The 57671-nt window shown below is 40.3% G+C and carries 54 protein-coding genes and 2 tRNA genes (1 of these 56 running past the window's edge); 25 read left to right on the forward strand and 31 right to left on the reverse strand.

Annotated elements, in window-relative coordinates; translation table 11 throughout:
* Positions 1-616, reverse strand: a 616-nt coding sequence (locus B9T33_RS10170) for a BapA/Bap/LapF family prefix-like domain-containing protein (protein ID WP_143224009.1), incomplete at its 3' end; no start/stop codon positions are given.
* Positions 617-656: 40 nt separating this feature from the next.
* Positions 657-1511, reverse strand: a complete 855-nt coding sequence (locus B9T33_RS10175) for an OmpA family protein (RefSeq protein ID WP_086178794.1) — start codon at positions 1509-1511, stop codon at positions 657-659.
* 317 nt (positions 1512-1828) lie between these two features.
* Between B9T33_RS10175 and B9T33_RS10180 the strand changes: the two genes are divergently transcribed.
* From B9T33_RS10180 to B9T33_RS10190, 3 genes are all read left to right on the forward strand, one after another.
* Positions 1829-2416: a 5-formyltetrahydrofolate cyclo-ligase gene (locus B9T33_RS10180; protein ID WP_086178795.1), complete on the forward strand. Its 588-nt coding sequence runs from the start codon at positions 1829-1831 to the stop codon at positions 2414-2416.
* 146 nt (positions 2417-2562) lie between these two features.
* Positions 2563-4989 carry an endopeptidase La gene (gene lon, locus B9T33_RS10185; protein ID WP_086178796.1) on the forward strand — a complete coding sequence of 809 codons (2427 nt, stop codon included), beginning with the start codon at positions 2563-2565 and terminating at the stop codon, positions 4987-4989.
* 206 nt (positions 4990-5195) lie between these two features.
* Entirely contained in the window at positions 5196-5573 is a 378-nt protein-coding gene (locus B9T33_RS10190) for a VOC family protein (RefSeq protein WP_086178797.1), read from the forward strand.
* 633 nt (positions 5574-6206) lie between these two features.
* Here the strand turns inward: B9T33_RS10190 and B9T33_RS10195 are convergent.
* Positions 6207-7175, reverse strand: a complete 969-nt coding sequence (locus tag B9T33_RS10195; RefSeq protein WP_086178798.1) for a M20/M25/M40 family metallo-hydrolase — start codon at positions 7173-7175, stop codon at positions 6207-6209.
* A gap of 154 nt (positions 7176-7329) precedes the next feature.
* Between B9T33_RS10195 and rlmH the strand changes: the two genes are divergently transcribed.
* From rlmH to B9T33_RS10210, 3 genes are all read left to right on the forward strand, one after another.
* Entirely contained in the window at positions 7330-7812 is a 483-nt protein-coding gene (gene rlmH / locus B9T33_RS10200) for a 23S rRNA (pseudouridine(1915)-N(3))-methyltransferase RlmH (protein ID WP_086178799.1), read from the forward strand.
* Between the two features lie 118 nt (positions 7813-7930).
* On the forward strand, positions 7931-8707 hold the full coding sequence (locus B9T33_RS10205) for a DODA-type extradiol aromatic ring-opening family dioxygenase (protein ID WP_086178800.1): 777 nt from the start codon (positions 7931-7933) through the stop codon (positions 8705-8707).
* 153 nt (positions 8708-8860) lie between these two features.
* The gene (locus B9T33_RS10210; protein ID WP_086178801.1) at positions 8861-9637 is read left to right on the forward strand and encodes a DUF4377 domain-containing protein; all 777 of its coding nucleotides are present in this window, start codon (positions 8861-8863) and stop codon (positions 9635-9637) included.
* A gap of 157 nt (positions 9638-9794) precedes the next feature.
* Here the strand turns inward: B9T33_RS10210 and gdhA are convergent, their stop codons facing one another.
* The gene (gene gdhA / locus B9T33_RS10215) at positions 9795-11138 is read right to left on the reverse strand and encodes an NADP-specific glutamate dehydrogenase (protein ID WP_086178802.1); all 1344 of its coding nucleotides are present in this window, start codon (positions 11136-11138) and stop codon (positions 9795-9797) included.
* A 333-nt stretch (positions 11139-11471) separates the two neighbouring features.
* Between gdhA and B9T33_RS10220 the strand changes: the two genes are divergently transcribed.
* Together B9T33_RS10220 and nth are read left to right on the forward strand one after the other, a co-directional pair.
* Positions 11472-12266, forward strand: a complete 795-nt coding sequence (locus B9T33_RS10220) for an RnfABCDGE type electron transport complex subunit B (RefSeq protein WP_086178803.1) — start codon at positions 11472-11474, stop codon at positions 12264-12266.
* Between the two features lie 17 nt (positions 12267-12283).
* The gene (gene nth, locus B9T33_RS10225; RefSeq protein ID WP_086178911.1) at positions 12284-12958 is read left to right on the forward strand and encodes an endonuclease III; all 675 of its coding nucleotides are present in this window, start codon (positions 12284-12286) and stop codon (positions 12956-12958) included.
* Positions 12959-13009: 51 nt separating this feature from the next.
* On the opposite strand, the gene B9T33_RS10230 is transcribed toward nth, so the two are convergent.
* From B9T33_RS10230 to B9T33_RS10245, 4 genes are all read right to left on the reverse strand, one after another.
* Positions 13010-13225 carry a hypothetical protein gene (locus B9T33_RS10230; protein WP_086178804.1) on the reverse strand — a complete coding sequence of 72 codons (216 nt, stop codon included), beginning with the start codon at positions 13223-13225 and terminating at the stop codon, positions 13010-13012.
* Positions 13226-13310: 85 nt separating this feature from the next.
* The gene (gene adk / locus B9T33_RS10235; RefSeq protein WP_086178805.1) at positions 13311-13970 is read right to left on the reverse strand and encodes an adenylate kinase; all 660 of its coding nucleotides are present in this window, start codon (positions 13968-13970) and stop codon (positions 13311-13313) included.
* Positions 13971-14045: 75 nt separating this feature from the next.
* Positions 14046-15362: a hypothetical protein gene (locus B9T33_RS10240; protein WP_086178806.1), complete on the reverse strand. Its 1317-nt coding sequence runs from the start codon at positions 15360-15362 to the stop codon at positions 14046-14048.
* 64 nt (positions 15363-15426) lie between these two features.
* Entirely contained in the window at positions 15427-15945 is a 519-nt protein-coding gene (locus B9T33_RS10245; protein WP_086178807.1) for a hypothetical protein, read from the reverse strand.
* A gap of 233 nt (positions 15946-16178) precedes the next feature.
* On the opposite strand from B9T33_RS10245, the gene mrdA reads away from it, so the two are divergent.
* A complete protein-coding gene (mrdA, locus tag B9T33_RS10250; protein ID WP_086178808.1) occupies positions 16179-18239 on the forward strand; it encodes a penicillin-binding protein 2 in 2061 nt (686 codons plus the stop codon).
* A 3-nt stretch (positions 18240-18242) separates the two neighbouring features.
* Positions 18243-18797: a 16S rRNA (guanine(966)-N(2))-methyltransferase RsmD gene (rsmD, locus tag B9T33_RS10255; RefSeq protein ID WP_086178809.1), complete on the forward strand. Its 555-nt coding sequence runs from the start codon at positions 18243-18245 to the stop codon at positions 18795-18797.
* A gap of 56 nt (positions 18798-18853) precedes the next feature.
* On the opposite strand, the gene B9T33_RS16540 is transcribed toward rsmD, so the two are convergent.
* Positions 18854-19309: a hypothetical protein gene (locus B9T33_RS16540; RefSeq protein ID WP_086178810.1), complete on the reverse strand. Its 456-nt coding sequence runs from the start codon at positions 19307-19309 to the stop codon at positions 18854-18856.
* Between the two features lie 205 nt (positions 19310-19514).
* On the opposite strand from B9T33_RS16540, the gene B9T33_RS10265 reads away from it, so the two are divergent.
* Both B9T33_RS10265 and B9T33_RS10270 read left to right on the forward strand, forming a co-directional pair.
* The gene (locus B9T33_RS10265; RefSeq protein WP_086178811.1) at positions 19515-20252 is read left to right on the forward strand and encodes a sulfite exporter TauE/SafE family protein; all 738 of its coding nucleotides are present in this window, start codon (positions 19515-19517) and stop codon (positions 20250-20252) included.
* A gap of 159 nt (positions 20253-20411) precedes the next feature.
* Positions 20412-20741: a hypothetical protein gene (locus tag B9T33_RS10270; protein WP_086178812.1), complete on the forward strand. Its 330-nt coding sequence runs from the start codon at positions 20412-20414 to the stop codon at positions 20739-20741.
* A gap of 193 nt (positions 20742-20934) precedes the next feature.
* Here the strand turns inward: B9T33_RS10270 and B9T33_RS10275 are convergent, their stop codons facing one another.
* Positions 20935-21522: a 1-acyl-sn-glycerol-3-phosphate acyltransferase gene (locus B9T33_RS10275; protein WP_171263618.1), complete on the reverse strand. Its 588-nt coding sequence runs from the start codon at positions 21520-21522 to the stop codon at positions 20935-20937.
* A 302-nt stretch (positions 21523-21824) separates the two neighbouring features.
* Between B9T33_RS10275 and B9T33_RS10280 the strand changes: the two genes are divergently transcribed.
* A complete protein-coding gene (locus B9T33_RS10280) occupies positions 21825-22304 on the forward strand; it encodes a copper resistance protein NlpE (RefSeq protein ID WP_086178813.1) in 480 nt (159 codons plus the stop codon).
* A 75-nt stretch (positions 22305-22379) separates the two neighbouring features.
* On the opposite strand, the gene groL is transcribed toward B9T33_RS10280, so the two are convergent.
* The 4 genes from groL to B9T33_RS10300 all read right to left on the reverse strand — a co-directional run bounded on the left by groL (position 22380) and on the right by B9T33_RS10300 (position 26255).
* Positions 22380-24014 carry a chaperonin GroEL gene (groL, locus tag B9T33_RS10285; protein ID WP_086178814.1) on the reverse strand — a complete coding sequence of 545 codons (1635 nt, stop codon included), beginning with the start codon at positions 24012-24014 and terminating at the stop codon, positions 22380-22382.
* Between the two features lie 60 nt (positions 24015-24074).
* Positions 24075-24365 carry a co-chaperone GroES gene (locus tag B9T33_RS10290; RefSeq protein WP_086178815.1) on the reverse strand — a complete coding sequence of 97 codons (291 nt, stop codon included), beginning with the start codon at positions 24363-24365 and terminating at the stop codon, positions 24075-24077.
* Between the two features lie 185 nt (positions 24366-24550).
* A complete protein-coding gene (locus B9T33_RS10295) occupies positions 24551-25336 on the reverse strand; it encodes a metallophosphoesterase family protein (protein WP_086178816.1) in 786 nt (261 codons plus the stop codon).
* Entirely contained in the window at positions 25317-26255 is a 939-nt protein-coding gene (locus tag B9T33_RS10300; RefSeq protein WP_086178817.1) for a diacylglycerol/lipid kinase family protein, read from the reverse strand. The genes B9T33_RS10295 and B9T33_RS10300 overlap by 20 nt, the downstream gene beginning before the upstream one ends.
* A 413-nt stretch (positions 26256-26668) precedes the next feature.
* Here B9T33_RS10300 and B9T33_RS10305 point away from each other — a divergent pair, with 413 nt between their 5' ends.
* Positions 26669-28498 carry a phosphoenolpyruvate carboxykinase (GTP) gene (locus tag B9T33_RS10305; RefSeq protein ID WP_086178818.1) on the forward strand — a complete coding sequence of 610 codons (1830 nt, stop codon included), beginning with the start codon at positions 26669-26671 and terminating at the stop codon, positions 28496-28498.
* A 110-nt stretch (positions 28499-28608) separates the two neighbouring features.
* Positions 28609-28989, forward strand: a complete 381-nt coding sequence (locus tag B9T33_RS10310; RefSeq protein WP_086178819.1) for a hypothetical protein — start codon at positions 28609-28611, stop codon at positions 28987-28989.
* Between the two features lie 64 nt (positions 28990-29053).
* Here B9T33_RS10310 and glpD read toward each other — a convergent pair whose 3' ends face one another.
* The gene (glpD, locus tag B9T33_RS10315; protein ID WP_086178820.1) at positions 29054-30574 is read right to left on the reverse strand and encodes a glycerol-3-phosphate dehydrogenase; all 1521 of its coding nucleotides are present in this window, start codon (positions 30572-30574) and stop codon (positions 29054-29056) included.
* A 300-nt stretch (positions 30575-30874) separates the two neighbouring features.
* On the opposite strand from glpD, the gene B9T33_RS10320 reads away from it, so the two are divergent.
* The 3 genes from B9T33_RS10320 (at position 30875) to B9T33_RS10330 (ending at position 34381) form a co-directional block, all read left to right on the forward strand.
* Positions 30875-32182: an MFS transporter gene (locus B9T33_RS10320; protein ID WP_086178821.1), complete on the forward strand. Its 1308-nt coding sequence runs from the start codon at positions 30875-30877 to the stop codon at positions 32180-32182.
* Between the two features lie 287 nt (positions 32183-32469).
* Positions 32470-33789, forward strand: a complete 1320-nt coding sequence (locus B9T33_RS10325; protein ID WP_086178913.1) for an MFS transporter — start codon at positions 32470-32472, stop codon at positions 33787-33789.
* A gap of 163 nt (positions 33790-33952) precedes the next feature.
* Entirely contained in the window at positions 33953-34381 is a 429-nt protein-coding gene (locus tag B9T33_RS10330) for a hypothetical protein (RefSeq protein WP_086178822.1), read from the forward strand.
* 57 nt (positions 34382-34438) lie between these two features.
* Here the strand turns inward: B9T33_RS10330 and B9T33_RS10335 are convergent, their stop codons facing one another.
* Together B9T33_RS10335 and folD are read right to left on the reverse strand one after the other, a co-directional pair.
* Positions 34439-35107 carry a class I SAM-dependent methyltransferase gene (locus B9T33_RS10335; protein ID WP_086178823.1) on the reverse strand — a complete coding sequence of 223 codons (669 nt, stop codon included), beginning with the start codon at positions 35105-35107 and terminating at the stop codon, positions 34439-34441.
* Between the two features lie 314 nt (positions 35108-35421).
* Positions 35422-36270, reverse strand: coding sequence for a bifunctional methylenetetrahydrofolate dehydrogenase/methenyltetrahydrofolate cyclohydrolase FolD (gene folD / locus B9T33_RS10340; RefSeq protein WP_086178824.1), 849 nt, complete (start codon positions 36268-36270; stop codon positions 35422-35424).
* Positions 36271-36422: 152 nt separating this feature from the next.
* Between folD and B9T33_RS10345 the strand changes: the two genes are divergently transcribed.
* Together B9T33_RS10345 and B9T33_RS10350 are read left to right on the forward strand one after the other, a co-directional pair.
* A tRNA-Cys gene (locus tag B9T33_RS10345) sits at positions 36423-36496 on the forward strand.
* 10 nt (positions 36497-36506) lie between these two features.
* A tRNA-Leu gene (locus B9T33_RS10350) sits at positions 36507-36592 on the forward strand.
* A 162-nt stretch (positions 36593-36754) separates the two neighbouring features.
* On the opposite strand, the gene B9T33_RS10355 is transcribed toward B9T33_RS10350, so the two are convergent.
* Positions 36755-37747, reverse strand: a complete 993-nt coding sequence (locus B9T33_RS10355; RefSeq protein WP_086178825.1) for an NAD(P)H-quinone oxidoreductase — start codon at positions 37745-37747, stop codon at positions 36755-36757.
* 131 nt (positions 37748-37878) lie between these two features.
* Between B9T33_RS10355 and B9T33_RS10360 the strand changes: the two genes are divergently transcribed.
* Positions 37879-38220 (forward strand): thioredoxin family protein, encoded by a 342-nt coding sequence (locus B9T33_RS10360; protein ID WP_086178826.1) that lies wholly within the window; start codon positions 37879-37881, stop codon positions 38218-38220.
* Positions 38221-38232: 12 nt separating this feature from the next.
* Here the strand turns inward: B9T33_RS10360 and B9T33_RS10365 are convergent, their stop codons facing one another.
* From B9T33_RS10365 to B9T33_RS10375, 3 genes are read right to left on the reverse strand one after another with little or no spacing between them, the layout of a single operon-like run.
* Positions 38233-38493, reverse strand: coding sequence for a DUF2798 domain-containing protein (locus tag B9T33_RS10365; RefSeq protein ID WP_086178827.1), 261 nt, complete (start codon positions 38491-38493; stop codon positions 38233-38235).
* Complete coding sequence (locus B9T33_RS10370; protein WP_086178828.1) at positions 38483-38821, reverse strand: DUF3861 domain-containing protein; 339 nt, start codon at positions 38819-38821, stop codon at positions 38483-38485. The genes B9T33_RS10365 and B9T33_RS10370 overlap by 11 nt, the downstream gene beginning before the upstream one ends.
* A gap of 9 nt (positions 38822-38830) precedes the next feature.
* A complete protein-coding gene (locus B9T33_RS10375) occupies positions 38831-39340 on the reverse strand; it encodes a PadR family transcriptional regulator (protein ID WP_086178829.1) in 510 nt (169 codons plus the stop codon).
* A 193-nt stretch (positions 39341-39533) separates the two neighbouring features.
* Here B9T33_RS10375 and B9T33_RS10380 point away from each other — a divergent pair, with 193 nt between their 5' ends.
* Positions 39534-40337 carry a hypothetical protein gene (locus B9T33_RS10380; protein ID WP_086178830.1) on the forward strand — a complete coding sequence of 268 codons (804 nt, stop codon included), beginning with the start codon at positions 39534-39536 and terminating at the stop codon, positions 40335-40337.
* A 3-nt stretch (positions 40338-40340) separates the two neighbouring features.
* On the opposite strand, the gene B9T33_RS10385 is transcribed toward B9T33_RS10380, so the two are convergent.
* From B9T33_RS10385 to cysD, 3 genes are all read right to left on the reverse strand, one after another.
* On the reverse strand, positions 40341-40616 hold the full coding sequence (locus B9T33_RS10385; RefSeq protein WP_086178831.1) for a hypothetical protein: 276 nt from the start codon (positions 40614-40616) through the stop codon (positions 40341-40343).
* Positions 40617-40764: 148 nt separating this feature from the next.
* Complete coding sequence (gene cysN / locus B9T33_RS10390) at positions 40765-42378, reverse strand: sulfate adenylyltransferase subunit CysN (RefSeq protein WP_086178832.1); 1614 nt, start codon at positions 42376-42378, stop codon at positions 40765-40767.
* A 163-nt stretch (positions 42379-42541) separates the two neighbouring features.
* Entirely contained in the window at positions 42542-43456 is a 915-nt protein-coding gene (gene cysD / locus B9T33_RS10395) for a sulfate adenylyltransferase subunit CysD (RefSeq protein WP_086178833.1), read from the reverse strand.
* A gap of 321 nt (positions 43457-43777) precedes the next feature.
* On the opposite strand from cysD, the gene B9T33_RS10400 reads away from it, so the two are divergent.
* From B9T33_RS10400 to B9T33_RS10410, 3 genes are all read left to right on the forward strand, one after another.
* Positions 43778-44320, forward strand: a complete 543-nt coding sequence (locus B9T33_RS10400) for a hypothetical protein (protein ID WP_086178834.1) — start codon at positions 43778-43780, stop codon at positions 44318-44320.
* Between the two features lie 410 nt (positions 44321-44730).
* The gene (locus B9T33_RS10405) at positions 44731-45369 is read left to right on the forward strand and encodes a YqiJ family protein (protein ID WP_086178835.1); all 639 of its coding nucleotides are present in this window, start codon (positions 44731-44733) and stop codon (positions 45367-45369) included.
* Between the two features lie 188 nt (positions 45370-45557).
* Positions 45558-47267 (forward strand): flotillin family protein, encoded by a 1710-nt coding sequence (locus B9T33_RS10410; protein ID WP_086178836.1) that lies wholly within the window; start codon positions 45558-45560, stop codon positions 47265-47267.
* Positions 47268-47423: 156 nt separating this feature from the next.
* Here B9T33_RS10410 and sucD read toward each other — a convergent pair whose 3' ends face one another.
* From sucD to B9T33_RS10450, 7 genes are all read right to left on the reverse strand, one after another.
* Positions 47424-48314 (reverse strand): succinate--CoA ligase subunit alpha, encoded by an 891-nt coding sequence (sucD, locus tag B9T33_RS10415; RefSeq protein WP_086178837.1) that lies wholly within the window; start codon positions 48312-48314, stop codon positions 47424-47426.
* Between the two features lie 11 nt (positions 48315-48325).
* Positions 48326-49492: an ADP-forming succinate--CoA ligase subunit beta gene (sucC, locus tag B9T33_RS10420; protein ID WP_086178838.1), complete on the reverse strand. Its 1167-nt coding sequence runs from the start codon at positions 49490-49492 to the stop codon at positions 48326-48328.
* Positions 49493-49671: 179 nt separating this feature from the next.
* Entirely contained in the window at positions 49672-51102 is a 1431-nt protein-coding gene (lpdA, locus tag B9T33_RS10430) for a dihydrolipoyl dehydrogenase (RefSeq protein WP_086178840.1), read from the reverse strand.
* A 60-nt stretch (positions 51103-51162) separates the two neighbouring features.
* Positions 51163-52380 carry a 2-oxoglutarate dehydrogenase complex dihydrolipoyllysine-residue succinyltransferase gene (gene odhB / locus B9T33_RS10435; protein WP_086178841.1) on the reverse strand — a complete coding sequence of 406 codons (1218 nt, stop codon included), beginning with the start codon at positions 52378-52380 and terminating at the stop codon, positions 51163-51165.
* A 16-nt stretch (positions 52381-52396) separates the two neighbouring features.
* Positions 52397-55219, reverse strand: a complete 2823-nt coding sequence (locus B9T33_RS10440; protein ID WP_086178914.1) for a 2-oxoglutarate dehydrogenase E1 component — start codon at positions 55217-55219, stop codon at positions 52397-52399.
* A 796-nt stretch (positions 55220-56015) separates the two neighbouring features.
* Positions 56016-56723: a succinate dehydrogenase iron-sulfur subunit gene (locus B9T33_RS10445; protein WP_086178842.1), complete on the reverse strand. Its 708-nt coding sequence runs from the start codon at positions 56721-56723 to the stop codon at positions 56016-56018.
* Between the two features lie 14 nt (positions 56724-56737).
* On the reverse strand, positions 56738-57671 hold the end of the coding sequence (locus B9T33_RS10450; RefSeq protein ID WP_086178843.1) for an FAD-binding protein. 965 nt of this gene lie beyond the right edge of the window; only the last 934 of its 1899 coding nucleotides appear in the window; its start codon lies off the right edge, out of view; the stop codon is at positions 56738-56740.

The raw sequence follows: 57671 nt of genomic DNA on the forward strand, positions 1-57671 counted from the left end.
TTCCTACGCCTGGAAGTTCAGCCGTTTCACCTGGCTGATAAGTTTTATCCCCAACAGTGAAGTCTTTTAACACTAATGGATCATTTTCAGGGTCAGTATCGTTTGTAAGGATGTTCTTCTCAACTGGCGTACCGTGCTCCGTGGTCACTGTATCATTTTCAGCAACTGGTGGCTTATTCGGTGCAGCTGGAACATCTTCATTTGACTCGTCATCATCATCCGTCGCTGCAATAATTCCCCCAGCAACTAAACCACCACCGACGATCCAAGGTAAAAGGCCAATTAATTTACTGCCTTCGACTGCTGGTAATAACGCCTCCAGTCCCGGAATATCTTTAAAACCGGATACCCCATCAAACCAATATAGAGCACAGTTATCTTCTTCAAACACTAAGTCCGAAGCAACTTCGTCGTATTGAACAAAGAAGTTTTCAATAACAACAACTTCACCATTTTTGAGTTTTAGTACCAAGTTATTGCCATCACGGATAAACTCAGCCACATCATCGCGATGCATTTTGGTGTGAACAATAGACGCTTCGGTTAATGTGATATTCGCAGAATTAACCGTTGATTTACTTAATGAGTCTTTTTCAATAACAATAAAATTAGACATACTTTACCTACAATGACTGTATTAATTTTTTAAATGTTAATTACTTAGCAATACCTGTGATTTCAACAGTTACACGACGATCTGGTTGTAAGCAAGCTTTTAATGCTTCGCGCTCTTTTACAGCAAAGCAACCATCTGTCACAGGCTGTTGTTCACCTGCACTTGCAGTGCTTACGACATTCGCAGCCACACCATTTTGAACCAACAGGTTGCGTACAGTATCTGCACGGCTTTGACCAAGTTTTTGGTTATATTGATCATTACCTAAACGGTCAGTATGTCCGACCAATTTAATTTCTCGTACAGTGGCATAACCAGAAGTAATTTTAGAAGCTAAATCAACGACCTCTTGGCGGCCTTTTGGCAATAAGTCATTTAATGAAGAACCATTAAATTTAAACAAGGTATCGGCTGATAAATTGACCTGCATTGTGGTTTCTTGTGTAGCTAAAACAGGAGGTTTATCTTCTGTCTTACAAATTAAAGCTTGCCCAGCATTAGAAATAAAAGGTTTACCTTCTGCATCCACAGAAAGTGTAAAGTCGCGTGAAGTCAACTTTTCAGGGTTTAAGTCCACATCACAGCTTTGACATGTATCTGTGGTACAGTTTTTCACTTTAAAATTATAATTCTCTGGTTTTAATTGATAATTCGCTGAATTATTAATATAAAAAGTGCCTGCTTGAATACTGTCTATATAAAACTCAATCGGACAGTTTTGTTGATCTGCTGTATCTTCGGCACAAAGCGCAGCATCACGTTTGACCTGAATCTTTTGGCTATTTTCAGCTTGTTCTTTTTGAAAACGTAAATTTGTCGGTTGTGAATATTGATTTGAGACACAAGCAACCATCCCCAACGACACAGCACTCACTAATAACGGCATTTTAAACATACAAAAAAACTCCGATTAACGTTCTATTAAATAATTATTCACCCCAATATCATAAACAAAAAAACACAAAAAAGTAACCCAAATAACCATAAAAAGCGAAATCAATCACACTTTTGTTCACAATAAATATTCAGCTTATTTGACGATTTTTCACCAAAAATTAAAAACCAATTGACAACACTCAGAAGTAGTAGAATGAGACTTATTAAAATAGCTGAACGATAATAATTCCGTGTAAATATTAAGTTTTATCAATTTCAGACTTTTGGACAGCAACGCGATAAAATATACTTAACCTTATTTTTTCTACTTAAGCCATGCAGTTGAATACTCAAACCTTACGTGCTCAATTACGCCGTCAACGTCGACAGGTCCCCAAGCATCCGCAATTACAATCCGAGTATCAAATTTTACAGCGCTTAATCAGGTTTAGTCCGTTCCAACACGCGAAACATATTGGCATTTACCTGCATGCATTTGGTGAAATTCATACCAGTAAAATCATTCATTACTGCTTGAACCATAACAAACATGTATATTTACCGATGATTTGTAGTATGAATCAACAATTGGTGTGGGTCGAAATTACACGCAACCAATATTGCAACCAACGATTTTCTCATCACCCACTGGGCATGAAAGAACCGATGGCCAGTCGTGGTCAACATGTCGCCCATTTAGATCTACTTATTTTACCTTTACTTGCTTGTGATCACTTCGGCACGCGGATTGGGATGGGTGGCGGTTTTTATGATAAGACCCTTGCGACTGCACCCACTCAGCCCTATCGCCTAGGTCTTGCACATGACTTTCAATTGATTAATGAAACATTAAAGCGGGAAACTTGGGACCAGCCTTTAGATGCCCTGTTAACCCCTTCTCAACTGTTACGCTTTAAACGCTAATTTGTTATTTTTGAAGCAAACCAACACTTTAAAATCAAATATTTAGTCATTTTTTATAGATTTTAATTCGCCTTACCCTTGTAATTTAAAAAATACACATCACTATAAAAACATGGCAACACCGTTGTCACTCATTAGGAGTGCCCATGTCTGAGATTATTATGAATGAAGAAAGCTTGGAAACAACAATTCCAAGCGTATTACCGCTTTTAGCGCTACGAGATGTGGTTGTATATCCTCACATGCAAATTGCGCTGTTTGTGGGTCGCGAGAAATCGATCAATGCAGTCAATGTCGCACGTGACAGTGACAATCTAGTATTTGTAGTTGCACAAAAAGATTCGCTAACAGAAGAAATTGATCACGACAATTTATATCAATACGGTACTGTCGCGAAGATTGTGCAAGTTGTGAATCATGAGAATGATGAAAACTGTATAAAAGTATTAATTGAAGGCTTACACCGTGCCAAACTTGAGAAAATCATCGATACAGATGAATACCTCACCGCTGAGCACTCGTTAAGCCCAATGACTGTCACAATTGATGCTGACACTCAACAAACACGTGTTGAAGAATTACGTGCCCTTTTCGCTCAATATGCAGAAGCGAAACTTCGAAATGCACGCGAACTTATTGCTGCAGCAAATAAAATTGATGACTTACTTCAATTATTATTTTTCGTTGCGACACGAGTGCCATTAAACATCGATATCAAGCAAAAATTCCTTGAACACGATGAGTTTGAAGCGCATTTAACTGAACTGATGACTTATTTACTACAACAGTCAGAAGAACAGCAAATTGAACAAACATTACATGATTCTGTAAAACGCCAAATGGAAAAGAATCAGCGTGAATACTTCTTAAATGAAAAAATGAAGGTCATTCAGCGCGAACTTTCCGACATGAATGGTGGTGCAGAAGACGACGTTGCAGAGATTGAAAAACGCCTAGCTGAAGCCGATTTACCTGAACATGTACGTAAAAAGGCTGAAAATGAATTCCGTAAGCTTAAAGCAATGCAGCCTGCTTCAAGTGAAGCTGCCGTGGTGCGTAATTACTTAGAAGTAATTCTAGATACGCCTTGGAATAAAGCGAGCAAAGTGAGCATTAACCTTGCTAAAGCTCAAGATATTCTGGACGCAGACCACTATGGTTTAGACGACGTGAAAGACCGCATTGTGGAATACCTTGCAGTACAGTCACGTGTGAAAAAACTCAAAGGCCCAATTTTATGTTTGGTTGGTCCTCCGGGTGTGGGTAAAACCTCTCTAGGTGAGTCTGTAGCGAAAGCGACAGGTCGTGAGTTTGTCCGTATGGCACTTGGTGGTGTACGTGATGAGGCGGAAATTCGTGGTCACCGTCGTACCTACATTGGTGCGATGCCAGGTAAAATTGTGCAATCACTGTCTAAAGTTGGCGTGAAGAACCCACTGTTCTTACTCGACGAAATTGACAAAATGGCACAAGACTACCGCGGCGACCCTGCTTCGGCTTTACTTGAAGTATTGGATCCATCACAAAACAGTAAGTTCAATGATCATTACTTAGATCTTGATCTCGATCTATCTGAAGTGATGTTTATCTGTACTGCAAATAGCATGAACATTCCTGAGGCATTACTTGACCGTATGGAAGTTATTCGTCTACCGGGTTATACTGAAGATGAAAAGATCAATATCGCTGAGCGCTACCTTGTTCCTAAAGCAATTAAGAACAATGGTCTACGTGCCAAAGAATTGACTGTTCATGAAGAAGCAATTCGCGACATCGTACAGCGTTATACACGTGAAGCTGGTGTACGTAGCCTTGAACGTGAAGTGTCGAAAATTGCACGTAAAGTTGTGAAAGAAGCAGTCAGCAAAAAATCGAAAAATCTTCAAATTGAAGTCAATTCGAAAAATCTTCCTGACTACTTAGGTCCGCACAAATTCGACTTCGGTATGGCTGAAGAAGAAGCACAAGTGGGTCGCGTGAATGGTCTTGCTTGGACTTCTGTTGGTGGTGAATTACTGACTATTGAAGTTGCAGCTGTCAAAGGTAAAGGTAAATTCATTACAACAGGTTCACTTGGTGATGTAATGAAAGAGTCTATTACCGCTGCAATGACTGTCGTACGTACACGTGCAGATGAACTTGGGATTGAAGCGGCTCGTTTTGAAGAAACGGATGTCCATGTTCACTTACCTGAAGGTGCGACACCGAAAGATGGTCCATCAGCAGGTCTGGCTCTGACTACAGCCCTCGTTTCAGCATTCACAGGTATCGCGATTCGTCCAGATATCGCAATGACAGGTGAAACCAGCTTGGGTGGTCGTGCAATGCGCATTGGTGGCCTAAAAGAGAAACTGCTTGCTGCACACCGTGGCGGTATCAAGTTAGTCTTCATTCCACAAGAAAACGTACGTGATTTGGCTGAAATTCCAGAAAACGTTAAAGAAGGTTTAGAAATTAAACCGGTTAAATCAATCGATGAAATTCTACCTTTAGCTCTTGTTGATATGCCTAAACCATTGGTCAAAGCGCCGATTGTCAAAGCATCTGAAGGCGGAAAAGCCGCACGTCATTAAGTATTTCAACAATAAAAAAGTCCTGCTTGCAGGGCTTTTTTTTACCTTCTAAATCAATTAATTAATATTCAAAGTTTTTTGATCCACAACAGCATTTAAAAATTAACACTCAATCTTACAATAAATAAAGATTGCATCTACACGGCTCACGCATAATTAAAATTGACTGTTTTTCAAATAATTCAAATTCGAAAAGGAAGAGTACGATGCTAAATCCTGTTTGCTGGTTTGAAATGTATGTCGATGATATGGACAGCGCCAAGAAGTTTTATGAAACTGTATTAAATATTCAACTGAGCCAACTCAGCAATCCAGCTGATACAAGTATGATCATGTGGTCATTTCCCTCAGACATGAACCAATATGGTACTTCTGGTGCATTGGTCAAAGTGGATGGTATCTCTGCTGGTGGCAATAGCACATTGATTTACTTTAGTAGTGAAGATTGCGCGATCGAACAAAGTCGTATAGAAGCAGCGGGCGGCACCATTCATCAAGCTAAAATGTCAATTGGAGAGTTTGGTCAAATTGTTTTAGCTGTAGATACTGAAGGTAATTTATTTGGCGTTCACTCAATGAAATAAGGTTTTACTGCGAGTCTTAGCGACACAATTTCCAGATATGCCCTTTTTCTAAATTATGCCTGTCGTGTTGATTATGACAGGCATATTGACATGAGATGTCGATAAACATTTCAGCATCATTTTATAAATTTTTACAAAATAATAGAATGCTGATTGCCCAATTTAAATAGCTTTGCTTCTTCCATTGCTAAATTTACCGTTTAACTTGTGAACAAATATTTGTAAAAATACAATTTAAGTGTAGATTAAATCTATATATGCGCTTTAGAGAACATTGTTTTCAAATCAAGTTTAGATTTGACCAATAGGCCATATCACTAAACTATGCTTAATCTAATTGGACAGATGAAAGATCCATCTTCTCATTCTGAGTCGTGTATCTATTCAGCATGAAAATCCAAACACTTTAACAGTGAAAATTACCGCAATCATTAGCTTGAAAAAATGGATTGCTCCCCCATCTAATATTGTAGATGTATACACGCTGTATGTTTCTAATCTATTCGGCACTTAGTATTAATTTGTCTAAGTCCAAATGGTCATCTACATCTCCAGGTAGATGACCTTTTATCGCAGTCCAAAGGCTTTCAGGGCTGCGTTTTTTATGTCTTTACACTTTCTAACAAAATCTGCTTACTTTTTAAGGTCTAGCACCATTTTCACCACACCATCAATAACCTGAGCCATTTTATCCAAATTCAATTTATCCAAAGTATCTTGTTCAGTGTGATAATGCTTATTACGATAAAATGCTGTATCTGTAATCATCATCGCAGGCATTTCAAACTCCCAATAATTCATATGATCTGAAAAATCGACACCTTGAATAAACGAAGGTGAAATTAAACGCTCACACTGTAGCTGATTTAATTCTCCCATCGCATTGCAATACGATGCTGTCAAATCTCTAGACTGAAGATTGCCCACTGCTGCAATAAAATTGCTATGGGATGGATAAATCCATTTCAAACCCACTGGATAATCTTGCTTTGCTTTACTATCAAAATAACCAATCATTTCTAAAATATATACGCCACTAATTTTATCTTTGCTTTTAGCGACTGATTTGGCATGTACATAACTCCCCATATATTCAGTTCTAAAATAAGGGGGTTCTTCTAAGGTATAAAAAACGAATTCGACATTTTGTTTTAAACGTGACTTTTCTGCCGCCAAAATACGTGCAGCTTCCAATACACCCGCAACACCTGAAGCATTGTCATCGGCACCATGCTGCTCTTCAAAAACATCATAATGCGCACCAAGAATCACTTTGTTACTATGCCCTGCATTGAGCGGACATACCACGTTACGATAAGGCAGACTGTTCACCGTATAGGTTTGAAAACTACAATTCACACCAAACAAGCGCATTTGCTCACGTATCCAAGCTGACACGCGGTTGAGCTCTTGAATATTTTTATAATTGCGGTATTCACTTTCACTGCCAATAATTTGCTCCAAGTAGACTTTCAAATTAGCAGGCTCAGCTGTTTTTAAACTATTTGCCTGTGCAGAAAATGGCAACAAATAAGCGGTCAAAAATGCCATAAAGCTGAATAAGTGTAAGCAAAGCCGACGAGTACTTTGTAAATGTGTCATTGTTATTATTCCAATTTTTCAATCTAGATTTGCAACGTATATGTTGGGTATTTAAGCAGCAACTAAATCACGATTTCAATTGCAAATTGTGTCTGATATTACAAAGTAGTACTGAACCGTTATAATAATGACTTTGCATCATTTCAGGCGTTGTATGAAAATCCGTATTCTGACCATTGGTCAAAAAATGCCAGCATGGGTACTCACGGGCTTTGAAGATTATTTCAAGCGGATTCAACCCTTTGTGCAAACCCAAATTATTGAATTACCCATGGCGAAACGCGGTAAAAATGATTCGGAAGCCGACATTTTAAAATATCGTCAAATTGAAGGTGACAGTATTTTAAATGCCATGAAAGGCAATGAAGTTTTGATTGCTCTTGAAGTCGGTGGCAGAGAATTCAGTACCGAAAAGTTAGCTGAAACCATGAAAGGTTGGATGCTTGAAGGTAATGATGTGGTCTTGGCGATTGGAGGTCCTGATGGGCATTCAGAAGCCGTACGTAAAGCAGCTGCATGGCATTGGTCTTTATCTAAATTGACCTTGCCCCACCCGATGGTTCGTGTCATGTTAATTGAACAACTCTACCGTGCGATGAGTATTAATCACAATCATCCTTATCATCGTGCTGGATAAAATTAGTCTGAACATGCGTCGCATTTATAGAACAAACCGTTGAGTTTCTATGAATTGTTCAACGTTTTTTAATACAGCAAAATAGTACTATTCTTTCCACTTAGTTCCGGCGGTTGCTATGAATTTACAAACACTTCCAAGTTTATTTATTTCCCATGGCTCACCTATGCTTGCACTCAATCCTGAGCAAGTGGGTCCTGCGCTGGAACGTTTAAGTCTCAATCTGCCTAAGCCACAAGCCATTATTGTCATGTCTGCACATTGGGAAAGTAATGTACTCGAAGTTAGTACCAGCAATCGTCCCGACACGTGGCACGACTTTCGTGGCTTCCCAGCAGAACTTTATGAAATACGCTATCCAGCACCAGGGAATCCTAAGCTTGCTGAGGAAATACTACAGTTACTTGCCGATGCGGGTCTAGCTGCGCATGCCAACAGTACGCGACCACGAGACCATGGTGTATGGATGCCGTTATTACATATGTACCCAGAAGCAGATATTCCTGTGGTGGAAATATCGCTGCCTATGACAATGAGTGCTCAAGAAATTTACAAAATTGGGCAAACCCTCGCACCTTTACGTGATCAACAAATATTGCTCATTGGCTCAGGCAGTATCACTCACAATTTACGTGAACTGGCTTGGGATGGTCGTCATGCATCTGTCCCAGAGTGGGCCTCTAGCTTCCGCAATTACGTCGTGAGCAAACTCACCCATCAAGATTATGATGCCGTTTTAGATTGGCAAAGCATTCCACACGTACAACGTAATCACCCAACCATTGAGCACTTTGCCCCATTATTTTTCGCAATGGGTGGAGGGTCACGTTTTTCAGTCGTACATAGTAGTTTTAGTATGGGCTCACTTGGTATGGACCTTTATCGATTTGACTAATCCAAACCACTTATAGATAAAATATATTTATAAGTTAACAAATAAATATTTATGGATACATTTTGATACTTAATCGTATGGAATGTATTCATATTATTTTAAAATGAATAGGTTAAGATCAACACGTCATTCAAACAAAGAATTATTTGCCTAATGAAACTTAAATATTTAGCGATTGCGCTCTTCCCTTTAGCCCTTGCAGCTTGTCAATCAAGTGATATTCAAAAAGCTGGAGATTTAGCTGTGAGTGTTTTACAACAACAAAATGCCGATAAAACCCTTGCTTCTTATCAATGGAGCACAAACACAGAAAATGCGCCAAAACCTCTCGTTTTAAACTTTAATGACAACGGCACCTTAAGTATTGCCACCAGTTGTAATGGTATGTCAACTTCATGGAAAGTTGAAAACAACCTCATCAGCACGGGCAATATCATGGCAACTCAAATGGCGTGCGAAACAAATGCCATGAAACAAGAAGGTGTTGCTTCTGCCCTCTTTAGCAATCGTAAAGCACCATTTGTCCTAAACACTACGGATACGCAAAATCCAACACTCACCATCATTTCGTCTACTGGTGAAAAACTCGTCTTTACAGGAAAAATGACACCTGAAACGCTTTATAGTTCACAGGGCGAAACGATTTTCTTAGAAATCAGTCCAGAAACGAAGAAATGTACTGGCGTTGCGCCGCAAACATGCTTACAAGTGCGTGAAGTAAAATATGCAGACAATGGCGTGAAAACCCAAGTTGATAAAGACTGGACCTTATTTTACGATCAAATCGAAGGTTTTACCCATAGCGCATCGGAACGCCAAATTATTCGCGTTAAACGCTTTGAGCGTAAAAACCCAGCCGCAGATCAATCTAATTACGCCTATATCTACGATATGGCTGTTGAGCGTGAAGCAGTCAAAGGCACGCTCTAATATGCATTTAAATAATGAATATAGAACTGTAGATATCTATTTTTAATATGTGTTGATGAACATTCGTCACTTATATTTCAGGTTGTTATAGCTAGATATTCAAACATAAAAAAACCGAGGCGAATGCCTCGGTTTTTTAGTTCAACCTAAGTAGAACTTAGTAAACGCCTTGTGAAAGCATTGCGTCAGCTACTTTTACGAAGCCTGCAATGTTCGCACCATTTACATAGTTCACAGTACCGTCAGCTTCAGTACCGTATTTTACGCAGTTGCGGTGAATTTCTTTCATAATCGCATGCAGACGTTCGTCAACTTCTTCAAAAGTCCAACCTAAACGAATTGCGTTTTGAGACATTTCAAGACCAGAAGTCGCAACACCACCTGCGTTAGACGCTTTACCTGGTGCATAAAGAATTTTCGCTTCAACGAATTTCTCAACAGCAGCCAAAGTAGAAGGCATGTTTGCACCTTCAGCAACACAGATTGCACCGTTTGCAAGAAGTGTTACAGCATCTTCTTCATCTAATTCATTTTGTGTAGCACATGGAAGTGCGATATCACATTTGATTGACCAAGGACGCTTGCCTTCAAGGTATTCAAAACCGTGTTTAGACGCGAATTCTGAAATACGACCACGTTTAACGTTTTTAAGTTCCATCACTTCAGCAAGAAGTTCAGTTGTGAAACCATCTTTTACGTATACAGAACCGTTAGAGTCAGAAAGTGAAACCACTTTCGCACCTAAATACATTGCTTTTTCAGCAGCATATTGAGCTACGTTACCTGAACCAGAAATGGCTACAACTTTATCTTTAAAGCTATCACCACGAGTTTTCAACATTTCTTCAGCAAAATAAACTGTACCGAAACCTGTTGCTTCTGGACGAGCCAATGAACCACCGAAAGTCAAACCTTTACCAGTGAATACGCAAGCTGTGTCATTGCTGAGTTTTTTCATCATACCAGCCATGTAGCCAACTTCACGGCCACCTACACCGATATCGCCCGCAGGAATATCTGTGTTAGAACCAAGATGACGATACAACTCGATCATTAAAGCTTGGCAGAAACGCATGATTTCGCCTTCAGACTTACCTTTAGGGTCAAAGTCTGAACCACCTTTACCACCGCCCATAGGCAATGTAGTCAAAGCATTTTTGAAAGTTTGTTCAAAACCTAAGAATTTAAGAATTGAAAGGTTCACTGAAGGGTGGAAACGCATACCACCTTTGAATGGACCAATTGCTGAGTTGTATTGAACACGGAAAGCACGGTTAACTTGTGTTTGACCTTTGTCATCTACCCAAGAAACACGGAATTGAATTGCACGTTCAGGCTCTACAAGACGCTCAAGCAGACCGTAGTCGGCATATTCAGGATTCTTTTCAATGAATGGCCAAAGGCTAGTCATTACTTCTTCAACAGCTTGAAGAAATTCAGGTTGATGTTCGTCACGTGTTTTAACGTAATCTAGGAAGTCGTTAAGGCTGTTATATTTCAACGCTTAATCCTCAGCAGATGGATGGATCAAAACTGTTCACAATTTTGATCAAAGATATATTTTGGCGCAAAATATTAAATATCTTTTGCAACCAATGGGCAATAGTTTTTTTCAAAAATCTTTAATTTCCATAAAGAACATAGATTTAAATTGATCAAGCAGTCTTCTTTATTATATATCAAATAACTTTTAGTAATATATAAATGAGCATTTTTGCTCGTTTATGATGCATAAGACGACCTATTTTTGCGCACAGGTAATCTGGGTGAAAACGTGCTAAAATTCATGGCTCTGCTTTATTTCCCAGCCTTTCTTGTTGCAATTTGACTACACATGACTTCTGAAATTTCACTCATCCAACAAATTGATGCCTTATTGCCACAAACTCAGTGCGGCTTATGCGGTCACCGTGATGGATGTCTGCCCTATGCCAAAGCTATCAGTGAAGGTGAAGAAGCCAACAAATGTGTTCCTGGTGGTCAACCAGTAGCCGATGCCCTTGCTGCTTTGTTACAGCGCGAATATCTAGTTGCTGAGGAAAGTGTGTGGCCAGTCCAAGTGGATGGTCGACCACAACGCGTTAAAGCGGTCATTCGTGAAGATGAATGTATCGGTTGCACCAAATGCATTAGTGCATGCCCTGTCGATGCGATTATTGGATCTGGCAAACTCATGCATAGTATTTTAGCGGATTTGTGTACGGGCTGTGAGCTGTGTATCCCTCCTTGCCCAGTCGACTGTATTGACCTTGTTGAAGACGTTCAATCTGTACCTGTGGAAAGCGCACGCATAGTGGAACAAAATGACTTGCGTCGTCGATATTATGCCCATATACAACGTGAAGAAAAACGTCGAATTAACCGTAAAGGCCCAGTCGTACGTGCCGAAATTGACACCGATCTTTTTGCACGTTTTTCGTTACAAACCAATGCAGTACCAAATATAGAAATCACCGAAAAACCAAGTACACCAACAACAAATTTAGACGCAAAAACTACGATTGAACTTGCAAAAATTCGTACACAAATTAAGAAATTAGAAAAACAATTGAGTGTGCGTGAAGATGCCAAAAAACGTGATTTATTAAACACGCTCACTGCTCAATTAGCACAGTTACAGGGAGCTTAATCGTGACTGTAAAAAATATGACCAAAAAGCAAATTCAAACCTTTTTTGAACGCTTAAGAGAACAACGTCCCAACCCTAAAACTGAACTAAATTACAGCAGTCCATTTGAGCTATTGGTTGCCGTGACACTTTCTGCTCAGGCTACAGATGTTAGTGTCAATAAAGCCACAGATAAGCTCTTTCCAGTGGCAAATACCCCAGAAACCATTTATGCCTTAGGTGTCGATGGTTTAAAGAAATATATTAAAACCATTGGTTTATATAATTCTAAAGCCGAGAACGTCATCAAAGCCTGTAAAATGCTCATAGAGAAGCACAACAGCGTCGTTCCGAACAATCGTACAGATTTAGAGGCATTACCTGGTGTCGGGCGTAAAACTGCCAATGTGGTGCTCAATACAGCCTTTGGTCAACCCACGATGGCTGTGGATACCCATATATTCCGTTTAGGTAATCGTACAGGATTAGCTGTCGGCAAAAATGTCTTGGAAGTTGAACATCGACTCGTCAAAGTCATCCCCAAAGAGTTTATTGTTGATTCACATCATTGGTTGATTCTGCATGGGCGCTATACCTGTATTGCCCGCAAACCGAAATGTGGTGAATGTATTGTTTCAGATGTCTGCAACTGGCCAGACCGTTTTGAATTTGGCGCTGCACGCCCAATTAAAGTGACCAATATAGACGCTTAGTCACGTCTATATCGTTTTTTGGAAGCTGAAATAGTTGTTGAAATTTATTATTTAATCTGCTGAATCTTGCTTATCTTGTATTTTTTGACGCTGCTTTTGCTCTAATTCTTGCTTTAATTTCGGATGTAACTGATATTCTTTTTTCGTTGTTCGACCTTGCTGAGCTTCTTCAACTTGTACCTTACGCAGCATTTTAAAGCTCACAAATAACAAGCCTAATAACACCGCAATTGCGACGATCACCATTAAAACCAACACAACTTTCATGATCAGATCGTCCTACATATACACATTAAAAAAGGAGTCCCACTATGCAGTAGGACTCCTTAATTGTCAAAAATTCAAAAATGAATTATTTAGACTGGTCTAGAATTGCAAACAAGTCAGTTTGAACTTGGTCAATTGGACGTAAACCATTTAATTTATCGTAAGTTGGTGCATTTTCACCAGAAGCTGCACGACCTTGGTAGAAACCAACAAGTTGCTCAGTTTCAGTGTGGTAAGAACCTAAACGCTTACGAATTGTCGCTTCTTGGTCATCTGGACGTTGAACAAGGTCTTCACCAGTTTCGTCATCTTTACCTTCCACTTTTGGTGGGTTGTAAACGGTGTGATAAACACGACCAGATGCAGGGTGTTGACGACGACCAGAAAGACGTTGCACGATTTCTTCGTCAGGTACATCAATTTCGATAACGTGATCGATGTTGATGCCTTCATTTTCAAGTGCTTCAGCTTGAGGAATCGTACGTGGGAAACCGTCAAAAATGCAGCCGTTTACGCAATCAGGTTGAGCAATACGTTCTTTTACAAGACCAATAATGAGCTCATCAGATACAAGACCCCCATTATCCATGACACTTTTAGCTTGTAGACCTAATTCAGTACCTTCACGAATTGCAGCACGGAGCATATCACCGGTTGAAATTTGTGGGATATCGTAGCGCTTACAGATCAACTGAGCTTGTGTACCTTTACCTGCTCCAGGTGGTCCGAGTAAAATAATGCGCATAAAAAAACATCCTCATTTAAACAATTTGTATGACGCCACGACCACAATCCTTGGACTGTGTCCCCCGGCATCTCATTATAAGAAAGCCACAAACAAATGTATTGTACCTGCGATAAAACCAGTTACCCCACCCAAGACAATCAAAATCCATTCGTCTTCCTGAAATGCAGGACGTAATAGATTTTGGAATTCTTTCGGCGTGAGCTCACGAATCCGGTCTCTAAACATTTGAAAGATTTTCTGTGCACGGCTCGCATTAAACGCAGGGTCGCATACAGGCACCATCGTAATTTCAATTGAGCGATCGATCAAGTCTGTCTTGAGTTTTGCATACTCTTTTGGACCTAAAGATAACTGTAATGACGTACGAACCAGTGGAGATTCCATAATTTCATTAATATGACGTTTCACGATGCGGCGAGTCTTATCTTTTTTCCCGCCATACATCATTTCAGTCATAATTGATTTTAACGTAATTAGGTCTTCTGTGACTACACTTGCGAATACATCTGACACTTCTTCTTGGCGTTTCATGAATGCGCCTTGGACATTATAAGTCCCAATGCGTGGAATCACAGGTTTAACCCAAGGAAATTTACGATCCTTTGTTAATTCAAACAATTGCAGGTATTTTACAGGATGCGCTTCAATTGGATTAAAGACCATCCAGATCGCAATCCAGTTGGTCAAAAAGCCCCAGATTGCTGCCCAAAATGGGACGGTCCAATGCCATGGCACAACAAACCAAACGATCATTTGGAAAATACCAAAGAACATCCCGATTAAGGCACTTATATGCCAAATAAAATTAATTTCTTTTTGACCGACTTTCAGGAACATACGAACCATTAAACGTCGATCTGCTTCCATTTGGCTCACCACCATTTCACGCATATCGACAAGTGACTCGACGTTCATGGTCAGTTCGGTCACAAGTTCTCTTAATGTACCTGGTAGTTGTTTCTGTGCTTGAGCATAAATACGACGTTTAATGGAATATGGTAGATTTTCCCAAAGTACAGCATTGCGATCTAACATGACCTCGTCAATGAGATGCTCAAGTTCAAATCCAACTTGTTCACCAATGATCCGCGCCATATCTTCTGGGTCCATCGCATCTAAAAACTCTCGAAGCGAACCCAACTTAGACAATGTGTTATCGGTAATAATACCCGAAATGCGCCCAGCTTTTCTTGGCACAATCCCCTGCCAACCCACAGGTATTGGTCCCAAATGGAATCCCCAAAAGGTAATTGGGTAAAACACCATTTTCAGAGCCATCCAAACGTGTGCCCAGGTAACGAATGCGGTAACAGGGATAATACTTAGCACCGCCCAAAAATCGGGTCGTCGCAAAAAGGCTTGCCACAATTCGTTCACGTACTCAAGCATGCATAACTTCCATATTTAATTTTATTCAGTGAGTGCGGTTATAAAATAAAGTTGAATATTTTCACTACAAACCGAAACTTAGAGTATATGAAATTTGTAGTCTCGGTTCAGTTTCAGCAATCACATTACCTGATTTATCTTCTAATTTTTCACCTGCACCCATGCCAACACTAAACGTACTAATACGCTCAGAACTCAACATCACATAAGCAAGATCGATACCACCACCTAAGCGTACTTCATCTTCACCATCGACTTTTTTAGAATCGATATGACCTGCATAAGCCCCGATATAATAACCATTTTTATCCTTACCCGTGAAATGAACTGGGTAACGAAAGCCGACCTGGCCAGCCGGTGATTTATCATCGTTTAGAAAAACACCAGCCTTGGCATAGGCTATACCGTAGGGATTGGCCCATTCACCATTCACGTGAATGATTTTTTGGGTAAATCCTGCGCCGACATTCCAAGGTTGATAACCCTCACCCGTTAATTTTGCCTCAGGTAAAAATGAATTGTCATTGGCATGTGTGATGCTTCCAAGCATCATTAACGCAAGCAATGGATAAAATTTATTCATTGTTTTCACTAACTTCCTTAATATTATTTTTGGATTATTCCTTTTTTATGACTACTGACTTTATCAGAATAATATGAACTGTTATACACAAGCCCCCATATTTTTAATGTCTATAAAGTCAAAGTTTGAACGACTTTCATGCTTGTACTGTTTTTCTTTATCAAAAAAATGCCAGTTGCGCTAGAATATGTCCCTTCGGTTATTTCAGTTCTTTGTCCTTAAGTCGATCGCGTATGAAGCAGCACTTTCCTTTAAAAAATGTCCAGCAAGAAAAGCGGATTTATCGTAATCGTGTAGTGATTTCGATCGGGATCGTTTCTGTCTTTATGCTGTTGCTCATTGCACGTTATGCATATTTGCAAATCAATAGCTACCAAACCTTTTCCACTGCCGCAGATCAAAACCGAATCCGCTTGCAACCACTTGCACCATCACGCGGTTACATCTATGACCGTAATGGTGTTTTGCTCGCAGATAACTACCCTGTGTTCTCTGCCACCATGAGCCGTGCAGATGTGGAAGATATAGACGATACGGTTCACCGATTAACCCCTTTACTTGAACTGACTGACGAAGATATTCAACGTTTTAAATCACGCATTAAAACGTCGAAAAAGACTGAACGTGTTTCGATTAAATTAAATTTGAATGAAAACGACATTGCACGTTTTAGTGAAGTGAAATATCAGTTCCCAGGCGTAAATATTGAAACGCAAATGACACGCTATTACCCACATGGAGAACTGTTTGCTCATGTGATTGGTTATGTCGGACGTATTAATGACAAAGAACTGAAATCGATCGATAAAGACTTGTATGCGGGTTCTAACCTGATAGGTAAAATTGGGGTTGAAAAATCCTACGAAGAATTATTGCATGGCATGCCCGGTAATGAATCTGTTGAAGCCGACGCCTTTGGTAATGTCCTGCGTCATTTAGGTCGAAAAGATCCTGTTCGTGGTAACGACCTTTATTTATCTTTAGATTATGGTTTACAAACCGTTGCTTCAGAGCAATTGGCAGGTCGTCGTGGTGCAATCGTTGCTATGGATCCACGTACAGGTGAAATTTTGGCTTTGGTTTCTAGCCCGAGCTTTAACCCAAATCTATTCGTAACTGGGATTAGTAGCAAAGACTATTCAGGTTTGCGAGATAGCCTCGATCAACCCCTTTATAACCGTGCTGTACAAGGGGCTTATCCTCCCGGCTCAACCATTAAACCAATGTTTGGTTTAGGTGGAATACACTATGGTTTGGTGGATTGGAGTACAGCAATTTCAGATCCAGGCTACTTTACTTTACCGGGTGATAGTCACCGTTTCCGTGACCATAAAAAAACTGGACATGGCGCTGTAAACTTACATAAAGCGCAAGTCGTATCTTGTGATACCTATTTTTATGTACTGTCTTATCGTATGGGTATCGAGAAGATGAATTCATGGATGCGTCAGTTTGGCTTCGGAGAAAAAACCGGTGTCGATTTACCGAGTGAAAGTACTGGGCTTTATCCAAACCCCGAATGGAAACTCCGTACACGTAAATCTAACTGGCTCAAAGGTGAAACCATTTCTGTCAGCATTGGACAAGGTGCATTTACTGCCACGCCATTACAACTGGCCATGGCAACTGCAATTACCGCCAACCAAGGCTCCCATGTGACACCTCACGTATTACGCGAGAGTAAAGGCGTGAAAGTACATACAGTACATAATGCCCCGAATGGGCGAATTCAATTTAACGGAAAACCTGAAGATTGGATTAAGATGCGTGATGCCATGATTGACGTGGTACAAACAGGTACAGGTCGTGGTATTCGTACACCGATGTATCAAATTGCAGGTAAAACAGGTACAGCACAGGTGAAAAGTATTGCGCAAGGTAAACGCTATAACGAATCCCTACTGACTGAGCGACAACTGGATCATGGCCTTTTTGTCGGTTTTGCACCTGCTGAAAAACCTGAAATTGCGATTGCTGTGGTTTGGGAAAATGGTCGACATGGTGGTTCTGCTGCGCAAATTGCTAAACCAATTTTTGATTATTGGTTACTTACGCGTAAAAAGAATCCAATCCGTCCTGAGGGTCACCAAATTAGTGGTGGTTTAATGACGGCAGGTATTAAACCAGGTGAATTACCAAGTGGTTCAAATATTTTGGCTGCTGATCCAAATGCAAATCCAAATCAGCCAAATGCGAATGCAGCCCAACCTCATACATCAACCAATACAACACAAAATCCTGCTACGCATGCCACTCGTGCAGCAAGTTCTGCAACCACTTCCGATGGAGAATAATCTGTGAAAAACCAATTAAGAATCATCGGTGGTGAATGGAAGCGTCGTCAACTGCCTTTTGCCAGTATTGAAGGCTTACGCCCTACACCAGACCGGGTACGTGAAACCTTGTTTAACTGGCTCATGTGGGATGTACAAAATGCCAAAGTCCTTGACCTATGTACGGGTTCAGGAGCATTGGCATTTGAGGCTTTATCTCGTGGAGCTGCACAAGCTGTATTGATTGAACCTGATCGCACCCAAGCAAAATTTCTAACAGACAATCTTGAACTTTTACGTATCAGCAAACAGCAAGTTCAATTAAAAAATATGACTGCGCAACAAGCTTTACCAAGTTTAAAAGATGAGTTTGATTTGGTCTTTTTAGATCCGCCCTATAGCCTCGACTTGTGGCAAGAATTAGCTGCCTTAGCAGATCCTTTGATAGCTGAAAATGGCTTTATTTATGTCGAGGCAGATCGAGACTTAGCACAGCTAAAGCTTCCAACAACATGGAAACAAATTAAACAAACCAAAGCAGGTACTGTGCGTGCTGGGCTATATCAAAAAACGATTTAGTCATTTGATTGCATAAACCACGTACAAAAAAGGACGCGATTGCGTCCTTTTATTTTTTAAACCTGAGGTCGAAGGGGTCGTTGACTATTAAAGCCTGCCCCACCTTTAGTTTTATCAATCGGTGTTATTTTCGGGCGCTGAGACTGAGGTTTATTGGTACTCGGTTTTGCCTGATTTGGCTTAGTCGGTTGTGGTCGACTCACATTTGGTTTGTGCTGATCATTCGGTTTTGAATTATGCTCAGGACGCTTATTCATATCAGGTCGTTGTGTCGTTGGACGCTGCTGATGTGAATGGTCTCGATCATAGGGACGATCATAGCGATTTGCATTGTTATAGCGGTGCCCATTATCAATCCGTTGCCCGTAAGCATATCGTTGACCGTAATCATAACGCTGTGCGTATGTACCGCCATATTGGCCAGAATAGTAAGGACCATCATCATAAGGTGCTACCATACAACCGGTTAATGCAACGGCAGCAACAGACAACCAAGCAACTTGTTTAAGCATGTGTAGCACTCCTATTAGGTCTGAATAGATTGTCTATTGACGAGATGTATTCAATCGGCAGCTAATGTATGAATGCTGTGTTTATTTATTCATGCTTTATCCATTATTTGATCTTTCATCTATTTTTATTGCTTTATTGCTAAACACCCCACCTACGCTGAAAAATTCACTACAATAGCCCCTCGCTTCTCACTGTATTCATTTCATGACTTGGCTGATCTTTATTCTTGGGGCAATCTTTGCAGGTTTCGTGCAGGGATTAACAGGTTTTGCTTTCGCCCTCATCGCCATGTCATTTTGGGTATGGATTTTACCGCCACAAATTGCCGCACCTTTAGTCGTGTGTGCATCTGTTTACAGCCATTTCATTTCCTTATCATCTGAACGTAAATCCATCCACTTTGATAAACGTATTATTTTGCCTTATTTGGTTGCGGGTATTTTAGGCGTTCCACTGGGTACTTATTTACTCGACAGCATCAATCAAGACAGTTTTAAATTGGTTTTGGGCGGTTTTTTGGTCTTCTGGTGCCCGATCCTATTTTTTAACCCGAAATTCAATATCATTCAAAAATCTGGAAAATGGGCCGATTCCGTAATTGGTTATATTGCAGGGATCTTAGGGGGCTTAGGCGGTTTTTGTGGTGCTTTGCCATCAGCATGGCTCATGCTAAAAAATAAACCCAAAAGTGAACAACGCTACATTTTGCGTCATTTTAATTTAGCCATTCAGCTCGTCACTTTGGTGAGTTATTTAATACAAGGACTCATTCATAAAGAACACCTGCCTTATCTTGGCGTATTGTTGGTTATTATGGCTTTTCCTGTAATATTTGGTGCTCGTTTATTTTATAAAATTTCAGAACGCCAATTTAAAAATATTGTCTTGGGCTTATTATTTGCATCAGGATGCTTCTTGGTCACGATGAGCCTTATCACCTAAACTACCAATGTACTTCTGTTTAGAAAATAAACCTTTTTTCTTACAAAAAATGATATTGGTCTCATTTTAATATTTTTTAGCCAAATGGCAAAAAATAGATTAATTTTTTCTGTAAAAGTTTATAGAATACTGCACCCCATCATGACTTAAAACAAAACCATGAATAAGTTCATCCTGCTTGCAGGTGTAACTCTGCTAAGCGGCTGTATGTTTGGCACATCAAGTGAAATAAAAAAAGCCGAAAAACTACTGACACATTTTCAGTGTAATAATATTGAAAGCGCACATATGGCGCATAGTTCAATCACCAGTTTTCATGAACAAAAGCTGGCTTCAAGTAAGCAAAAAGTCGTTTCATATATTGATAGCTATAAAGACGGTGAAAAGCTATTTACCATTCCTTTATCTGAAGTAGTAGACCAGCAATATATAATTTACAAAGCTGCATGCCAAAACCTTGGTGGAATTCAACCTGATTTTAAAGACTAAAATATTGGGCTTCTTACAGAACCTGCTTCTCATCCAAAAGAGCAGCTAATTTTTTATTAATAATTTAATGGTTTAATCCTAAATTTTTTTAACTTTTATAAGAGATCCACTATTCGTTTTTTATTTCATTTTTATAAAAAAAATCAATAAAAAAGGACAGTAATCACTGTCCTTTTTATTCGCTAAATAAGATTTAATTCACGTCAAAATAGCGAGTATCTACACTAAACTTTTCTGGGAATTTAGCATTAATTTGAGCATAGAAACCCATAATTTCCGCCATATCTTTTTCATAATCCCCTGTCGGATAGACAATCTTACCTACACCAGTTTTCTTATTGGCATAATCCATATATGCCAAGGCTATCGGCACACCTGCTTGAATAGCAACATGATAAAAGCCCGTTTTCCATTTTTCTTGTTTGGCACGTGTTCCTTCGGGTGTAACCAACATCACCAATTTAGGATGAAATTTAAATAGGTCAGCCATGAGATCAACCATGCTTGGACGTGGTTCACCAGCCTGTTTTGGACGACGATTAATCCCGATTCCCCCCATAGCACGAACAAATGGACCAAAGGGTAATTTCATATAACTGTCTTTAATGGTAATACGTACATTTACCCCTAAAGCTTTCAGTGCAAGTCGTGCGTACAAAGCATCCCAATTGCTGGTATGTGGTGCGGCAATCATTACACATTGATCAATATCAAAATCCCAATGATTATCGATTTGCCAACCCATCAAATTCAGACTTTTTTCTGCCGTTTTTTCAAACACAACTTATACCGCACATTTTTTTAGACGTGCAGAGTTTAACAATACAAAAAAATTATAACAGCGAAGATCGATCACATATTGATCAATTAATATATGATTGTACTTTAGCGTTCAGTTTTAGAAGTTAAACTTAATTTTAAATAACACTATTCTCATTATTCATACATTAATATTTTTAACTCATCATCTTCACTCCAAACTTTAAAAACAACGAAGCAAACAAGAATTTACAGGAATAGACTTTTTTTGTTTTTTATTTAACGCCAAGCTAAAACTACAACTTAGCCAGTCAGGTGAATATTGTGAAAAAACTTATTTTTGCGTTATGTATTGTCAGCACAACATTGGTGGCTTGCTCTAAAACCAGTGACTCTGAACATGCCACACCACCTGATAATAATGTCATTGCCAATACAGATAGCGCATCCCAAAGCACAACATTAAGCAGAGATACCACCGAAAACGCACTTGATTGGGCGGGTGAATATAAAGGAATCTTGCCCTGCCATGATTGCAAAGGTATTGAGACCGAATTGGAATTAAAGCTTGATAAGAGCTTTGAACTTACTCAAAAATTCTTGGGTAAACCTGCAAATAGTGAAAATAAAGTGAAAGGTGTATTTAAATTTTTACCCGATCAGCCGGGCATGATTCAACTAGATGCTGAAGGTGATCATCGTATTTATTTTATTGGCGAAAATTATATTGAAATGCGTGGTGATAAAGGTGAAAAACTCGAAATGCCTGAGCTAAATTACCGTTTAACTAAAGATTTGAATTAAACATTCTAAATCTTTAAGCAATAAAAAATCCCCGCAAATGCGGGGATTTTTTTAGATCAAATGATCGGTGATGTATTACATCATTCCGCCCATACCACCCATGCCACCCATATCTGGCATAGCTGGTTTGTCTTCTGGGATTTCAGTGATCATACATTCAGTTGTTAGCATTAAACCTGCAACTGAAGCAGCGTGTTCAAGTGCAGAACGCGTTACTTTAGCTGGGTCAAGAATACCCATTTCTAGCATATCGCCATACTCTGAAGTCGCAGCGTTGTAACCGAAGTTACCTTCACCGTTTTTCACCGCATTGATTACAACTGATGGTTCATCACCAGAGTTCGCAACGATTTGACGAAGTGGTGCTTCAATCGCACGACGTAAAATGTTGATACCTACATTTTGATCATCATTCGCACCAGTCACACCTTCAAGTGATTTAGCAGCACGTACAAGTGCAACACCGCCACCCGCAACAACACCTTCTTCAACTGCAGCGCGAGTTGCGTGAAGTGCGTCGTCTACACGGTCTTTCTTCTCTTTCATTTCAACTTCTGTTGCTGCACCAATTTTGATAACAGCGACACCGCCTGCCAATTTAGCAACGCGTTCTTGAAGTTTTTCTTTGTCGTATTCCGAAGTAGATTCTTCAATTTGCGCACGGATTTGAGTTACACGCTCAGCGATTTGAGCCGCATTACCAGCACCATCCACAATTACAGTGTTTTCTTTAGATACAGTCACTTTATGCGCAGTACCTAAATCTTGAAGAGACGCTTGTTCAAGTGACATGCCCACTTCTTCAGAAATAACAGTTGCGCCAGTTAAGATCGCGATGTCTTGAAGCATTGCTTTACGACGATCACCAAAACCAGGTGCTTTAACCGCACATACTTTGATAATGCCGCGCATGTTGTTTACAACAAGAGTAGCCAACGCTTCACCTTCAACATCTTCAGCGATGATAAGCAGTGGTTTACCTGTTTTAGCAACAGCTTCAAGTACAGCAATCAATTCACGAATGTTGCTGATTTTTTTATCTACAAGAAGAATGAATGGGTTTTCAAGTTCTGCAGTTAAAGTTTCTTGTTTGTTTGCAAAGTATGGTGAGATATAACCACGGTCAAACTGCATACCTTCTACAACGTCAAGCGAATCTTCAAAGCCTGAACCTTCTTCAACAGTAATAACGCCTTCTTTACCCACTTTTTCCATTGCTTGTGCAATTAAAGTACCAACAGTGGTATCAGAGTTTGCAGAGATCGAACCGACTTGTTCAATTGCTTTAGAGTCAGACGCAGGTTTTGCAGTCGCTTTAATTTCGGCAACTACGGCTTTAACTGCAATATCGATACCGCGTTTCAAGTCCATTGGGTTCATACCCGCAGTCACTGATTTGATACCTTCGTTTAGAATCGCTTGAGCCAATACTGTCGCCGTTGTTGTACCGTCACCTGCGATGTCGTTGGTTTTTGAAGATACTTCACGAACCAATTGTGCGCCCATGTTTTCAAATTTGTCTTTCAGCGCAATTTCTTTAGCAACAGTCACACCGTCTTTAGTGATATGTGGCGCGCCAAAAGAACGATCAATCACAACGTTACGGCCTTTAGGACCTAAAGTCACTTTAACTGCATCTGCAAGGATGTTTACACCAGCGATCATTTTTGAACGCGCTGAATCACCAAATTTTACGTCTTTAGCTGACATGGTTTACTCCAAAAATTTCTAATATATTTTCAAATCAAATTCGGGATGAAAGATCTGAGCTTAGCCTTCTAGTACAGCTAAAATGTCAGACTCTTTCATTACAAGAAGTTCTTCACCATCAACTTTTACTTTAGTACCTGCATAAGCACCAAAAAGTACATTGTCACCCACTTTTACATCTAGTGGGCGTACACCGTTGTCAGTTACTTTGCCATTACCTACAGCAATAATTTCACCTTGAGCAGGTTGTTCAGCAGCAGAAGTACTCAAGATTAAACCACCAGCAGTTTTAGTTTCTTTCTCTACACGGCGGATCACAACGTTGTCATGTAACGGGCGAATGTTGCTCATTTGGAACTCCATCAGACTAAGTCTATTTATAGATGAAAGACGATGACATTTTGATTTCCATAAGCCATCGTCAAAAAATAATTTCGATGACACTTTTGTGGGGATGGAATAAAACGCTTCAAGGGCAAATCTTAATTTTTTTCATCTTTTTGTGCTTTTTTTATTCGAAATTACACTTTAAATAATTAGAGCTCATCTAAAACATGTGTGCTGACATTTTCCTCAAATATTTTTAGCTTAGAATGATAAAAATAGTGGCGCACATTCATCTGCTCATTAATGACATTAAAACTGTTCGCCAAATTTTCATGTAATCGATACGAAGTTGCAGTTCCCGCATGAATATCCCAAACAGGATGCCCAACACCTAAATCATAAATTTGGTTTAAATCATAACTGGCAGGCACATGTAAATGCCCATGCAATAAGCCATTCAAGCCATGCCGACTCCATTGCTCTAAGGCTAATCTTCCCTGTACTGGACAATCTTTGACACCATGAGGATCATTTGGCGGCGTATAAAATGGTTGATGCGCAATCACCAATTTAAGCTTATTGACTGGGGCCTGCTTTAATAGCTGATCTACGTGTTGAATCTGTTCTAGGGAAATATGCCCACGCGTATGATAACGCCGCCGAATACTATTTAGCCCAATCATATAAAAATGTTCAGTTTCCAATACATTTTCTAAAGCACCAAAGAATAATTGGTATCGGGTAAACGGGCTAAATATACGATCCCACAGATGATACAGTGGTATGTCATGGTTACCGGGCACCACGATATAAGGCAATTTTAGGCTGTCCAAAAATTGCTTACAGGCATAAAACTGCATATAACGTGCACGCTGAGTTAAATCCCCACTCGCAACCACCGCTTCAATAGCATGTTGCGCACAAAACTGTTGGATTGCTTTCATACATTCGGGCTTTTCAGTCCCAAAATGTAGATCAGACAGATGCAGAATCATGTGGCACCCGTACATTTAACGCATTTTTCTGCACAGAAATATTTAACGGTGGCTGCATCGTGACAATTTCTCCATCTATTGCCACGGTCATTTTTTTACGTTTGGAATGAATCGCAACCTGATCTGCCGCAAAGCTGTACACATCTGGTGCTTTATCAATATTTCCACGAATGAGCTGCCACAATATTTTAAATAATGTGCGCTTATCGCTTTTGGCGACAACCACACCTGCAACTTTACCCTCTGCTGCATCTTTGGCTATTTGTAGATTTAAATCTGCAAGTTGGAGTTGATTATTTCCAAAAAAGATTAAGGGCGTTTTAACGGGATAAATTTGATGATCAACTTCTATTTCAAGTTTAAGTTCTTTTCGATCTCGAATGAGCACATCCAAACCAGAGGTATAAGCATGTAAAGGAAATCGCCCAAATTTTTGATTGTAATGTTCACGCTTTTGAATAAATAACGGATATAGCCCTAAACTGGCATTATTGAGGTAAATATAATCATTAATTTGTGCTACGTGGACTTTTCGATTTTCACCTGTCGCGATCACTTTAGCTGCATCTATAAGATCCAAAGGTATATTTAAGACGCGTGCAACGTAATTAAACGTCCCTAAAGGGAAAATTCCCATTGGAATGTTACTATGCATTAAACGCTGTGCAACGGCATTTAAAGTACCATCCCCACCTGCCGCAACGACGATACCTACATTATTTTGATCTTGATGGCGCTCTAAAACTTTGCTGATCAGTTCTTCAAAACTGGACTCTTGTCCCAGTTCGAAAGATTGTATTTCATAGTCATATTCGGATAATAAGCGAACAAGTTCCTCATAGACTTCATCTTTATTTGCCGCATGAAATCCTGATTTTTTGTTATAGATAATAGATAATGGCTTGGCTTGTTTAGACATTTTTTATACACCGATAGCGCCTTAGTTTCTATTTTGTCGAATTTAGCAACAAATAATAGCCCCTTTATGTAAAATTCGAATTACCACCATTTATTTAATCAATAATAATTCTCATGTAAGAAATTATTTCAAGATCTTGATTTTATTAAAAATAAATATATAAAATATTGTCCATTAATTTTGTGAATAAAATAAAAAACACACATTATTTTTAATATCTTTTTGATTTATATGTATTTATTACATAAATAACATTAACTACCAAAAAAAATCTACCACTTCTTTAGTCTTATTTTTTTTATGATTTTATGCTTTAATACAGCGACTTTTTTTTCATATTTTATCTGCATGGTGCAACCCACGATGCAGATTAGACTTTGTACGGTTAGTACATATTTGAGATAGGCCTCACCATGACCCAAGTGAACGCACCAGAATTCGTTCGTCACCCTAAGCTTATTGCTTGGGTGGAAGAAATTGCCAAATTAACCAAACCAGCAAAAATCGAATGGTGTGACGGTAGCGCAGAAGAATATCAACGTTATATCGACTTGATGATCGCTAACGGCACTATGCAAGAACTTAACCAAGAAAAACATCCTGGTTCTTACCTTGCTAATTCTGATCCTTCTGACGTTGCTCGTGTTGAAGGTCGTACTTTTATTTGTTCAGAAAAGCAAGAAGATGCTGGCGCAACTAACAACTGGGAAGCTCCAGCTGAAATGCGTACTCGCCTTAACGGTTTATTCGACGGTTCAATGAAAGGTCGTACTTTGTACGTTGTTCCTTTCTCTATGGGTCCTTTAGGTTCTCATATTGCTCATATCGGTATCGAACTTACTGATTCTCCTTACGTAGCTGTAAGCATGTCAAAAATGGCTCGTATGGGTAAAGCTGTTTATGACGTTCTTGGTACTGACGGTGAATACATTCCTTGTGTACACACTGTAGGCGCTCCGCTTGAAGAAGGTAAAAAAGACGTTGCATGGCCTTGCAACCCTGAAAAATACATCGTTCATTACCCAGAAACTCGTGAAATCTGGTCTTACGGTTCTGGTTACGGCGGTAACGCATTGTTGGGTAAAAAATGCCTAGCTTTACGTATTGCATCTTCTATGGGTCGTCAACAAGGCTGGTTAGCTGAACACATGTTAATCCTTGGTGTGACAAATCCACAAGGCGAAAAACACTACATCGCAGCTGCATTCCCTTCTGCTTGTGGTAAAACAAACTTCGCTATGTTGATTCCACCAGCTGGCTACGAAGGTTGGAAAATTGAAACTGTAGGTGACGATATTGCTTGGATCAAACCAGGTGAAGATGGCCGCTTATACGCAATCAACCCTGAAGCTGGTTTCTTTGGTGTGGCACCTGGTACAAACACCAAAACCAACCCGAACTGTATGGCTACATTGACTAAAGATGTCATCTATACAAACGTTGCTGTAACTGACAACGGCGAAGTTTGGTGGGAAGGTCTTTCTAAAGAAGCGCCTGCTAACCTTACAAACTGGAAAGGTCAACCACACGTTGCTGGTGAAAAAGCTGCGCATCCAAACGCTCGTTTCACAGTTTCTGCTGGTCAATGCCCTTCTATTGATGCTGACTGGGAAAATCCAGCGGGTGTTCCAATTTCTGCGTTCATCTTCGGTGGTCGTCGTGCAGACACAGTGCCTCTAATTTCAGAAGCATTTGACTGGGTTGATGGTGTTTACAAAGCTGCAACTATGGGCTCTGAAACAACTGCTGCGGCTGTTGGTCAACAAGGTATCGTTCGTCGTGACCCATTCGCAATGCTTCCATTTGCGGGTTACAACATGGCTGACTACTTCTCTCACTGGTTAGAACTTGGTGAAGAAGTTGCTGCTAAAGCTGCGGCTCATGGCAACAAACTTCCTGGTATCTACAACGTGAACTGGTTCCGTCGTGATGCTGAAGGCAACTTTGTATGGCCTGGTTTCGGTCAAAACATGCGTGTTCTTGAGTGGATCATTGACCGTTGTGAAGGTCGTGCAACTGCTGTTGAAACTCCAATTGGCCGCGTTCCAACTTTCGAACAATTAAACTGGACTGGTTCAGACTTCACTAAAGAACAATTTGACCTTGTTACTTCTCAAGACAAAGATCAATGGATCAAAGAACTTGAAAGCCACACTGAATTGTTCAACAAACTAGGTGATCGCCTTCCAGAAGCGCTTAAAGCTCGTCAAGCTGAGTTAATCGCTGCTGTTAAATCTGCTTAATCCTTGATTAAGTAATTTAAAAAGACCGCTCAATGCGGTCTTTTTTTCAACTTTACAATTTCGTGAGTTGAAATTTATAACCATAACTTTGAATATAAGGGGGAATTCAAATGCTTAAAATTCTTAGCGCATCTATTCTTTTACTCAGTGCATCAAGCATTGCAACTGCCAATCCGCAAGAAGCAGCAAATCAAGTAACCGCACAACCTAAATTAAAAGTTTGTGTAATTGAAGGAATTCCAGATTCTAGTCAATATCAAATCAAAAAGCATATTAAAGCGGCTAAAGGCACCTATGGCAGCGTGGTAGAAGTTTATCCGCGTTTTGTTGAACGTGCGCATCAAGTCGGCGGTAATGTTGTGATTAATTACCATGCTAGCCAGCGCTTTGGTTTTTGGCCTTGGCGCGTTGTCCGTCCAGTGGTTTGGGGCACTGCGGTAAAATGGAATACTCCTGTCGACTGCAAAAACATTGGCGGTGTAGAACTTTAATTTCTACAGCCTTAAAAAAAGCCGCATTTGCGGCTTTTTTACATTCAAAGAATTCTTAACTCACCTAAGCAGCATCACCTTGTGCGCGGCGTGCATGCAAGGAAGCCAGATAAAGCTCTAATTCAACCGTTTCAACTTCTGTAAACTGTAAATACAATTTAGTGCGCCGTTTTAAAATATCTTCGCTCGACTTCGCCCATTCCTGCTCAACTAAATAGTCAATTTCCTGCGCATACAAACCATGCCCAAAATATTGTCCAAGATCTTGCATTTTTGTTGTGCCGTCCAGTAATTGCCAAATACGTGTGCCATAGGCCTGTGCCCAACGATAGGCAATATCAGCATCAACGCCTTTCAACCGACCTTGAATTTCTGCAACCAAATAATCAATGAATTTAAAATTTTCAGCACCGGGTAATACCGCATGCTCTGTCCAAGCCTTGGTCATCTGAGGAAAAAAGGGTTTCAAACTCATCATTGCCGCTTCTGCCAATTTTCGATAAGTCGTTAATTTCCCACCAAAGATTGACAGCAAAGGTGCAAACCCTTCCTCCTCATCACTCAAAGCTAAAGTATAATCTCGCGTTACCGCTGCGGGGTTATCCGACTCATCATCACACAATGGCCGCACACCAGAATAGCTTGCAACGATATCGCTTGAGCTTAACTGGACTTTAAAATGATCATTAGAAACATCGAGCAAGTAGTCTATTTCTTGTTGACTAATTTCGACCTGATTCGGATCCCCCTTATATTCACAATCCGTCGTTCCAATTAATGTGTATTTATTTAAATACGGAATCGCAAAGACGATTCGTTGGTCGTCATTTTGCATAATAAAGGCTTTATCACCTGTATACAGTCTAGGAACAATAATATGACTACCTTGAATAAGCCGAATACCATAAGGTGATTTTTTCTTTAAACTCTTCTGAATAAATTCAGCCACCCAAGGTCCTGCTGCATTAACCAATACTTTGGCATGAACGATTTGAACGCCTTGCTCATTTTCTAGTTGAACCTGCCAATGACCATGTTCCTGTTGCGCTGAGATACAACACGTATGCGTAAAAATATCAGCACCCAACTCTCTTGCTTGAATCGCATTTAATATCACTAAACGTGCATCATCGACTGTACAATCTGAATATTCAAAACCTTTGGTAATGTTCGATTTAAGTGGACTATCTGCATCGCTAAACTCGACAGGATTCGAACTAGCCAGTTGTTCACGTTTACCCAAATGATCATAAAAGAACAGCCCTGTCCGAATCAGCCAAGCCGGACGTAAATGCGGCTCATGCGGCATAATGAAACGCATAGGGCGAATAATATGCGGTGCTTTTTTTAGTAAAACTTCACGCTCAGCCAATGCTTCACGTACCAACCTAAACTCTTTATGCTCTAAGTAGCGTAAACCACCGTGTATCAGTTTACTGCTTGCAGATGACGTATGGCTGGCTAAATCGTCTTTTTCACAGAGTAGAACTGAAAGTCCTCGGCCTGCTGCATCACAAGCAATCCCGGCTCCATTTATTCCACCACCAATGACCACCATGTCATAAATTGGGTGTTGTGTATTCATAAACACCTCGCTTCGCTTCCTTTGTTCTATTATTCGTTTTACAAACTTTATTTTTCCGAACTCTTATTCCCAATAACAATCATTTTTTATTTTAACTACACTATATAAGCAATGTACGTCTAATCTCCCACAACTACAATAGTGATTGTTCTCTTTTCAGCCCAACCTATATTCAAAGCAATAACTATGACAAGCGCATAAATCGTACACTTATTAAACAAAACAGCCTTTTTAGTTTACATTTCATTCTTTTTTATACGCTTAAGATATTTTTACACAATAAAAAAATGGATTTCCAATATGACCGATCAAACGGTAGTTCAATCCAATCTGGATACGAAAACACGCGTAAAATCCATTCTTGGCGGTTCTGCAGGTAACTTAGTCGAATGGTACGATTGGTATGTTTACGCAGCCTTTACTCTTTACTTTGCACATGCTTTTTTCCCTAAAGGCAGCCAAACTGCACAATTACTCCAAGCAGCCGCGATTTTTGCCGTAGGCTTTTTAATGCGACCGATTGGCGCATGGATTATGGGAGTCTATTCAGATAAAAAAGGACGAAAATCGGGCTTAACCTTATCCGTTACCCTGATGTGTATTGGTTCCTTAATGATCGCTATCTCCCCAACCCATGATCAGATTGGGATTTTTGCACCGGTCATTTTAGTTGTAGCACGGCTGATTCAAGGCCTAAGTGTTGGCGGCGAATATGGCGCCAGTGCAACATATCTTAGTGAAATGGCCGATAAAAACCGACGTGGTTTTTTCTCAAGTTTCCAATACGTCACCTTAATTGCAGGTCAGCTCACTGCACTTTGTGTGCTATTAATTTTGCAATGGGTCCTTACGGAAGAACAATTACACGACTGGGGATGGCGTATTCCCTTTTTCATTGGTGCGTGTTTAGCCATTGTCGTATTCCGCATTCGTCGCGGACTGATGGAAACTCAGTCTTTCAAGAATGCTCAAAATGATAAAACCCAGCCTGAATCAGGACTATTTGCACTATTTAAGCATTATCCTAAAGAAGCTTTTACCGTTTTATTCCTGACTGCTGGTGGTACCTTAGCGTTCTATACCTACACCACCTATTTGCAAAAATATTTGGTCAATACCTCAGGCTTCAGTAAACCCGCGGCCACGCAGATCACCACACTGGCCTTGTTTATTTTTATGTGTTTACAACCTGCCGCAGGTACACTGTCAGATAAAATTGGTCGTAAACCGATTATGATTGCGTTTGGTGTTTTAGGGGTGCTATTCACCTATGTATTGTTTGATGCCATCGCCAATACGCAAAACTATTGGACAGCTTTTTGGTTGTGTTTGGCTGGATTGGTGATTGTGACTGGCTATACATCCATTAATGCCGTGGTAAAAGCAGAAATGTTCCCCGCTCATATCCGTGCTTTAGGTGTGGCGCTGCCCTATGCCCTAGCCAATACTATCTTTGGCGGAACAGCGGAATTCTTTGCACTCAGTTTTAAAGAAGCAGGTCACGAATCATGGTTCTTCATCTATGTGACCATCATGATTTTCATCTCATTATTGGTGTATATCTTTATGAAGGACACCAAACATCATTCAAAAATTATGGAGCATTGACCCCAACTTGAATGAAGAAAGATCTACGATTTATCGCTAAAAGCTCAATTCAAATACCATATAAAGCCTCATTTCTGGGGCTTTATTCATTTTACTTAGTCGCAAAATATACATCTGGTCAAAAGATTTGCAAACTTAAGACTAAAGTCGCATGAAATTATGCGACAACAGGAGTATAAATTAAATAAATATAGTTCCATCTCCCATTTCGACAAAATATATTGATTTAAACTTTTGCAAAAAGAGTTTAAATGGATATGTTTTGCATTCATTCCTTGGAGAATGATGTGTCAAACGCATCTGAACAAGTTGTTCCAGAACAACTTGATAGAAAAACTCGTGTCAAATCTATCCTCGGTGGGTCAGCCGGCAACCTCGTAGAATGGTACGACTGGTATGTCTATGCTGCATTTACCCTCTACTTTGCGCCACAATTTTTCCCTGATGGTGACAACACGGTCAAACTCCTTCAAGCAGCTGCAGTATTTGCCTTAGGTTTCTTAATGCGTCCAATTGGCGCATGGGTCATGGGTATCTATGCCGACCGTAAAGGTCGTAAAGCCGGTTTAACCGTCTCAGTATCATTGATGTGTCTTGGTTCTCTGATGATTGCCTGCGCACCAACTTATGATTCTGTCGGTATGCTTGCTCCTGCTATCTTGCTCCTTGCGCGTTTGATTCAAGGTTTGAGTGTGGGTGGTGAATATGGTTCAAGTGCAACCTATTTGACCGAAATGGCGGGTAAAAACCATCGTGGTTTCTTCTCAAGTTTCCAATATGTGACTTTAATTTCAGGTCAATTATTGGCACTTTGCGTACTGATCATTTTACAACGCAATTTCTCTGAACAAGCCTTAACAGATTGGGGCTGGCGTGTTCCATTCTTCATTGGTGCTTTGCTTGCCATTGTGGTGTTCTGGATTCGTCGTGGTTTAGTTGAAACTCAATCGTCTAAAGAAGCACAAGAACAAGCGAAAAAAGGTGGCCCAAAATCTGGCGCATTGGCCTTATTTACCAAATATCCAAAACAAGCCTTCACTGTCATTATGTTGACTGCGGGCGGTACTTTGGCCTTCAACACTTTTACTACGTATCTTCAAAAATACTTGGTCAATACTTCAGGTTTCGAAAAAACCACAGCAACTGAAATTACCACTGCGGCAATTTTCATCTTCATGTTATTGCAACCTGCTGTAGGTGCGCTTTCAGATAAAATTGGCCGTAAGCCGATTATGATCGCCTTCGGTGTTTTAGGTGTGCTTTTCACTATTCCAATCTTTAATGGTATTGGCTCAACCACAAGCCCGACGACTGCATTTATGCTGTGCATGAGCGGTATGGTGATTGTGACTGGTTATACTGCGATTAACGCTGTGGTGAAAGCCGAACTATTCCCTGCTCATATTCGTGCTTTAGGTGTTGCGCTTCCTTATGCGATTGCCAATACATTGTTTGGTGGTACAGCTGAACTTGTTGCTTTAAGTTTCAAAAATGCAGGCCATGAAAATTACTTCTTCTATTACATTACTTTCATGATCGGTTTGTCTTTATTGACTTACGTCTTTATGAAAGATACTAAAAAGCACAGCATGATCACTGACGATTAATGTCGTTCACATGTTGTGAGACTTAAGCCCATCAAAGCCTATTTTGATGGGCTTTTTTTAGCACCATCATTTTATAGAAAACTCTGCTTTCATGATTTTAGCCATCGAGACATTGTATGGACTATGGCATACTAAACGCACAAATACACACGGCGAATGAATGATGAAAAATATTTATAAAGTTTTGAGTTTGGGTATTGTTGCGATGTCTTTAGCAGCGTGTCAAAGTGGTCCACGCGCTTTTAATGGTCAAACTGGCTTTCAAATTGAATCGCAATCTGCTGATACTGCAACTTTGGCTTACACACTTGCAGGTCGTCAAAATCAACAACTCGATGCCAACAAATTACAACGCGCTTGCCAAAAAGTTTTAAAAACACAAAAAACATATAAGTTACAAATTCTGAGTGTGAATGAAATTGCGAATCCAGCTCTTGAAGACACACAATTCGGTCGTCAAATTGGTAATACACGCGCAAGTTTCGGTTTATCCAATACCCCAGACTTACGCAACTCAGAAAATTTAGGTGCTCGTGATGCACTCAATGCACGTCCCGCAACATTACGTGTCGTTCGCTATACCTGTTCATAAGCGTATAAACACGCAGATAAAAAAAGACGCTTTAAGCGTCTTTTTTTCATTGAATTCTTATAAGGTTTTATAAAAGCTGACATTGCGAAACTCTGGCGATTCATCTAAATCTGGCCATGTTGTTGCACTACGCTCATCCAACTTTTCATATTTTGGATGACTAAAGTTCTTCACTCGGCTATCTGCCACCCATACTTCTGGGGCAAACTTTAAAAACTCGTCTAAGAAGAAACGGTTGCATTGGTCATACAGTACATCTGCTGCCAATAATATATCGATCTGTTCTGCCTTATACAGATCATCCAAGTACTCAAGTTCTACATCATTTAATTCAGCATTAGCACGACAGGCATCGAGACTCACTTGATCGATATCACAGCAAATAACACGTTTCGCCCCTGCCATTTTCGCGGCAATCGCGACCACACCCGAACCTGCGCCAAAATCCAACACCACTTTATCTTTCACGTGCTGCGGCTCGGCTAAGAGCCACTGTGCCATTGCTAAACCAGATGCCCAACAGAAGATCCAATACGGCGTATCATTCCAAATACGACGAATCACTTCATCGTCCATTTTATCAGTCGGAAAAACGGGCGGGATCAACCAAAGCGAAATAGGTGTATCAGGCAATTGCTGTGCATGTAGTTCACAATGTGGAATCACCTTATGCAATGCATTAAGTAAATGTTCTGGGGCTTTGGGAAATTGGAAAGTACAGCTCATATTAAGCCTTGGAGATAATTTTATTTGAATTTATAAATACATTGGATACGCGACATCGTCATCTGCTGCTGTGCGAGACAGAACACAATCGAATTAACACCGTTTCTGCGACAACATTAATTCCGAGACAGAACACAATCGAATTAACACCGTTTCTGCGACAACATTAATTCCGAGACAGAATATGTCGAGTTCAGCAGATGACAGATGGTTTTGGTTACTTTTGCCGAAACAAAAGTAACATACGAGCTTCTTACATTCTTAGTCACAGCGGTAAGACTCCGTTGTGACTTCAATATCTTTTAATTAAAAGATTAACCCAGCGCTTTTTCAGCAGCTTCAACAGTTTGACGAATCAAAGTGGTAATCGTCATTGGACCCACACCACCCGGTACAGGTGTATAAGCAGAAGCCACTTCTTCAATACCGACCAATTGGATGTCACCCACACCGCCGCCATCACGTGGATGGAAACCAGCATCAACAACCACAGCACCTTGCTTGATCCAATCTTTTTGAATCAATTCTGCTTTACCTACTGCACCAACAATAATATCTGCCTGTTTCACAAAACTCGCTAAATCTTGAGTACGTGAATGACAAATCGTTACTGTTGCATTGGCTTCAAGGAGCATTGCTGCCATTGGTTTACCCAAAATTGCAGAACGACCAACAACTACAGCGTGCTTACCTGAAATTTCGATGTTGTTTTCTTTCAAGATCGTCATGATGCCTGCAGGCGTTGCAGAACCATACGCTGCTTCACCCATTGCCATACGACCAAAACCGAGACATGTAACGCCGTCTACATCTTTAGCCAATGAAATTGCATCAAAACATGCACGCTCATCAATTTGAGCAGGTACTGGATGCTGTAAAAGAATCCCGTGTACATCTGGGTTAGCGTTTAATTTTTCAATTTCAGCAAGTAATTGCTCAGTTGTCGTTTCTTTAGAAAGCTCAACTTTCAATGAATCCATACCAACACGGCGGCAAGCATTCCCTTTCATACGTACATAAGTTGCAGATGCACCATCGTCACCTACTAAAATAGTCGCAAGGATTGGGGTACGACCTGATTTCGCTTTGAGCGCTTCAACGCGAGTCAACAAGTCAGCTTCAATTTGCTTCGCCAATGCACGACCATCTAAAACTAATGCCACGGCACTTCTCCAAGTGATGATATGAATCAATTTTGCACATAATACATGATTATTTTAAATTTTTTATCATGTATGCTGCTTTTCTGCTCATACAGATGAATCTGCTATTGTTTTTTTTTCAGAGCTTGCTAATATACGCATCAACAAGACATGGCGGGGTGGCAGAGTGGTCATGCAGCGGACTGCAACTCCGTGTACGCCGGTTCGATTCCGACCTCCGCCTCCAATCTTGTTAAGCCCGAGTGGTGAAATCGGTAGACACAGGGGATTTAAAATCCCCCGCCCACAAAGCGTGCCAGTTCGAGTCTGGCCTCGGGCACCATTCTTCTACTACTGAAGATGGTGTAATAAAGAACCCAGCGATAAGCTGGTTTTTTTATGCCTAAATTTTGTGTTCAACGCATTTATTCTCAAAAATAAAAAAGAGGGATTGAATCCCTCCTCTCTATCAACTTAATTTTTAAATCATTTTTTTTAACAATTTTTAAATTACGTTCACCACAACTTTACCAATATGCTCACCTGTATCCATGCATGCATGTGCATCTTGGATTTGATCAAAAGCAAATGTTTTATAAATCATCGGTAAGCATTCACCTTTTGCCCATAATGGCGCAACGTGCTGCATTAAGCCTTGGGCAATTTCCGCTTTCTCAGCAGTATTACGCGCACGCATAGTTGAACCTGTAATGGTCAAACGCTTCATCATAATTTGACCGAGCTTTACATCTTTGGCTTTAGCACCACCTAAGAATGCGATATACACCAAACGGCCATCACGACGGAGCAAATTCAAGTTCTTTTCTAAATATGGCGCACCCACCATATCGAGCACCACATCTACACCGCCATTGTCGGTTGCTTCATTAATGACTTGCTCAAAGTCTTGAGTTTTGTAGTTAATCGCAGTGGTTAATTCTGAAATCGCTTGGACTTTCTCATCTGAACCCACTGTAGCAAATGATTTTAGACCTAATGATTTACATAACATCAGTGCAGTTGTACCAATACCACTTGCACCGCCGTGAACTAAAACAGTCTCTCCTGCTTTGGCATGTGCCATTTGGAATACATTCGCCCATACGGTAAAGAATGTCTCAGGAATCGCTGCTGCTTGGGTAAAGCTTACACCTTCAGGAATAGTAATGGTTTGGCTTTCAGGCACCACGCAATATTCTGCATAACCACCACCATTGGTCAGGCCACAAACTTTATCACCCACTTTAAATAAAGTGACGTCCGCACCAACTGCAATCACTTCACCTGCCACTTCCAGACCCGGCACAGGCGTAACACCTTTTGGCATAGGGTATAAACCTTGACGCTGTAAAATGTCTGGACGGTTAATACCAAAGGCATGGACTTTCACCAAAACTTCATCAGCTTTCGGCTCAGGAACTGCCACCGATTCATAAGCCAATTTTTCTACACCGCCCGGCTCTGTAATAATGACCTGCTGCATGGTTTCCTGTGACATGAGTTTTCCTTTTCAATTATTGACTATTCATCTATCTAAGTGCTATTTGAACACAGAAATGCCATCGAATGAACAAGCATGGACTTATGTATAATTCAAAGACTATTTAGCAAATGAATAATAGGCGCAGCATGTTTCAGCTGATTGAATATAATGAAGATAATTATAGTGATTATGAGTGGTTTGATGGATTTGCAGTGATTCGCTTCTATGCAGACTGGTGTGCGCCCTGCGTGCAAAACTTCCCTGTATTTGAACAATGTGCAGAGCAATTGTCAGCACAGCATGCACAGATTAAATTTGGCAAAGTAAATGTTGATCAATCTCCTATTCTGACTTTGCGCTATAACGTTTATGGCTTGCCTTCAACTTTAATTTTTTACCGCGGACAAATTGTAAAACGAATTGCTGGGGTGAAAACCTTGAGTGAGCTAAGAACCATCATTGAACGCGCAATGTGTGAACAAGATTAAGTTTAAGCTCACTTATTTTGATGCTTCATTTGGCATAGCCACAAATTTCATTAAAAATTTACGCACCAAGGGCAGCATCACTAAAATAAGCGGAAATGCCACTAACCACGACATGCTCCACGCGCGTAACCAGATAAAAATAAAGCCTTCAACCAAGCCTTTATTCATCAGCATATTAAAGCAAGAAATTGATCCGCTCATAATGCCTGAAAGGATTAATGGCATAAGCCAAGTTAAGTGTTTTGGGTGAAATTTAGGAAAGTTATTGCTCATGTTGTACCTGCGTGGATGTTTGCTCTTGGTTTTGTGCTTTGATGGTTTGTTTGAGTGATTTCATAAACTCAATAAACTGCGGCAAAAAGTCTTTAAACAATGGATGTTGTTTATTTTCTAGTAAGGTTTCACCAAACAATTTTAAACCTACAGCAAAGGCTTTGGCTTTTTCATCTTCGAGCAGATTGCTCTTTTGAATATGTTCTAAAACCTTAAATAGATCATCATGGTTATAGGCATTGAACTTCAATGCTTCGCTATAAGTGGATGGATTACCTTGTGCATCGGCAATATGTTTTACAGTCACTTCATATTGATGTTGTTTCATGTTTTGCTCCTATAAACGACTAATTTCGACAGCAGCTTGATCAATTTTGTCAGCAATCTCTCGCACTTGTTCCGCACTGAGTTCGCTATGTAGTATTTTCAGGCGCAGTGAGGCTTTCAAGTTTTCCATTGCACGATTGATATCTATGTATTTTTCATTGCTTTGAATCTGTTTACGTGCATTAAAACGAGTCAGAATGGTATCTAGTGTGGACTGTTCATCCACCAAGTGTTGAATGCCAGATGCTGTAATGTGGTATTGCTTACGTTCATCTGCATTCACTTCAGCAATGATGTATTGCTGTTCTTCAAGATAGTTCAGCGTTGGGTAAATCGTACCTGTGCTTGGACTGTAGCCACCACCAACGACCGCACCGACATCTTTGATAATGTCGTAGCTAAACTTTGGTGCTTGGGAGATCAGATGCAGCACCAACAGCTTCATATGCCCTGCTTCAAACAAGCGCTTACGTGGTTTGGCAATGCTTTCCAAAGTATCGAGAGAATCTGTCTTTAGCATAGCAAAGATCCACCTTAAGATTGATTAAGATATATCTTAATGTATTTTTGTAAAAATATATAGCTTTTTATATGCAAAACAAAGAACTCTATTAAAAATTTAGGCTAATAAAAAATAATCCAGTAGAATTAGGACATGTTCTTTTTATCTAAAAATATATAAAATACATACAAATACTTCAGAATTTTCATCTATGGAAACTATCGTTAAATTTGATGAATCAAAGCTACAAATACACATAGAATATTCAAATAAAATCGAATTAGCACACTACATTAACAGCTTAAATAGTGTTAACTCTGAATACTCAAATTATATTAGTAAAGCGAACACTCACTTACAACCTAATGATATTAAACTATTTGTTAATGAAATACGTTCTGGTTCTATTATTACAGACTTAATCGCTTACAGTCCTACTATGTTAGCTTTTGCTGAACATGCAAATACACTATTGGATTTCACAAAACATATCGCTAACACCATCAATCTTTTAAAAAATAATCCAACTCATGAAATTATAAAAGAAGAAAAAATAAACACTACATCTCTAAATAATATGCAAGGCTTAGTAGAACCTATTCTTACAGATCGAAATGGTAATATTAGCTTTGAGGGCGTAAATTTTGGCGATAATTGCATTGTCAATGTAACTATTAACTCGTCAGATGCTAATGATATCTATAATAAGGCTCAGTCCGTAAAAGATTTTAGACCAACACCTGATACAAATATAAAAGAACAAGTTTTGCTCGTATTCACACAAACAAATTCATCAACAAAAAACACTAATAATGATAAGGGCGTAATTGAAAGCATTTCAAAAAACACAATCAAAATTCGATTTGCTAATGATTCACTAAAAAAAGAAATGTTTTTCAAACAACACCCTTATGGTGTTGCGTTCATAGTGGATGTTGAGATACAAACTATTAATGATAAACCCTTTATTTATAAAGTCTTAAAATTACATGAGTGCATAAATATTGATGAATAGAGATTACCCTCTTCCCTTATACTCCTTTACCATTCGATCACTCACATCTTCAGAATAACAAAGTGGAGCATAACCGCCTGCTCGATTGTAAGCACTACGCTTGCCACATCGGCTTCCATTACGCGCCGTATTGTATGGACAAGGACAATTACCGGGATAACTCTCAATCGATTGCTGAATAATTTTCTGCTTTATTTGCTCAACATTTTGACTACTTTGTTTTGCATCCACACTCAAAGTGACGGCGCATAACCCCATTAAAAATAATAGTTTTTTCATAAATACCCCCTAATAGAATTATTGTATAGAGAAAGTATTTATGTGAATCATCACACACAATTTAAGTGTTTTATTTTTCAACAGTCAATTTCACAGCAATAAAAAAAACCCGCTTTTCAGCGGGTCTTTTTTAAATCAGCTCAATCTATTACAGACGAACCAACTCAACAATTTTCTCAGCAACTTCTTCAGCAGTATCGAATGCATAAGTCACATCAGTGCCTTCAGTCGCATCTGTAATCACAACCACACCAGTTTCACGAACCAGCGCAACTTGATCAGCAGAAAGACCCGCTTTCGCAATCGCAACCACACCTTGCTGAATCAACAAGCTTTCAATCGCTTGTGCATTTTCAAGGGCTTTTGCAGTCACAGTCACCGCAGCAGGTTTTTGACCTAAACGTGCAGCACGTGCGTCAACAGTGACAGGCTCGTTGTGTGCAGTCCATTCAACCGCAGACTCAACCATACCCGCACCAACAGTCACGTTGTTTAAACGGTCAATAAAGATGAATGAACCTGTGTAACGACTGTCTTGGTAACGGTCAAATACCATTGGCGCATCAAATTCAATCGTAACGTCAGCAATTGAGTTCAATGCAAGCTCTGCAACTTCCATTTTTTCCAATGTGTTTACATTGGTACGATAGTTAATTTTCGCAACTTTCGCAGGAATGGTTTGCGTACCAAACTTCACGTTATACAGCTTACCAACCACTAAAGGTTGATCTGTCATCCATACCACAGATGCTCGTGCAGAACGTGAAATTAGCGGTTGTTCACCTGCTTTTACCAACACGTTACCGCGTGAAATATCAATTTCATCGTTCAGTGTTAAAGTCACTGCTTGACCTGCAACGGCATGATCTAAGTTACCGTCAAAAGTCACGATCTCTTTAACAGTAGATGACTTACCAGATGGCAATGCAGTAATGGTATCGCCAACTTTCACTTGACCGAGTGCAATCGTACCGCAGAAACCACGGAAGTCGAGGTTTGGACGGTTCACGTATTGAACAGGGAAACGGAATTCGTGTTTACTGGTATCGCGCGCGATTTCAACAGTTTCCAAAGTCTCCATTAAGGTTTGACCTTGGTACCACGGTGTATTTGGTGATTTGTTCACCACGTTATCACCGTTCAACGCAGAAATCGGCGTGAAAATAATATTTTCAGGCTTACGCTCACCCAATTGGTTCACGAACTCATTGTATTCGGCTTGAATTTCATTGAAGCGTGCTTCAGAGAATTCCACCAAGTCCATTTTGTTAATCGCAACCACAATATTACGAATACCCAAAAGGCTGGCAATGAACGAGTGACGGCGAGTCTGTGTTTGCACACCATAACGCGCATCAATCAAGATAATCGCAAGATCCGCAGTAGACGCACCAGTTGCCATGTTACGTGTGTACTGTTCATGCCCTGGGGTGTCGGCAATAATGAACTTACGTTTTTCTGTAGAGAAATAGCGGTAAGCTACATCAATGGTAATCCCCTGCTCACGCTCTGCTTGTAAACCATCTACAAGTAAAGCCAAGTCAGGCGCATCGCCTGTTGTACCCACTTTTTTAGAGTCACGGGTTACGGCTTGCAATTGATCTTCATAAATCAATTTTGAATCGTAAAGTAGGCGACCAATTAAAGTCGATTTACCATCATCCACGTTACCGCAAGTCAGGAAACGTAGTAAGTCTTTATTTTCGTGTTGTTTTAAATACGCCAAGATATCTTGGCTAATTAAATCTGATTGATGAGACATTGCTCAAAGCTCCACATATTCTTTTGAAATCGGTTGAATCTTAAATCCCTCTAAATCTCCCTTTAGGAAAGGGAGACTTGGCTCCGCTTTGAAGCCCCTCTTTCTCAAAGAGGTGAGCAGCACTGCTGCGCAAGGGAGATTTTAGGGGGAGATTTATTGACTCTTAGAAGTAACCTTCCTGCTTTTTCTTTTCCATCGAACCTGCTTCATCATGGTCAATCATACGACCTTGACGTTCAGACGTGGTAGCTAAAAGCATCTCTTGGATAATTTCCGGTAACGTTGTCGCAGTTGATTCAACCGCACCCGTTAATGGGTAACAACCTAAAGTACGGAAACGTACCGATTTCATTTGTGGTACTTCACCTTCGTTCAAACGCATACGCTCATCATCAACCATGATCAGTGTACCGTTACGCTCAACCACTGGACGTTCAGCAGCAAGGTACAAAGGCACCAATTTAATATTTTCGAGGTAGATGTATTGCCAGATGTCTAACTCAGTCCAGTTAGATAGTGGGAACACACGAATACTTTCGCCTTTGTTCACTTTACCGTTGTAAAGGTTCCAAAGTTCAGGACGTTGGTTTTTAGGGTCCCAACGGTGTTTGCTATCACGGAACGAGTAAACACGTTCTTTAGCACGTGATTTCTCTTCGTCACGACGTGCGCCACCGAAAGCCGCATCAAACTGATACTTATTCAAGGCTTGTTTTAAGCCTTGAGTTTTCATGATGTCAGTATATTTCGAGCTACCATAATCAAATGGATTCACGCCTGCGTCTTTGCCTTCTTTGTTTTGATGCACGATCAAATCAAAGCCATGCTCTTTCGCCATGTTGTCGCGGAACGTGATCATGTCTTTAAACTTCCAACCCGTATCTACATGAAGTAGTGGGAACGGCAGTTTGGCAGGATAGAAAGCTTTCAAGGCTAAATGCAGCATTACAGCTGAATCTTTACCAATTGAATAAAGCATGACTGGGTTTTCAAACTCAGCAGCAACTTCACGGATGATATGAATACTCTCAGCTTCTAGCTGTTTAAGATGAGTAAGTCTTTCCTCATTTAACGACATGGACAACACCAGCTTAGAAAAACGTGTACTTATTACACTTTTAAAGATATATATGCATTATAGTGATTAAGCTTTCATAACGATTGCTTGTTTTGTGATATTGATATGCAAATTCGTCATATACAGATTGGCTGATAGTACTTATCAATTTTAATTAATTTAATCATTTGAATGAATTTCATTGCTGGTTATTTTAATCATTTTTACTTATTTTACCCAATTTTTTAGCAATAAACTTATCGTTTAATTATCTAAACACTCCCTTTCAAAATATGACTAATCACCTTAAATTGGCTAGACCACTCATAATAGTTGCCGATTATGCCATACAGTCATTATACCCTTGAAACACTTAAGTCGTTGATTGAGGCTGCAGGGCTTGCAGGCTATATCTATCAGCATTCAAATCATATTTTAACCCTACAAGATGCACGCAATGAGGATGGCAGCGCACTGAATAACTTCGTGCAACACGAGTTTTCGACCGACCAACTTGGGCTGCAATACGGTCTACGACTTTTGGACAATAAACTCGAATTCTTGATTGGCGTGACTCACAGCAACCAAGATCGCGGTTATGAAATTGGTGCTGGCAATTTAAAAGCTGACCAACGCGCCTTTAACTTGCTTTATGCATTTTATAATTTTCCAAAAGCCTTTCATTTAATTCATTTACCTTTGGCGGCCAACAGCATTCAATTAGAAGAAGAAATTGATAAACAGCTATTCCAACTCGATAGCATGAGCTTTTTGGATACTGCCGTGAAGACTAACCCCATGGGTGAGCAAATTAAATGGATGAAAGCATTTATTACGCAAGCTGCACTCGATATGAAGGTCCGAATTCAGACATCCTTGCTTTAAAGCATGAGATATTACTTGCTTCTCAAACATCGATTTTTAGTTTGGCGCTAATTTTGATAATGATTTACATTTGTTAACATAGTTTTTTAGGATGAAAATGGAACCAGAGCTGCATAAAAAGCATATAAAGATTCATTTTTATAAAAATAGCGTAGACACAAACACTTAAGTTTTAAAGAAAATCCTTTTTATCTTTAATCTTGCATTTTAAGTTTTTTATTTATACACAAATTCAACAATTTATTGACTAATTTTTATGCGAAAAGTCTCATAATCTTAAATACAGTGTTAATTTTTACTGTAATTTTTTTACACAATTTAGACAGATAGTGTTATTTTAGCCCTAGAAAAAATTCTGCCAGAATTATTTTTTTTATTTTTTTATAAGCAGAAATATAGAGATAAATATAATGTGGGAATTGTTTACTCACCCCTCTAATATCGTGTTTAGTATCAGCCTTTGCTTGATGTTTCTCTTCGGCATATTTGAAATATTGCTGACACTACTTGGTGGCGGATCTCAAGGTTTTTTAGATCAGTTCCTACCTGAAGATATTGGCCATAATGCCGAACTTGGCGTTGATGCCGATGGCAGTGCAATCACCAAAGTTTTGGATTGGCTTTACTTAGGCCGTGTCCCTCTTTTTGTTTGGCTGATTATTTTCCTGTGTATATACAGTTTACTTGGGTTTGCCATTCAGGCGATCTTCGATCAAATCACTCATATGATGTTTAGTGCATGGATCATTGCTCCTGCCTGTATTTTCCTATGTATGCCCTTTGTGCGCTTCTGTGCCATGTTTATCGCACGCATCCTTCCACAGGATGAAACCACAGCCATTTATAGTGAAGAATTGATTGGTCGTACTGCTACCATTATTTTAGGTGAAGCTCGCCAGCAATACCCTGCTCAGGCAAAAGTACAAGACCAACACGGCTTAACCCATTACATTTTGGTTGAGCCTGAACAAAATGAAATATTCAGTCAGGGACAATCGGTGGTACTGACACAAAAAACTACCGTCGGTTTTCAGGCGATTCAGTCATAAATATTCATTGAGGTGATTAAAACTGCCATGTGAATGAAACTGCATCCTGTTTTAATTACACTTACAGCAATAGATAGAACAAACAATCTGGCAAATGCGCCAAGATTTAAATGAAGCTCAATACTTTTAAACTGCTCGTTAACACTCCAGAGGGTTAACGTGAACTACAACAACAGAGATAAACGTCCATGTTAGACATTATTCCAAGCGGTATCCTTGTTTCAGTCGGGATAATTTTTGCCGCACTTATTTTTATTGGTTTTATTATTGCTCGACTTTACCGTCGTTCAAGTAAAGAAATTTCATTTGTACGTACTGGTTTTGGCGGTGAAAAAGTCATTCTAGGTGGTGGTGCGATTGTACTTCCTGTCCTACATGAAATTATTCCAGTCAATATGAACACGCTACGTTTAGAAGTACGCCGCGCAGACGACCAAGCGTTGATTACACGTGACCGTATGCGTGTGGATGTAATGGCTGAATTCTACGTGCGTGTAAAACCGACGGCAGAATCGATTGCTACAGCGGCACAGACATTGGGTCAAAAGACCATGTCTCCAAATGAGTTGAAAAACTTAGTCGAAGGTAAATTTGTCGACTCGCTACGTGCCGTTGCGGCAGAAATGGCAATGGAAGAACTACACGAAAAACGTGTCGACTTCGTGCAAAAAGTACAGCAAGTGGTATCTGAAGATTTACATAAAAACGGTTTAGAACTTGAAACTGTGTCTTTAACTGGTTTAGACCAAACCGGTTTCAAATACTTCAACCCACAAAATGCTTTCGATGCTGAAGGTTTAACTAAACTGACTGAAACCATTGAAGATCGCCGTCGTAAACGTAACGCGATTGAACAAGATGCTGACCTCGCAATCAAAACTAAGAACTTGGAAGCAGAACAAGCGCGCTTACAAATTCTACGTGAAGAAGAATATGCAAAGCTGCAACAAGAACGTGAAATTTCCGTGCGCCGTGCTGAACAACTTGCTGAAATCGCAACTCAAGAAGCAGCAAAAAAACGTGAAGCCGAAGAAGCGCGTATTGCCGCAGAACGTGAAGTGGATTTAAAACGTATTACTGCAGCGCGTGACGTTGAAAACCAAAACATTCAAAAATCACAAATTATTCAGCAAGCACAAGTTGAGCAGAAGAAAACCATTGAGTTGGCTGAACAAGACCGTGCCATTGCGATTGCAGAAAAATCTCGTGCAGAATCTGAAGCCAAAGCACATGCCGACCAAGCACGTGCACAAGCAGTAAAAGCTGAAGAAGAAGTGATTACGGTTCGTCAAATTCAACAAGCTGAGCGTCAAAAAGCAGTTGAATTGGTTTCTGCAAAAGAAAAAGCAGAAAAAGATGCAATTGCCATTACTGTTGCAGCTGAAGCAGGTAAACAAGCAGCTTCTGACGATGCCGAAGCAGTTCGTATTGCAGCTGAAGCTGAAGCTGAAAAAGTTCGCTTAAAAGCGAAAGGTGAAGCCGATGCGAAAGTTTTACTTGCTCAAGCAATGGAAAAGCAATATCAAGTGGATGCAGAAGGTACACGTGCGGTAAACGAAGCGAACAATGTATTGTCTTCTGAACAGGTGGAAATGCAAATTCGTTTAGCCATGCTGAAATACTTACCTGAAATCATTCGCGAAAGTGTTAAACCAATGGAAAACATTGATGACATTAAGATTTTGCAAGTGAATGGTTTAAATGGCGGTCACGCAGGTTCTTGCCAAGGTGATGCTCACCATGAAGGCGGTAATGTAGCCCTTTCAGATCAAGTGGTGAACAGTGCTCTACGCTACCGCAGCCAAGCCCCTTTAATTGATAGCTTAATGAGTGAATTAGGCATTCAAGGTGGTGACATTAACGGTTTAACGCAGAGCTTGAATAAAAAAGCGGGTTAATACCCTCGATGTAACAAGAAAGCCGCAGCCTTAAAACTGCGGTTTTTTTTAAATGAATATTTCAAATCAGTTTACTTAACAGTACCTAATAATAGCTATGGATCATAAAAAAAAGCCCCTCATTTGAGGGGCTTTTCATTCATTTTAGTCGTTAAATTAAACAAGACCTTTGGATTTTAACAAGTCAAACATGGTTGAACCCAATTCAGCAGGACTTCGTGTGTACGCCATACCTGCTTTTTCAAAAGCGGCAAATTTTTCTTCCGCTGTACCCTTGCCACCCGAAATAATCGCGCCTGCATGGCCCATACGCTTCCCTTTCGGTGCAGTGACACCTGCAATATAACCCACGACTGGTTTAGTTACATGCGACTGAATATATTCAGCTGCTTCTTCTTCCGCCGTACCACCAATTTCACCAATCATGATGATCGCTTCAGTTTGAGGGTCTTCTTGGAACAGTTTCAAGCAGTCGATTTGATTCATACCCGGAATCGGGTCACCACCGATACCAATACAAGTTGACTGACCTAAACCCAGTTTAGTGGTTTGCGCTACGGCTTCGTAAGTCAACGTACCTGAACGTGAGATGATGCCAATTTTGCCCGGTTGATGAATATGCCCCGGCATAATGCCAATCTTACATTCACCCGGTGTGATGATGCCCGGACAGTTTGGTCCAATCAGACGTGCATTATTGCCATAGGTTTCTAAATAACGCTTAGCTTTTAGCATATCTAAAGTTGGCACACCTTCAGTGATCACCACAATTAACTCAATACCTGAGTCAATTGATTCAATGATGGAGTCCAATACATACGGTGCGGGTACATAAATTGAAGTTGCAGTTGCACCTGTTTCACGCACTGCTTCTTTCATGGTATTGAATACCGGCAAATTCAAATGCGTTTGACCACCTTTGCCCGGTGTTACCCCACCCACCACTTTTGTACCATAAGCAATCGATTGTTCCGAATGGAAAGTCCCGTTTTTACCAGTAAAGCCTTGAACCAATACAGTTGTGTCTTTATTTACTAATACGCTCATGATTAATCCCCTTAAGCTTTAACCGCAGCAACAATTTTTTCTGCTGCATCAGCAAGACCGCTAGCAGAAATGAGTGTCAAACCTGATTCATCGAGTAATTTTGCACCCAATTCCGAGTTGTTACCCTCTAAACGGACAACTACAGGAACAGTTACATTTACTTCTTGAACCGCCGCAATAATCGCTTCAGCAATCATGTCACATCGTACAATCCCACCAAAAATATTAATCAACACGCCCTTAACAGAACCATCCGACAAAATAATTTTAAATGCTTCAATTACACGTTCTTTTGTTGCACCGCCACCAACATCAAGGAAGTTAGCTGGTTGGCCGCCATACAACTTGATAATGTCCATCGTCGCCATAGCAAGACCTGCCCCATTGACCATACAGCCAATATTGCCTTCTAAGGCTACATAGTTCAGGTCAAATTCAGAAGCTTTCAGCTCACGCTCATTTTCTTGCGATTTGTCGCGCATCGCTGCAATTTCAGGTAAGCGGTACAGCGCATTAGAGTCGATACCTACTTTTGCATCTACACATAAAATTTCCCCATTTTCACGAACTGATAATGGATTGATTTCAAATAATGCAAAATCATTTTCAATAAATGCTTGATAGGCTGCTGTCATGATTTTAACAAATTGGTTAATTTGCTCATTTTTCAAATTCAGTGCGAAACCAACTTCACGTGCTTGGAATGGCTGTAAGCCAACTAAAGGATCGACTTCAACTTTAATAATTTTTTCAGGTGTTTCTTCTGCGACTTTTTCAATTTCTACACCGCCTTCAGTCGATGCCATAAAAGTTACGCGTCGGCTAGAGCGGTCAACGACCGCGCCCAAATACAATTCACGCTCTACTGGGTAAACATCTTCAGCCACCAAAATACTGTTTACAGGCTGACCATTTGCATCAGTTTGATAAGTGACTAAACGCGTACCGATAATGCTGTTGGCGTAATCAGCCGCTTCTTGCGCTGTTTTAACGACCTTTACACCGCCCGCTTTACCACGACCGCCTGCATGAACTTGGGCTTTTAAAACTGCGAACTTACCGCCTAGTTGTTCAAACGCAGCTACTGTCTCATCTGCATTTGTGGCAAGAATACCTTCTTGCACTGGCATACCATATTTTTTTAATAACGCTTTAGCTTGATATTCATGTAGATTCATTGAACAACCTTTTTCTCTTCTTTACTTTGTTATGACCCATTAAAGCCCAGACATCCGTCAAAGCAGCTTTAACCTTTATAAAATTTAAAATATTTCTTATCTTTATTTTTAGATGATTGTTCAAACAAAAACAACCACCTGAAACAAAAAAGAGCGGCCTAAGCCGCTCTTTTGTCATCTTATTTACGTTTACGCTGAATAGCGTGAATCGCACGTCCATCTACTGCAAGTGCAGCTTCATGAACGACTTCAGAGAATGTTGGGTGACCAAATGTCATTAACTGAAGATCTTCAACTGAAGATACAAACTCAAGTGCAATCATACCTTGGTGAACGATGTCAGACGCAGCAGGTCCAATCACGTGCATACCAAGTAAGCGGTCAGTTTTCGCATCAGCAACAAACTTAACGAAACCAGCGCCTTCACCAGCAGCCAACGCACGACCGTTCACAGCAAAACCGAATTGACCAGTTTTCACTTCGTGACCTTTTTCAGTCGCTTGTTGTTCTGTTAAACCTACCCACGCCGCTTCTGGGTGTGTGTAAATTACAGAAATGATGGTGTCATAGTTCACTTGAGCAGCATGACCGTGAATACGTTCAACAGCCATCACGCCTTCTTCCATTGCTTTATGCGCAAGCATTGGACCACGTACTAAGTCACCAATTGCATATACGCCTTCAACAGAAGTTGCACACCAATCATTCACTTCAACTAAACCACGTTCAGTCAATTTAATACCACAGTCATCAGCCAATAGGCCTTCAGCATAAGCGCGACGACCCACACAAACGATTAATTTATCGAATGCTTGAGTTTTTTCTTCGCCACCTTGTGTGTATTTAACAGTAACTTCAGAACCGTTGATTTCTGTACCAGCAACTTTAGCGCCAACACGGATATCAAGACCTTGTTTAGTTAACAGTTTTTGGTAATCTTTTGCCAAAGCTTTATCAGCCATTGGTAAGAATGCGTCCATTGCTTCAAATACAACAACTTCCGCACCAAGACGACGCCATACAGAACCAAGTTCTAGACCAATTACACCTGCACCAATTACACCAAGACGCTTAGGCACTTCTTGGAATTCTAATGCACCAGTAGAATCAACAATGATGTCTTCATCTACAGGAGCTACAGGGATATTTACAGGTACAGAACCAGTCGCAAGAATCACGTATTTAGGTTCTAAAATTTGAGTTTCGCCTTCGTGAGATACGAACTCAACTTTTTTACCAGCAAGTAATTTACCAGTACCTTTTAACCATTCAATACCGTTACCTTTTAATAACTGGTCAATACCGCCAGTTAATTGGTCAACGATTTTGTCTTTACGTGCAAGTAATTTTGCAAGGTCAAACTTCACTTCACCTGTAGTAATACCGTGGTCATCTAAGTGATGAACGGTATCTTCGTAACGGTGAGATGAATCAAGTAATGCTTTAGATGGGATACAACCCACGTTTAAGCAAGTACCACCCAAAGATGGCTTACCTTTATGAATACGTTTTTCAATACAAGCTACTTTAAAGCCTAATTGAGCAGCGCGGATAGCAGCTTCATAACCACCAGGACCGCCACCAATAACAACTAAATCAAATTGAGACATGTGTATCTCCAAAAATGGGCTTAGAGGATCGCTCTAAGCCCATTGCATTATTCTGAAGTATTAAAGATCAAGGATTAGCTTAGCTGGCTCTTCTAACAATTCTTTGATTGTTACAAGGAAGCCTACTGCTTCTTTACCATCGATTAGACGGTGGTCATAAGAAAGCGCTAAGTACATCATTGGCAAGATTTCTACTTGACCATTTACAGCCATAGGACGTTCTTGGATTTTATGCATACCCAAAATCGCAGTTTGTGGCGTATTTAAGATTGGTGTAGAAAGTAATGAACCGAAAGTACCACCATTAGTAATAGTGAATGTACCGCCAGTCATATCTTCAATACCCAATTTACCGTCACGTGCTTTACCAGCATATGCACGGATACCGTTTTCTACTTCAGCATAGTTCATGCGGTCAGTATCACGAAGAACTGGAACCACTAGACCACGGTCAGAAGATACAGCAACACCGATGTCATAGAAACCGTGATAAACAATGTCGTTACCATCGATTGAAGCATTTACAGCTGGGTAGCGTTTAAGTGCTTCAGTTGCTGCTTTAACAAAGAATGACATGAAGCCAAGACGTGCACCATGACGCTTTTCAAAAGCGTCTTTGTATTGTGCACGCATTTCCATGATTGGTTTCATGTTCACTTCGTTAAACGTAGTCAACATTGCAGTTTCTTGAGTTGCAGCAAGAAGACGTTCAGCAACACGTTTACGAAGACGAGTCATTGGAACACGTTTTTCGATACGCTCACCAACAGCAACGCTTAATGGCGCAGCAGCAGGTGCAGCTGGTTTAGTTTGATGATTTGCAACATCTTCTTTAGTGATGCGGCCACCGCGACCAGTACCTGCAACGTCAGCAGCAGCAATACCAGACTCAGTCAATGCTTTACGAACTGCAGGAGCTTGATCAGATACAGGCTGAGCACGTTCAACAACAGGAGCAGCACCCGCTTGAGTTTGCGCAGCAGCTTGTTCTACTTTCTCTTCTGATTGAACAGCTTGAGTTTGAGCAGCGCCAGAAGCAGCACCTTCTTCAAAAGTCGCAATCACTTCAGCAGAAAGAACTGTATCGCCTTCATTTTTAACGATTTCAGTAATTGTACCGTCAGCAGGAGCTACAACTTCTAAAACAACTTTATCTGTTTCAATATCACAAATCACTTCGTCACGTGATACTGCTTCACCTGGTTGTTTGTGCCAAGTTGCAACTGTACCGTCAGCAACTGACTCTGGGAATACCGGTGCTTTAATTTCGGTTGCCATTATTAAGAATCTCCTGTTATTCAGCTACGATAGCTAAAGCATCATTTACGAGCTGAGCTTGTTGTTTTGCGTGCAAATATGGTGAACCACAAGCCGGTGCAGCAGAAGCTTCACGACCTGCATAACTAATACGAACTTGTTTGCCCGCTTTCATCACGTCGTCATATAGACGCGGAGCGATGAATAACCATGCACCTTGGTTCTTCGGTTCTTCTTGAGCCCAAACCAATTCTTTAACGTTTGGATATTGTGCAAGAACTTCAGCAAGACGTGCTTCTGGGTACGGATACAATTGTTCAATACGAACGATTGCTGTGTTGTTCAATTCTTTTTCACGACGTTTTTCAAGTAAGTCGTAGTAAACCTTACCACCACAAAGCACAAGACGAGTTACGTCTGACTTGTTGATGTTGTCGATTTCGTCGATCACAGTTTGGAATGTACCGTTTGCAAGCTCTTCTAAAGTAGACGTTGCAAGTTTGTGACGAAGAAGAGACTTCGGTGAAGTCACGATCATTGGCTTACGAATCGGACGAAGTGCTTGACGACGCATCGCATGGTAAATCTGCGCTGGTGTAGTCGGTGTGATCACTTGCATGTTTTCTTCAGCACATAACTGTAAGAAACGCTCTAAACGAGCTGATGAATGCTCAGGACCTTGACCTTCAAAGCCGTGTGGAAGAAGCATAGTCAGACCGCATACGCGTTCCCACTTGGTTTCGCCAGACGCGATGAACTGATCGATTACAACCTGTGCACAGTTTGCGAAGTCACCAAATTGCGCTTCCCAAATCACGAGGCTCTTCGGAAGAGTCGTTGCATAACCGTATTCGAATGCCAATACCGCCATTTCTGACAATAATGAGTCATAAATTGCAGTACGTGGTTGGTTTTCTTTCAAGTTACATAATGGAATGTAAGTTGAACCATCTACTTGGTTATGAAGTTTTGCATGACGGTGTGAGAATGTACCACGACCAACGTCTTCACCTGTTAAACGAACAAGGAAGCCTTCATCTAGAATAGTTGCGTAAGCTAAAGTTTCAGCAGCACCCCAGTTCAATGGCATTTCACCAGTCTGCATTTTCAGACGGTCATCAATCACTTTAGCAACCTGACGTTGCATCACGAAGCCTTCTGGAAGCTCGCGCATTTTCGCACCAAGCTCTTTTAGACGTTCGATTGGGAAAGTAGTATCCCATTTGTCTGTGTATTCGTGACCTAAATAAGGTTTCCAATCCACAAACATTTTTGTATTTGGTTCAAGTACAAGTGCATTCGCAACGTGTTTACCTGCTTCAAGGTCAGAACGATACTGTTCAACCATTGCATCAGCAGCAGCACGATCAAGCACGCCTTCTTGTACTAGTTTGTCAGCATAAAGCGTACGAGTAGTCGCTTTCTTCGTGATGACTTGATACATCATTGGCTGAGTTGCAGCTGGCTCGTCTGCTTCGTTATGACCACGACGACGGTAGCAGAACATGTCAATGACAACGTCTTTACGGAAAGTATGACGGAAATCATGTGCCAATTGTGAAACGAACAGTACCGATTCAGGATCATCACCATTTACATGGAAGATCGGTGCTTGGATCATTTTCGCAATGTCAGTACAATATTCTGTAGAACGCGCATCACGTGGATCAGATGTTGTAAAACCAACTTGGTTATTTACAACGATATGAACTGTACCACCTACTGTGTAACCACGAGTTTGTGACATTTGGAAGGTTTCTTGGTTTACACCTTGACCAGCAAATGCAGCATCACCGTGTACAATGATCGGTAATACATCATCACCACCAATGTCTTTACGACGTACTTGACGAGCACGTACAGAACCTTCTACTACAGGTCCAACGATTTCTAAGTGTGATGGGTTAAACGCTAATGCTAAGTGAACTTCGCCACCTGGAGTCATTACGTTTGAAGAGAAACCTTGGTGGTATTTAACGTCACCAGAACCTTTCTTATGAAGTGATTTACCTTCAAACTCACCAAATAGGTCAGCTGGGTTTTTACCCATGATGTTTACAAGAAGGTTTAGACGGCCACGGTGAGGCATACCGATCACAACTTCTTTACAACCAACAGAACCTGCGCGTTGAATAAGTTCATTCACCATAGGAATGAAAGATTCACCACCTTCAACACCGAAACGTTTCGCACCAACGAATTTGTTACCAAGGTATTTTTCAAGACCTTCAGCAGCAGTCAAGCGTTCTAAAACGTGTTTTTTCTGTTCTACGGTATAACCGAATTGACCACGTGCACCTTCAAGACGTTGTTGAATCCAACGTTTTTCTTTGGTATCAACAATGTGCATGTATTCAACACCAATAGAAGCAGTATATGTTGCTTCCATTGCTTGAACCATTTCGCCTAAAGTTGCTTCAGACTTACCGATTGCAAGGTTACCTGTATTGAAAACAGTGTCTAAATCAGACTGAGTCAAACCATGCGACGCAAGGTCAAGATCAGGCACGATTTCACGCTTAGCAAGACCAAGTGGATCTAATTTTGCGTTTTGATGACCACGGTTACGGTATGCGGCAATAAGTTGTAATACACCGATTTGACGGCGCTCATGTTCAGAGCTTACTGCACTTTGCACTACAGGCTGAACACGGCTTGAATTACGACCTAATAATAGGAATTGCTCACGTACATTGCTATGTGGCTGATCACCTTTCGGGAATTTATCGAAGTATGTACGCCAGTCAGCTTCCACTGAGTCTGGAGCGGTTAAATACTGCTCATAAAGTTCTTCAATATACGCTGCACTGTCAGCGCTAAGTTCAGTGTCAAGACGCAGTGCGTCAGCAACTTCTTGCATTTGTGGACCCATTTCCTATTGCAAAAACATTTCAGGATGCTTTTTAAGCGAACCCATGATTAATAATGTCAAATTGGTAACATGACATTAGTCCCCATTAGGCTGAAGCCATGAGGCGTTATCACTACATTAGGATTACCCAATGTGATTAATGAACAATAACGCCCTCAGCGGCATCATTACTCATTGAGAAATACCCGACAAATATCGGGCAATTTTTTGCAAATCGTCTTAGAAAAATTAAATTTAGACTGATTAACTTTTCTAAATCGACTTATCAACATTTATATACCGAGTTCAGAGGGTAATTTGTTGAAAAAATGTACCTATTTCAAACTCATTTTTCGCATATAGTGATTCTCTAAATGCTAACACGTCCAAACATTTTCAATTGATTTTTTTGACACATACCACCCATAAATTAGCAAAATACATTGTGCGTATTTTCATCTATGATATGGTGCTACAGATAAAAATATCTTTCAATTGAGACCAAAGTCTACGTCAATAAAACTTTAGCGACAGCACATAAAAATAAAAGAGAGCAGATATTACTATCCCCTCCCTTCTAATTACGTTACATAATAACATTTTCTAATGTTTTTGACAGACTTGAACGAGCGATTCATCAATAAATAACCATATACGCATCGTTTTATACTTTAAATCTATTTCATTTACGGTTAAAAGCAGTCCCAAGCGAATCAACCACATTATTTAGCTTGCACAATCATCAATTTTTCTTATGACAAAAAAAAAAGCGCACCAACTGGCACGCTTTTTTTTGAAGAATCTATTAGCCTAGATCTAAAAGCATGTTACGGATGTGACCGATTGCTTTAGTCGGGTTTAAACCCTTAGGACATACAGATACACAGTTCATAATACCTTTACAACGGAACAGCGAGAATGGGTCGTCAAGACGAGCCAAACGCTCTTGAGTTGCTGTATCACGAGAATCAATGATGAAACGATATGCGTTCAACAATGCTGAAGGACCCAAGAATTTGTCAGGGTTCCACCAGAATGATGGGCATGAAGTTGAACAACATGCACAAAGAATACATTCGTACAAACCATCAAGGTGCTCACGCTCTTCAGGAGACTGTAAACGCTCTTTAGGAGGTGCAGGTTGGTTGTTAATCAAGAACGGATGGATCTTGTCATATTGATCATAGAACTGATTCATATCTACAACCAAATCTTTCACTACTGGAAGACCTGGAAGTGGACGAATTGTAATTGTCTCAGGTAAGTCGTTTAGGTTCCAAAGACACGCTAAACCGTTTTTACCATTGATGTTTACACCATCAGAACCACAAATACCTTCACGGCACGAACGACGGAACGTTAAAGATTCGTCTTGTACTTTTAATGCTAGAAGCGCATCAAGCAACATACGGTGCTTGTCAGTCAACTCTAGTTTAAAAGTTTGCATGTACGGTGCTGCATCCTTATCAGGATCGTAGCGGTAGATATTAAATGTACGAGTACCTCTACTCATCTTACTTCTCCCTATTAGAATGTACGTGGTTTAGGTGGAATAGCGTCTACAGATAATGGCTTGTAACGTACTGGTTTGTACTCAAGACGGTTATCTACAGAGAACCATAAAGTGTGTTTCATCCACTCATCATCACGACGACCATATGGGTAGTCTGCATGATCAGGTGGTAATTCGAAATCTACCACTGTATGCGCACCACGACACTCTTTACGAGCAGCAGCCGAAATAAGCGTAGCTTTAGCAACTTCATACAAGTTTTCAACTTCTAGAGCTTCAACACGCGCAGTGTTAAATACTTTAGATTTGTCTTTCAAATGAATGTTACGTACACGAGGCTCAATCGCAAGAATTTGTTTCACGCCTTCTTCAAGAAGAGCAGATGTACGGAATACACCAGCGTGGTCTTGAACGATGTCACGAATTGCATCAGCAACTTCTTGAGCATTTTCACCTGAAGTAGATTCATCCAGGTGTTTAATACGTTTGAATGTATTCTCAAGCACAGTTGTAGGAAGCGGTGAATATTCATCACCGTGGTGTTTAGTTACGTAGTCAACAATATGTTCACCCGCAGCTTTACCAAATACAACCAAGTCAAGAAGTGAGTTTGTACCTAGACGGTTTGCGCCGTGTACAGACACACATGAACATTCACCGATTGCATAGAAACCTTTCACTGGTTTAGTGAAATTACGGTCGCCCGCATTGTGTGAATACACATCAGTTTCTTTATTGTAGTTCGCAACTAAAGCATCAGTTTCACGTGATACAGGAACAACAACTTGACCATGAATGTTTGTAGGAATACCACCCATTTGATAATGGATTGTAGGTACTACAGGAATTGGCTCTTTAGTGATGTCAACGTTCGCGAATTTCTTACCAATCTCAAATACAGATGGAAGACGTTTCATGATTGTTTCAGCACCCAAGTGCGTCATATCA

This window comes from Acinetobacter sp. ANC 5054, assembly GCF_002135295.1.
Classification (GTDB): domain Bacteria; phylum Pseudomonadota; class Gammaproteobacteria; order Pseudomonadales; family Moraxellaceae; genus Acinetobacter.

Bases quoted from the DNA above. Each gene is read 5' to 3' on its own strand.
- B9T33_RS10175 (WP_086178794.1), bottom strand. From the start codon at position 1,511: ATGTTTAAAATGCCGTTATTAGTGAGTGCTGTGTCGTTGGGGATGGTT.
- B9T33_RS10180 (WP_086178795.1), top strand. From the start codon at position 1,829: ATGCAGTTGAATACTCAAACCTTACGTGCTCAATTACGCCGTCAACGT.
- lon (WP_086178796.1), top strand. From the start codon at position 2,563: ATGTCTGAGATTATTATGAATGAAGAAAGCTTGGAAACAACAATTCCA.
- B9T33_RS10190 (WP_086178797.1), top strand. From the start codon at position 5,196: ATGCTAAATCCTGTTTGCTGGTTTGAAATGTATGTCGATGATATGGAC.
- B9T33_RS10195 (WP_086178798.1), bottom strand. From the start codon at position 7,175: ATGACACATTTACAAAGTACTCGTCGGCTTTGCTTACACTTATTCAGC.
- rlmH (WP_086178799.1), top strand. From the start codon at position 7,330: ATGAAAATCCGTATTCTGACCATTGGTCAAAAAATGCCAGCATGGGTA.
- B9T33_RS10205 (WP_086178800.1), top strand. From the start codon at position 7,931: ATGAATTTACAAACACTTCCAAGTTTATTTATTTCCCATGGCTCACCT.
- B9T33_RS10210 (WP_086178801.1), top strand. From the start codon at position 8,861: ATGAAACTTAAATATTTAGCGATTGCGCTCTTCCCTTTAGCCCTTGCA.
- B9T33_RS10220 (WP_086178803.1), top strand. From the start codon at position 11,472: ATGACTTCTGAAATTTCACTCATCCAACAAATTGATGCCTTATTGCCA.
- nth (WP_086178911.1), top strand. From the start codon at position 12,284: ATGACCAAAAAGCAAATTCAAACCTTTTTTGAACGCTTAAGAGAACAA.
- B9T33_RS10230 (WP_086178804.1), bottom strand. From the start codon at position 13,225: ATGAAAGTTGTGTTGGTTTTAATGGTGATCGTCGCAATTGCGGTGTTA.
- adk (WP_086178805.1), bottom strand. From the start codon at position 13,970: ATGCGCATTATTTTACTCGGACCACCTGGAGCAGGTAAAGGTACACAA.
- B9T33_RS10240 (WP_086178806.1), bottom strand. From the start codon at position 15,362: ATGCTTGAGTACGTGAACGAATTGTGGCAAGCCTTTTTGCGACGACCC.
- B9T33_RS10245 (WP_086178807.1), bottom strand. From the start codon at position 15,945: ATGAATAAATTTTATCCATTGCTTGCGTTAATGATGCTTGGAAGCATC.
- mrdA (WP_086178808.1), top strand. From the start codon at position 16,179: ATGAAGCAGCACTTTCCTTTAAAAAATGTCCAGCAAGAAAAGCGGATT.
- B9T33_RS16540 (WP_086178810.1), bottom strand. From the start codon at position 19,309: ATGCTTAAACAAGTTGCTTGGTTGTCTGTTGCTGCCGTTGCATTAACC.
- B9T33_RS10265 (WP_086178811.1), top strand. From the start codon at position 19,515: ATGACTTGGCTGATCTTTATTCTTGGGGCAATCTTTGCAGGTTTCGTG.
- B9T33_RS10270 (WP_086178812.1), top strand. From the start codon at position 20,412: ATGAATAAGTTCATCCTGCTTGCAGGTGTAACTCTGCTAAGCGGCTGT.
- groL (WP_086178814.1), bottom strand. From the start codon at position 24,014: ATGTCAGCTAAAGACGTAAAATTTGGTGATTCAGCGCGTTCAAAAATG.
- B9T33_RS10290 (WP_086178815.1), bottom strand. From the start codon at position 24,365: ATGAGCAACATTCGCCCGTTACATGACAACGTTGTGATCCGCCGTGTA.
- B9T33_RS10295 (WP_086178816.1), bottom strand. From the start codon at position 25,336: ATGATTCTGCATCTGTCTGATCTACATTTTGGGACTGAAAAGCCCGAA.
- B9T33_RS10300 (WP_086178817.1), bottom strand. From the start codon at position 26,255: ATGTCTAAACAAGCCAAGCCATTATCTATTATCTATAACAAAAAATCA.
- B9T33_RS10305 (WP_086178818.1), top strand. From the start codon at position 26,669: ATGACCCAAGTGAACGCACCAGAATTCGTTCGTCACCCTAAGCTTATT.
- B9T33_RS10310 (WP_086178819.1), top strand. From the start codon at position 28,609: ATGCTTAAAATTCTTAGCGCATCTATTCTTTTACTCAGTGCATCAAGC.
- glpD (WP_086178820.1), bottom strand. From the start codon at position 30,574: ATGAATACACAACACCCAATTTATGACATGGTGGTCATTGGTGGTGGA.
- B9T33_RS10320 (WP_086178821.1), top strand. From the start codon at position 30,875: ATGACCGATCAAACGGTAGTTCAATCCAATCTGGATACGAAAACACGC.
- B9T33_RS10330 (WP_086178822.1), top strand. From the start codon at position 33,953: ATGAAAAATATTTATAAAGTTTTGAGTTTGGGTATTGTTGCGATGTCT.
- B9T33_RS10335 (WP_086178823.1), bottom strand. From the start codon at position 35,107: ATGAGCTGTACTTTCCAATTTCCCAAAGCCCCAGAACATTTACTTAAT.
- B9T33_RS10355 (WP_086178825.1), bottom strand. From the start codon at position 37,747: ATGTCACAGGAAACCATGCAGCAGGTCATTATTACAGAGCCGGGCGGT.
- B9T33_RS10360 (WP_086178826.1), top strand. From the start codon at position 37,879: ATGTTTCAGCTGATTGAATATAATGAAGATAATTATAGTGATTATGAG.
- B9T33_RS10365 (WP_086178827.1), bottom strand. From the start codon at position 38,493: ATGAGCAATAACTTTCCTAAATTTCACCCAAAACACTTAACTTGGCTT.
- B9T33_RS10370 (WP_086178828.1), bottom strand. From the start codon at position 38,821: ATGAAACAACATCAATATGAAGTGACTGTAAAACATATTGCCGATGCA.
- B9T33_RS10375 (WP_086178829.1), bottom strand. From the start codon at position 39,340: ATGCTAAAGACAGATTCTCTCGATACTTTGGAAAGCATTGCCAAACCA.
- B9T33_RS10380 (WP_086178830.1), top strand. From the start codon at position 39,534: ATGGAAACTATCGTTAAATTTGATGAATCAAAGCTACAAATACACATA.
- B9T33_RS10385 (WP_086178831.1), bottom strand. From the start codon at position 40,616: ATGAAAAAACTATTATTTTTAATGGGGTTATGCGCCGTCACTTTGAGT.
- cysN (WP_086178832.1), bottom strand. From the start codon at position 42,378: ATGTCTCATCAATCAGATTTAATTAGCCAAGATATCTTGGCGTATTTA.
- cysD (WP_086178833.1), bottom strand. From the start codon at position 43,456: ATGTCGTTAAATGAGGAAAGACTTACTCATCTTAAACAGCTAGAAGCT.
- B9T33_RS10400 (WP_086178834.1), top strand. From the start codon at position 43,778: ATGCCATACAGTCATTATACCCTTGAAACACTTAAGTCGTTGATTGAG.
- B9T33_RS10405 (WP_086178835.1), top strand. From the start codon at position 44,731: ATGTGGGAATTGTTTACTCACCCCTCTAATATCGTGTTTAGTATCAGC.
- B9T33_RS10410 (WP_086178836.1), top strand. From the start codon at position 45,558: ATGTTAGACATTATTCCAAGCGGTATCCTTGTTTCAGTCGGGATAATT.
- sucD (WP_086178837.1), bottom strand. From the start codon at position 48,314: ATGAGCGTATTAGTAAATAAAGACACAACTGTATTGGTTCAAGGCTTT.
- sucC (WP_086178838.1), bottom strand. From the start codon at position 49,492: ATGAATCTACATGAATATCAAGCTAAAGCGTTATTAAAAAAATATGGT.
- lpdA (WP_086178840.1), bottom strand. From the start codon at position 51,102: ATGTCTCAATTTGATTTAGTTGTTATTGGTGGCGGTCCTGGTGGTTAT.
- odhB (WP_086178841.1), bottom strand. From the start codon at position 52,380: ATGGCAACCGAAATTAAAGCACCGGTATTCCCAGAGTCAGTTGCTGAC.
- B9T33_RS10440 (WP_086178914.1), bottom strand. From the start codon at position 55,219: ATGCAAGAAGTTGCTGACGCACTGCGTCTTGACACTGAACTTAGCGCT.
- B9T33_RS10445 (WP_086178842.1), bottom strand. From the start codon at position 56,723: ATGAGTAGAGGTACTCGTACATTTAATATCTACCGCTACGATCCTGAT.